56 protein-coding genes, 1 tRNA gene and 1 pseudogene (1 of these 58 only partly in view) are annotated in these 54885 nt (G+C 60.9%); 31 read left to right on the top strand and 27 right to left on the bottom strand.

Annotation, left to right across the window (positions count from 1 at the left end; all coding sequences use genetic code 11):
* Window positions 1-125: 125 nt before the first annotated feature.
* The 4 genes from ACXAEK_RS14485 to ACXAEK_RS14470 all read right to left on the bottom strand — a co-directional run bounded on the left by ACXAEK_RS14485 (window position 126) and on the right by ACXAEK_RS14470 (window position 5097).
* Complete coding sequence (locus ACXAEK_RS14485; protein ID WP_475042915.1) at window positions 126-1985, bottom strand: adenylate/guanylate cyclase domain-containing protein; 1860 nt, start codon at window positions 1983-1985, stop codon at window positions 126-128.
* A gap of 323 nt (window positions 1986-2308) precedes the next feature.
* Window positions 2309-2698: a VOC family protein gene (locus ACXAEK_RS14480; RefSeq protein ID WP_475042913.1), complete on the bottom strand. Its 390-nt coding sequence runs from the start codon at window positions 2696-2698 to the stop codon at window positions 2309-2311.
* Window positions 2695-3009 (bottom strand): ArsR/SmtB family transcription factor, encoded by a 315-nt coding sequence (locus tag ACXAEK_RS14475; protein ID WP_475042911.1) that lies wholly within the window; start codon window positions 3007-3009, stop codon window positions 2695-2697. The genes ACXAEK_RS14480 and ACXAEK_RS14475 overlap by 4 nt, the downstream gene beginning before the upstream one ends.
* 297 nt (window positions 3010-3306) lie before the next feature.
* Window positions 3307-5097 (bottom strand): caspase family protein, encoded by a 1791-nt coding sequence (locus tag ACXAEK_RS14470; RefSeq protein WP_475042910.1) that lies wholly within the window; start codon window positions 5095-5097, stop codon window positions 3307-3309.
* Between the two features lie 509 nt (window positions 5098-5606).
* On the opposite strand from ACXAEK_RS14470, the gene ACXAEK_RS14465 reads away from it, so the two are divergent.
* The 11 genes from ACXAEK_RS14465 to ACXAEK_RS14415 all read left to right on the top strand — a co-directional run bounded on the left by ACXAEK_RS14465 (window position 5607) and on the right by ACXAEK_RS14415 (window position 12115).
* Window positions 5607-6377 (top strand): hypothetical protein, encoded by a 771-nt coding sequence (locus ACXAEK_RS14465; RefSeq protein WP_475042908.1) that lies wholly within the window; start codon window positions 5607-5609, stop codon window positions 6375-6377.
* A gap of 335 nt (window positions 6378-6712) precedes the next feature.
* Window positions 6713-7081: a hypothetical protein gene (locus tag ACXAEK_RS14460; RefSeq protein WP_475042906.1), complete on the top strand. Its 369-nt coding sequence runs from the start codon at window positions 6713-6715 to the stop codon at window positions 7079-7081.
* 5 nt (window positions 7082-7086) lie between these two features.
* Window positions 7087-7374 (top strand): hypothetical protein, encoded by a 288-nt coding sequence (locus tag ACXAEK_RS14455; RefSeq protein WP_475042904.1) that lies wholly within the window; start codon window positions 7087-7089, stop codon window positions 7372-7374.
* A 97-nt stretch (window positions 7375-7471) separates the two neighbouring features.
* Window positions 7472-8173, top strand: coding sequence for a lambda exonuclease family protein (locus tag ACXAEK_RS14450; protein ID WP_475042902.1), 702 nt, complete (start codon window positions 7472-7474; stop codon window positions 8171-8173).
* Complete coding sequence (locus tag ACXAEK_RS14445; RefSeq protein WP_475042900.1) at window positions 8170-8856, top strand: hypothetical protein; 687 nt, start codon at window positions 8170-8172, stop codon at window positions 8854-8856. Before ACXAEK_RS14450 ends, ACXAEK_RS14445 begins: the two co-directional genes overlap by 4 nt.
* Window positions 8856-9266, top strand: a complete 411-nt coding sequence (locus ACXAEK_RS14440) for a hypothetical protein (protein WP_475042898.1) — start codon at window positions 8856-8858, stop codon at window positions 9264-9266. Before ACXAEK_RS14445 ends, ACXAEK_RS14440 begins: the two co-directional genes overlap by 1 nt.
* Window positions 9263-9655 (top strand): zinc-finger-containing protein, encoded by a 393-nt coding sequence (locus tag ACXAEK_RS14435; RefSeq protein WP_475042896.1) that lies wholly within the window; start codon window positions 9263-9265, stop codon window positions 9653-9655. The genes ACXAEK_RS14440 and ACXAEK_RS14435 overlap by 4 nt, the downstream gene beginning before the upstream one ends.
* Window positions 9652-10029, top strand: coding sequence for a DUF1364 domain-containing protein (locus ACXAEK_RS14430; RefSeq protein WP_475042895.1), 378 nt, complete (start codon window positions 9652-9654; stop codon window positions 10027-10029). The genes ACXAEK_RS14435 and ACXAEK_RS14430 overlap by 4 nt, the downstream gene beginning before the upstream one ends.
* A 152-nt stretch (window positions 10030-10181) precedes the next feature.
* The gene (locus ACXAEK_RS14425; RefSeq protein WP_475042893.1) at window positions 10182-10913 is read left to right on the top strand and encodes a DNA cytosine methyltransferase; all 732 of its coding nucleotides are present in this window, start codon (window positions 10182-10184) and stop codon (window positions 10911-10913) included.
* Window positions 10914-11120: a helix-turn-helix transcriptional regulator gene (locus tag ACXAEK_RS14420; RefSeq protein ID WP_475042891.1), complete on the top strand. Its 207-nt coding sequence runs from the start codon at window positions 10914-10916 to the stop codon at window positions 11118-11120.
* Window positions 11114-12115 (top strand): site-specific integrase, encoded by a 1002-nt coding sequence (locus ACXAEK_RS14415; RefSeq protein WP_475042889.1) that lies wholly within the window; start codon window positions 11114-11116, stop codon window positions 12113-12115. Before ACXAEK_RS14420 ends, ACXAEK_RS14415 begins: the two co-directional genes overlap by 7 nt.
* Window positions 12116-12209: 94 nt before the next feature.
* Here the strand turns inward: ACXAEK_RS14415 and ACXAEK_RS14410 are convergent.
* Window positions 12210-12294 (bottom strand) — tRNA-Leu (locus tag ACXAEK_RS14410).
* Between the two features lie 222 nt (window positions 12295-12516).
* Here ACXAEK_RS14410 and ACXAEK_RS14405 point away from each other — a divergent pair.
* A complete protein-coding gene (locus tag ACXAEK_RS14405; RefSeq protein WP_475042887.1) occupies window positions 12517-13044 on the top strand; it encodes a Hint domain-containing protein in 528 nt (175 codons plus the stop codon).
* Between the two features lie 3 nt (window positions 13045-13047).
* Here ACXAEK_RS14405 and ACXAEK_RS14400 read toward each other — a convergent pair.
* A pseudogene (locus ACXAEK_RS14400) lies at window positions 13048-14738 on the bottom strand (NAD(P)H-hydrate dehydratase).
* 169 nt (window positions 14739-14907) lie between these two features.
* On the opposite strand from ACXAEK_RS14400, the gene ACXAEK_RS14395 reads away from it, so the two are divergent.
* The 5 genes from ACXAEK_RS14395 to ACXAEK_RS14375 all read left to right on the top strand — a co-directional run bounded on the left by ACXAEK_RS14395 (window position 14908) and on the right by ACXAEK_RS14375 (window position 20259).
* Window positions 14908-15246, top strand: a complete 339-nt coding sequence (locus ACXAEK_RS14395; protein WP_008554830.1) for a P-II family nitrogen regulator — start codon at window positions 14908-14910, stop codon at window positions 15244-15246.
* Between the two features lie 45 nt (window positions 15247-15291).
* Window positions 15292-16698, top strand: coding sequence for a type I glutamate--ammonia ligase (gene glnA, locus ACXAEK_RS14390; RefSeq protein ID WP_475042885.1), 1407 nt, complete (start codon window positions 15292-15294; stop codon window positions 16696-16698).
* A gap of 269 nt (window positions 16699-16967) precedes the next feature.
* The gene (locus tag ACXAEK_RS14385; RefSeq protein ID WP_475042883.1) at window positions 16968-18215 is read left to right on the top strand and encodes an Hsp70 family protein; all 1248 of its coding nucleotides are present in this window, start codon (window positions 16968-16970) and stop codon (window positions 18213-18215) included.
* 93 nt (window positions 18216-18308) lie between these two features.
* Window positions 18309-19103: a lytic murein transglycosylase gene (locus tag ACXAEK_RS14380; RefSeq protein WP_475042881.1), complete on the top strand. Its 795-nt coding sequence runs from the start codon at window positions 18309-18311 to the stop codon at window positions 19101-19103.
* Between the two features lie 340 nt (window positions 19104-19443).
* Window positions 19444-20259 (top strand): hypothetical protein, encoded by an 816-nt coding sequence (locus tag ACXAEK_RS14375; protein WP_475042880.1) that lies wholly within the window; start codon window positions 19444-19446, stop codon window positions 20257-20259.
* Window positions 20260-20265: 6 nt separating this feature from the next.
* Here the strand turns inward: ACXAEK_RS14375 and ACXAEK_RS14370 are convergent, their stop codons facing one another.
* Window positions 20266-21003, bottom strand: coding sequence for a heme-dependent oxidative N-demethylase family protein (locus tag ACXAEK_RS14370; protein ID WP_475042878.1), 738 nt, complete (start codon window positions 21001-21003; stop codon window positions 20266-20268).
* A gap of 149 nt (window positions 21004-21152) precedes the next feature.
* Here ACXAEK_RS14370 and dddP point away from each other — a divergent pair, with 149 nt between their 5' ends.
* Complete coding sequence (gene dddP / locus ACXAEK_RS14365; RefSeq protein WP_475042876.1) at window positions 21153-22496, top strand: dimethylsulfonioproprionate lyase DddP; 1344 nt, start codon at window positions 21153-21155, stop codon at window positions 22494-22496.
* Window positions 22497-22564: 68 nt separating this feature from the next.
* Here dddP and ACXAEK_RS14360 read toward each other — a convergent pair whose 3' ends face one another.
* Entirely contained in the window at window positions 22565-23113 is a 549-nt protein-coding gene (locus ACXAEK_RS14360; RefSeq protein ID WP_475042874.1) for an NUDIX hydrolase, read from the bottom strand.
* Between the two features lie 95 nt (window positions 23114-23208).
* Between ACXAEK_RS14360 and ACXAEK_RS14355 the strand changes: the two genes are divergently transcribed.
* On the top strand, window positions 23209-24444 hold the full coding sequence (locus tag ACXAEK_RS14355) for a bifunctional alpha/beta hydrolase/OsmC family protein (RefSeq protein WP_475042873.1): 1236 nt from the start codon (window positions 23209-23211) through the stop codon (window positions 24442-24444).
* A gap of 247 nt (window positions 24445-24691) precedes the next feature.
* Complete coding sequence (locus ACXAEK_RS14350) at window positions 24692-24949, top strand: DUF6455 family protein (protein ID WP_475042871.1); 258 nt, start codon at window positions 24692-24694, stop codon at window positions 24947-24949.
* A 66-nt stretch (window positions 24950-25015) separates the two neighbouring features.
* Here ACXAEK_RS14350 and ACXAEK_RS14345 read toward each other — a convergent pair whose 3' ends face one another.
* Window positions 25016-25363 carry a hypothetical protein gene (locus ACXAEK_RS14345; protein WP_475042869.1) on the bottom strand — a complete coding sequence of 116 codons (348 nt, stop codon included), beginning with the start codon at window positions 25361-25363 and terminating at the stop codon, window positions 25016-25018.
* Window positions 25364-25449: 86 nt separating this feature from the next.
* Here ACXAEK_RS14345 and purB point away from each other — a divergent pair, with 86 nt between their 5' ends.
* From purB to ACXAEK_RS14325, 4 genes are all read left to right on the top strand, one after another.
* Window positions 25450-26754 (top strand): adenylosuccinate lyase, encoded by a 1305-nt coding sequence (gene purB, locus ACXAEK_RS14340; protein ID WP_475042868.1) that lies wholly within the window; start codon window positions 25450-25452, stop codon window positions 26752-26754.
* 163 nt (window positions 26755-26917) lie between these two features.
* Window positions 26918-27451 carry a tetratricopeptide repeat protein gene (locus ACXAEK_RS14335; protein ID WP_475042866.1) on the top strand — a complete coding sequence of 178 codons (534 nt, stop codon included), beginning with the start codon at window positions 26918-26920 and terminating at the stop codon, window positions 27449-27451.
* Between the two features lie 74 nt (window positions 27452-27525).
* Complete coding sequence (locus ACXAEK_RS14330) at window positions 27526-28668, top strand: flagellar motor switch protein FliG (RefSeq protein ID WP_475042864.1); 1143 nt, start codon at window positions 27526-27528, stop codon at window positions 28666-28668.
* 134 nt (window positions 28669-28802) lie between these two features.
* On the top strand, window positions 28803-29726 hold the full coding sequence (locus ACXAEK_RS14325; protein ID WP_475042862.1) for a lysophospholipid acyltransferase family protein: 924 nt from the start codon (window positions 28803-28805) through the stop codon (window positions 29724-29726).
* A gap of 9 nt (window positions 29727-29735) precedes the next feature.
* On the opposite strand, the gene ACXAEK_RS14320 is transcribed toward ACXAEK_RS14325, so the two are convergent.
* Complete coding sequence (locus ACXAEK_RS14320) at window positions 29736-30437, bottom strand: DUF1223 domain-containing protein (protein WP_475042860.1); 702 nt, start codon at window positions 30435-30437, stop codon at window positions 29736-29738.
* A gap of 222 nt (window positions 30438-30659) precedes the next feature.
* Here ACXAEK_RS14320 and acnA point away from each other — a divergent pair, with 222 nt between their 5' ends.
* On the top strand, window positions 30660-33347 hold the full coding sequence (gene acnA / locus ACXAEK_RS14315; RefSeq protein ID WP_475042859.1) for an aconitate hydratase AcnA: 2688 nt from the start codon (window positions 30660-30662) through the stop codon (window positions 33345-33347).
* Window positions 33348-33414: 67 nt separating this feature from the next.
* On the opposite strand, the gene ACXAEK_RS14310 is transcribed toward acnA, so the two are convergent.
* The gene (locus tag ACXAEK_RS14310; RefSeq protein WP_475042858.1) at window positions 33415-34194 is read right to left on the bottom strand and encodes a substrate-binding periplasmic protein; all 780 of its coding nucleotides are present in this window, start codon (window positions 34192-34194) and stop codon (window positions 33415-33417) included.
* Window positions 34195-34446: 252 nt separating this feature from the next.
* On the opposite strand from ACXAEK_RS14310, the gene ACXAEK_RS14305 reads away from it, so the two are divergent.
* From ACXAEK_RS14305 to ACXAEK_RS14295, 3 genes are all read left to right on the top strand, one after another.
* Window positions 34447-34731: a hypothetical protein gene (locus tag ACXAEK_RS14305; protein ID WP_475042857.1), complete on the top strand. Its 285-nt coding sequence runs from the start codon at window positions 34447-34449 to the stop codon at window positions 34729-34731.
* A 96-nt stretch (window positions 34732-34827) separates the two neighbouring features.
* Window positions 34828-35166 carry a DOPA 4,5-dioxygenase family protein gene (locus ACXAEK_RS14300; protein ID WP_475042855.1) on the top strand — a complete coding sequence of 113 codons (339 nt, stop codon included), beginning with the start codon at window positions 34828-34830 and terminating at the stop codon, window positions 35164-35166.
* 75 nt (window positions 35167-35241) lie between these two features.
* On the top strand, window positions 35242-35532 hold the full coding sequence (locus ACXAEK_RS14295; protein ID WP_475042854.1) for an antibiotic biosynthesis monooxygenase family protein: 291 nt from the start codon (window positions 35242-35244) through the stop codon (window positions 35530-35532).
* A 15-nt stretch (window positions 35533-35547) separates the two neighbouring features.
* On the opposite strand, the gene ACXAEK_RS14290 is transcribed toward ACXAEK_RS14295, so the two are convergent.
* The 11 genes from ACXAEK_RS14290 to ACXAEK_RS14240 all read right to left on the bottom strand — a co-directional run bounded on the left by ACXAEK_RS14290 (window position 35548) and on the right by ACXAEK_RS14240 (window position 42984).
* Entirely contained in the window at window positions 35548-36087 is a 540-nt protein-coding gene (locus tag ACXAEK_RS14290; protein ID WP_475042852.1) for a DsbE family thiol:disulfide interchange protein, read from the bottom strand.
* A complete protein-coding gene (gene ccmD / locus ACXAEK_RS14285) occupies window positions 36080-36235 on the bottom strand; it encodes a heme exporter protein CcmD (protein ID WP_475042850.1) in 156 nt (51 codons plus the stop codon). The genes ACXAEK_RS14290 and ccmD overlap by 8 nt, the downstream gene beginning before the upstream one ends.
* On the bottom strand, window positions 36235-36966 hold the full coding sequence (locus ACXAEK_RS14280; protein WP_475042848.1) for a heme ABC transporter permease: 732 nt from the start codon (window positions 36964-36966) through the stop codon (window positions 36235-36237). The genes ccmD and ACXAEK_RS14280 overlap by 1 nt, the downstream gene beginning before the upstream one ends.
* 54 nt (window positions 36967-37020) lie before the next feature.
* Window positions 37021-37677: a heme exporter protein CcmB gene (gene ccmB, locus ACXAEK_RS14275; protein ID WP_475042847.1), complete on the bottom strand. Its 657-nt coding sequence runs from the start codon at window positions 37675-37677 to the stop codon at window positions 37021-37023.
* Window positions 37674-38288: a heme ABC exporter ATP-binding protein CcmA gene (gene ccmA, locus ACXAEK_RS14270; RefSeq protein WP_475042845.1), complete on the bottom strand. Its 615-nt coding sequence runs from the start codon at window positions 38286-38288 to the stop codon at window positions 37674-37676. Before ccmA ends, ccmB begins: the two co-directional genes overlap by 4 nt.
* Window positions 38289-38379: 91 nt before the next feature.
* On the bottom strand, window positions 38380-38733 hold the full coding sequence (locus ACXAEK_RS14265; protein ID WP_475042843.1) for an Mth938-like domain-containing protein: 354 nt from the start codon (window positions 38731-38733) through the stop codon (window positions 38380-38382).
* Window positions 38734-38744: 11 nt separating this feature from the next.
* The gene (locus ACXAEK_RS14260; RefSeq protein ID WP_475042841.1) at window positions 38745-39497 is read right to left on the bottom strand and encodes a TSUP family transporter; all 753 of its coding nucleotides are present in this window, start codon (window positions 39495-39497) and stop codon (window positions 38745-38747) included.
* Window positions 39490-40458 carry a protein translocase subunit SecF gene (gene secF, locus ACXAEK_RS14255; RefSeq protein WP_475042839.1) on the bottom strand — a complete coding sequence of 323 codons (969 nt, stop codon included), beginning with the start codon at window positions 40456-40458 and terminating at the stop codon, window positions 39490-39492. The genes ACXAEK_RS14260 and secF overlap by 8 nt, the downstream gene beginning before the upstream one ends.
* 1 nt (window position 40459) lies before the next feature.
* Window positions 40460-42121: a protein translocase subunit SecD gene (gene secD, locus ACXAEK_RS14250; RefSeq protein ID WP_475042838.1), complete on the bottom strand. Its 1662-nt coding sequence runs from the start codon at window positions 42119-42121 to the stop codon at window positions 40460-40462.
* 33 nt (window positions 42122-42154) lie between these two features.
* Window positions 42155-42439, bottom strand: coding sequence for a preprotein translocase subunit YajC (yajC, locus tag ACXAEK_RS14245; protein WP_039130110.1), 285 nt, complete (start codon window positions 42437-42439; stop codon window positions 42155-42157).
* A gap of 275 nt (window positions 42440-42714) precedes the next feature.
* Entirely contained in the window at window positions 42715-42984 is a 270-nt protein-coding gene (locus tag ACXAEK_RS14240; RefSeq protein WP_475042836.1) for a glutaredoxin, read from the bottom strand.
* Between the two features lie 312 nt (window positions 42985-43296).
* Between ACXAEK_RS14240 and serS the strand changes: the two genes are divergently transcribed.
* Window positions 43297-44589: a serine--tRNA ligase gene (serS, locus tag ACXAEK_RS14235; RefSeq protein WP_475042835.1), complete on the top strand. Its 1293-nt coding sequence runs from the start codon at window positions 43297-43299 to the stop codon at window positions 44587-44589.
* A 72-nt stretch (window positions 44590-44661) separates the two neighbouring features.
* Here serS and ACXAEK_RS14230 read toward each other — a convergent pair whose 3' ends face one another.
* From ACXAEK_RS14230 to ACXAEK_RS14210, 5 genes are all read right to left on the bottom strand, one after another.
* Complete coding sequence (locus tag ACXAEK_RS14230; protein WP_475042833.1) at window positions 44662-45213, bottom strand: helix-hairpin-helix domain-containing protein; 552 nt, start codon at window positions 45211-45213, stop codon at window positions 44662-44664.
* Between the two features lie 65 nt (window positions 45214-45278).
* Complete coding sequence (locus ACXAEK_RS14225; protein WP_475042832.1) at window positions 45279-46232, bottom strand: fatty acid desaturase; 954 nt, start codon at window positions 46230-46232, stop codon at window positions 45279-45281.
* Between the two features lie 290 nt (window positions 46233-46522).
* Window positions 46523-47986 carry a ribosome biogenesis GTPase Der gene (der, locus tag ACXAEK_RS14220; RefSeq protein ID WP_475042831.1) on the bottom strand — a complete coding sequence of 488 codons (1464 nt, stop codon included), beginning with the start codon at window positions 47984-47986 and terminating at the stop codon, window positions 46523-46525.
* 63 nt (window positions 47987-48049) lie between these two features.
* Window positions 48050-49372: a PQQ-like beta-propeller repeat protein gene (locus ACXAEK_RS14215; protein ID WP_475042829.1), complete on the bottom strand. Its 1323-nt coding sequence runs from the start codon at window positions 49370-49372 to the stop codon at window positions 48050-48052.
* A gap of 54 nt (window positions 49373-49426) precedes the next feature.
* Entirely contained in the window at window positions 49427-50098 is a 672-nt protein-coding gene (locus ACXAEK_RS14210; RefSeq protein ID WP_475042828.1) for a hypothetical protein, read from the bottom strand.
* A 284-nt stretch (window positions 50099-50382) separates the two neighbouring features.
* On the opposite strand from ACXAEK_RS14210, the gene ACXAEK_RS14205 reads away from it, so the two are divergent.
* Together ACXAEK_RS14205 and ACXAEK_RS14200 are read left to right on the top strand one after the other, a co-directional pair.
* Window positions 50383-51498, top strand: a complete 1116-nt coding sequence (locus ACXAEK_RS14205; protein ID WP_475042826.1) for an efflux RND transporter periplasmic adaptor subunit — start codon at window positions 50383-50385, stop codon at window positions 51496-51498.
* Window positions 51495-54885 carry the 5' portion of an efflux RND transporter permease subunit gene (locus tag ACXAEK_RS14200; protein WP_475042825.1) on the top strand. The gene runs 431 nt beyond the window's last position, so the window shows 3391 of its 3822 coding nt (coding positions 1-3391); the start codon lies at window positions 51495-51497; its stop codon lies off the right edge, out of view. The genes ACXAEK_RS14205 and ACXAEK_RS14200 overlap by 4 nt, the downstream gene beginning before the upstream one ends.

Raw genomic sequence — 54885 nt, 5'->3', positions numbered from 1 at the left:
CCACCAGGCAGGCTCTCGCTCATGCAGCAAGCCGCGAACGGCGCTAAGCAGTTCTTGTAAGGTACATCAGGGAAGGTCAGCACAGCGGGCCGAAGCTGTCGTTGGCTGATGATCGGAAATGAGCATTATTGAGGCATTCCGGACGCCTTCATGGCATTCAGCCACCTGTCGAGAACACCCGGGGCCGTCCATACGCCGGAATTGACATCCCGCTCCCGCGACACGGTCCAGGTGGGGTTTTCCCTTTCGTATTCAGCCATTGCCTTGGCCGCCTTGTCTGGTTCTTCAAGGCAATGGTGGATGGCCGCGAGCGTCTTGTTGGCAGCAACAGGCATAGACGGCGCCGACACGAATGTATCTAGGGCCTGATCGCATTCTCCGATTTGCCACTGGATCCTGGCCTTTTCCCACTGGACGTCATGCCCGTATAGCGGATCGACACGCTCGGACTCTGCGAGCACAGCCAAAGCTTCGTCGGTTTCGCCGATATAGGACAGTGCCTGGGCCAGCGCGTTGCGTGAGAAATGAGACGAGGGGTTCAATTCGATGGCACGGCTGAAAGCGGCAGACGCGGCCTCAACATCACGGTTCATCACCAGAGCGCGTCCCAAAGCGTGATAGGCTAGGAAATTGTTCGGGTCGAGTTCCACGCCCCGGCGGGCGAGACCGATCATCCGTGTGCGAAGGGCTTCTTCATCGCCCTCGATCCAGCCATAGCGCAGTCCGATGCGAAGCGACAAGGCCTGGCCTATATGGCCCCATGCGGACTCCGGATAGTCTTTGAGGGATTGCTCCTGTTCTTCGATGTTTTTCAACAGGTTCTCGCGATTGAAATTCCGCATGATCCGGCTTTGCGCAGCGTTGGAGATCAACAAAGCGCTGACATCGCCTTCGGACATGCGTGCCTCGGCGGTGTCAACCACCTTAGCACCGACGGCATTGGCAATCTTCCGGCTGATCTGACTGTTCGTCTTCAACAGCGCCTCCAGCGGGGCATCTATCTCATCAACCCAAGTATGCGTTTCCGTTTCCGCATCGATTAATTGTGCAGTCACCACAAGCCGTTCCCCATCGAATTTCTGGCTGCCTTCTAGAATGAAATCAGCGCCGAGTTGTTTGGCAATCTCGGAAACGCCCAGGTCGGAGTTGCGGAACTTGAAGCTGGAGCGCCGCGAAATGACGGTGAATTCCCTGTACCGCGCCAGCGACGTGATGATGCCATCGCCTATCGTGTCGTTCAGAACACCCATGTGTTCTTCGGGGCTTAGGTCTTCAAACGGCAGCACAGCGATCACAGGGGCTTTGACAGGTTTGGGCTGAAAATAATAGGATGCCGCCACAAGAGCCAGGATGACGAACCCTGCGGCCACAACCCATTGCTGCAATTTGCTGCGCGGTGCGCCCTGTTGTTCGGAGATGGGCGGCGGGGTTTCCATGGCCAGCGCCTGCGAACGGGCGTCCAATTCGATCCGATAGACCTCCACCGGAGCGGGAATATTCTTAACCTCCTGCAGTCCCATGTCTGCGAAGGTGAGGTCGAGCTTGTCACTCACCTGGTCAAAAGTGCTGCGCGATATGCAGATCCCGCCGGGCTCTGCCAGACCTTCGATCCGAGTGGCGACGTTCACCCCGTCGCCGTAAATGTCGTCGCCATCGACAATGACATCGCCCACATTGATGCCGATGCGAAACAGGATTTTGTCCTCTTCAAGCGGTTCTTCCTGAGCCGCCGAAATGGCGTGCTGGACATCGACGGCAAAACTGACGGCATCGATCACGCTGGCAAACTCAACAAGGCTTCCGTCGCCCATGAGTTTGACCGTCCGACCATGGTGCCGTTCGATCCGCGGGTCGATTTCTGTGCGCCGGAGCGCCTTTAGCGCCGTCAGGGTGCCACTCTCATCCTGCCGCATTAGGTTTGAATAGCGCACGACATCGGCGGAAAGGATGGTTGTCAGCCTGCGTTCCTGGTGTCCGTGTCCCATAGCAAAGACCCCCTTCAGATCAGCCTAGCTTAAGAAGCGAGGGGGCGTCGAGGAATCTGCGGGCATCGTGATGTGCAACACATCTGCCGATGAACGACTATGGCTGCTGCGGACTCGATCCTGCTGTCCGTTGCGGTGGGCACAGACCGGTAGTTCGAGCCCTTTGCGGACCTTGCTCGGTTGCCAGGTCTTTGCTTGCGCAGCGCGGCGCTATCGGCGCCAAAGCCGCCATTCAGGGAAGGGCTGCGCGGGGCCTTGCCGCCGTTGATGTGCGATCAACGTATGCCAGCTTTATGGACTTGCGGTATTCCTATACTTGCCGGTCAAACATGTAGCTCAACTAGCTGGATGAGGTTGCCGCAGGTATCGTCAAAAACCGCCATCGTCGCACCGCCAGCCTTCACAGGAGGCTGTGTGAACTCAACACCCGCTGCCTTTAATTTGGCAACCTCAGCCTCAATGTCGTCAACGCTGAATGCTGAAACGGGAATACCATCAGCCATAAGTGCTTCCTGATAGGCGCGGCTTGCCGGATGCACGTTCGGCTCTAAACCCAACTCCACTCCTTCGGCTTCCTCCTCAGATACTACTGTCAGCCAACGGTGTTCGCCCAACGGGATATCGTGCTTCACAACAAAACCAAGCTTGCTCGTGTAGAAATCGAGTGCTTTTGACTGATCATCAACAACGACGCTCTTCATGTACATTTTCATTTAGTGTCTCCTTGAGAAAAAAGTTCCACCCAGGGGTTGATTGCATCCACAATTGGCGCTGCCGCCAGAGTGTGAATCTTGGTGCGCCCTCGCCATGCCGTGGTTATTAATCCAGACTGCTCCAGCGTATTCAGATGCCTTGTGATGCCTTGTCGGGATATTGTGATTGAATGCTCTTCGAACAGTCGCGCGCAAAGCTCGAAAAGCGTCTGGTCGTCACGCTTTCTCAGCTCATCAAGGATTAACAGCCGCGTTGTGTCACCAAGGGCGCTGAAGAGAATGCTTAGCTGCGGATCAAATTGAAGGCTCATGCCTCATAATGCAACAATATTGTTGCATGTCAATCGAACCAGCCATTTGGGCAGCACGTAGAAACGCTAGGATGAGCTGATCCGGACATCCGTTGGGGTAAGGGCTGGCGTTCGGTACGAGCCCATTGCCGCCGTTGGCCGGCAGGTTGCCCCTCGCGTGTGCAGCACGTCGAGAACGGCGCAGAGCGGCCATTGACAGGTTCGCTAAGGAATGACGGCAGTCGGGACAAACCAGACTTTCGCCGCACGTGCGTCACAAGCGGATCCGAACGGCGGCTATGCGCTGTTACTTGAGGTTCACTCGATTTCAATCACAAAACCCACAGGTATATGCGTATCTTCCATATCAGCCCAAGTGCTTTCTAACCCGCCATTTCGCCTCGAGAAGAAGACTCCGTAGTGCTGTCCATTCTCAAAATTGTCAGGCTGGCCTTGCGCAAAATTCTCGTAGGTCAGAGGATTGCCATCCACCCAAGTCCATCCACCGTTCGGCTCGCTAGTTTTATCCAGTTGGTACAGCCCAATGTAAGGTCCAGACGTGAAGCCACTATAGTGCAAAAAAAACCGATCATCCTTAGCAAAAAGATCAAATACAAAATCATTCTCTGCCCTATCAGAGATGGTCACCAAATGCCCTCCAGCACGTTTTGCAATTCGACCCGCTTGATGCCAGGTGTCGTGACCTTGCAATGGAAGGACTCCTATGTAAAGCCGCCCTTGATAGTAATCAAAAAGAATTTCTCGAAACTGTAAAACTTTAAGAGCTTGCGCTAAGCGCGGTTCAGCCGTCGGAGGCAACTGAATGTCCATATAACTGCGTGCACGCTCTGACATCAGGTCTTCAATTTCGAACGGATCAACCAGGATTTCGAGAAGCGATCTGTCAACCTTGCTACTCGGCCACAGATCCGCCGCACCTCGTGCTAACCCAATAGCATTTCTGGTCTTTGGACCGAAGACGCCGTCAGCTGGACCTGGATCAAATCCCATGAAGTTCAAAGAAGTCTGAACGAGCTTTCTTTGCTCCGCCGTAAGTATCGGAGTAATTCCATCGTCTCTGTAATCAACATCGATCCAAGGCTCCTGCACGAATTTACGCTTTCGCTTCAAGAATACGCTTTCAAGAAAGTCGCGTTTCCGGTGCGCCAAGACTACTAACTCATGGTCAGGGTAATCCGAGAAATCATCAATGAACCTATTCCAAACACTTGCATCTGCGGATTTTTCGGCAAGAGCAAACCGTCGCAGAATTTCAGATTGCCTTACAGTTTCCTGTTCGGTCAAAGCAGTGTTTTTCACACTAGCGTTCTGAGGTGCTAAAAAGTAGATATCATCTCCCGGCAACGCTCCGTAAGTAAACGGCTCCTGTGCCCCGTCAGTGAGTTCGAACACCCGGTCACGAACTTTACGGAAGAACTTGCTTACTTCCAGCCCGGGCTCCTCCAAGTGCTCCAACAGCGCCTGCGCATAGGGTGAGTTTCGACCAGTCCCGTCGAATGCAAGGCTGCCTTCGCGTGCAGCGTAGCCCACAAGTATGCCACCGGGCAAAACGCCGCCAATCGGATCCACTCGGACGAGACCAGTGCCAACCGAACGCGATCCACCTTTTACAATCAACTGCTTAGCAAAAGGATTGTCACGACAGGCATCGATCAGCACGATTTTGATACCTTCTGTCATAGCTAGAGAGCGCATCACCAGATCTAGGGGTATTGTCTCAAACTCGACATCGAGGTCTGTTGCCAGTTCGGCATTGACAGGAATAAGATAGTTGGCTTTGTTGACCTCAATTCCATGCCCAGCGAAGTAAACAAACGTCAGTTCGGCGTTTTCTGCCTTGTGGGCAAACTCGCGGAACAGCTGGCGCATCTGCTGATCATCGGCATCCAACGCAAGAATGACTTCGAAATCCAACCGCTTAAGAGCCGACGCAATATCAGTTGCATCGTTGGCCGGATTGCTTAGTTTCGGAACCCTTTGATACCCACTGTTACCAATAATCAGAGCGACACGCTCTTTGGTCTCCGCAGTACTGGGAAGAGTGGCTGCAAGGACAAGCGCAACTAATGGCAGAACTCTAATCAGCATTATCTCGCTTTGTTTTGTGTTGCTCCGATCCGCTTTTGGCTGATGAAACGCTAGATCGTGATGCAATCTCTGGCAACAGCTTTGCGCTGCTTAAGCCGGGCAACCATGGTGATCGGGTTCACCTTGCCCGTGGGAACGGGGTAGGCACTTTGAGAAGTTTACAGGGAAGTACGACCTTCTCTCGAATGTCGCTGACCTCCTGTGGCTGCCAATCTACTCCGATGGGGGGGGCAGCGTTGTTCATTTTGGCAATACTGACGAGCGGAAAGGCATCCCATCTGGGCCTCAGGGAAACGTGTCTTCTTCATCGGAATCTCCTCGTTCATCCTGCCGAGAAAATTCTACTTCCGCATCCCCTTAAGATCGGGGGGATTACCCCCTCCTCAGATCGGATGCAGGGAAATCGCAGATGGCTCTTTGTTAACTTGTTCAATAGGTTCTCAGCTAGGTTTTAGGCAATCGAGAAATCTGATACACTTTCGAACATTATTATAGTGGGAGTTGTTTCGATGGTGAGCGAGGACCGTGTTAAACTTGGAAAGATCACTCTAACTACACCGGAAGCGGGTGGATATAAAATCTCTTTCAGGGGCAAGCCCAATAATGGCGAAAAAGTCATGCTTGTCGTAGGCGACAAGACAATGATGCTGAGCTCCGGAAAGTACACACCAAAAGATTTTGGAAAGATGCTGGACCTTATCGGAGCTCAAAACAAATGGGGCAAGCCACTAACTGTCTATGTCGGGTTTGGGAACAGCAAAAACATCAAAGACTATGATTTTTCCAAAGGTGTGAAGATCACTTGCCCAGCGGAGCCTTATCAAGGAGCATTGAGCATAAAGGCACTCATGTCTGCTACAATGAATAAATGGATTTACATTGCCGACTCTCCTATGTTGCACATTAAACCTATCGGGAAGTACTATCTTCTGGTGCATAGAAAAAAAATCCACTGTGGGCCAGCGGGGCTAAACTGCTCAACTTTTGTCGTCGCCGGTAAGAAAAAAGAGTTCAATCTGACCAAGCAATTTGGAGGTGACATTGCAAAGAAATTGGGTGGAAAGCTCGCCAGGGGTTGGATGCACAAGGCCGAAGCAATTGAGTTCTTCCAGAATGAGGGCAAATCTGGTGAGTATCATATCTGCAGTACGAACCATCAAGGGTATGTAATCAATGGCATGGCTTACCACTACTCCGGCACCCGTGGAACTGGTGTGGTCGAAAGCGTTGATAAGTTCATCAAGAATAACAAAGAACCCTTATGGGCGTACAAAGCTTGATAGCGTTTGACTGACAGCAGTTTTTTATCTTACGCGTTCTCAGGCAAAGCAGACGCTTGATAAGGCCCATGCTGCGCATGCGGCGAGAGTCCGGTTGGTCCCGCGCCTCGTCGGTCTCGCCCATTCCCAAGCGAAGCCCCCTCTATCTTGCTCCCTCTTAGTCCCTAACCCCGCTCCGGTGGGTTTTTTCTTTGCGCGCACGCTGCGCTGGTGTTTGCCAAAGAGGAAAGGCGATTCTGCAGGGCCGGAAAGTGAGTGCACGCTTTTGCGTTCATTTTTGGTTGACGCGCACGCTATTGCGTGCAATCTTACTCCCAAGCAAAGGGAGAACCGAGATGCACAGCACGGCCTTCAAGGAAATCGAACTGACGGATCGCAGCGGCGAGGACTTCGAGGGTTCCGCCGAGTTCTGCTGGACCGCTTCCCGCGTACCGGCTGACTGTGAAACCGGAGAGGCCGGCGTCTGGGAAGCATACGCTTCCATCGCCTTCGCCCTGGTCGATGACATGCTCTACAGCCGCGACGAGCTGGTCCTGCGCTTCGGGAAAGCAGAGGTGACCCGCATCGAGGCCTATTTCGAGGAAGAGGCTTTCCCTGAGGAACTGGCCGAGTTCGAGAACATCTACGATGACGAAGACGCCAAGTTTGACGCTGCCGCCCTCCTCCGCGCAGCGGAGCCGCTTTTGGCTATTGCGGCAGAGTGATTTTCATGAAACAATTTAAACCCAAGGTTGAGCAACTCCTCAAGGAAGCAGGCTCGCCCCCGGCGGGCGCTACCAAGCGCCACCACTCACAACGAACGGCTCGCCGGGGGCTCGATCACAACTTCAGCACAAGCACATGGGCACACCCTGCCCTGCAGCGCCCGCGCCGCGGCCACCACACCGCAATGCACGTCCTCTTCTGGGCCTGCATGGCAATCGGTGGCCTCTCCATCGGCGCCCAGCTGACCGGTCACGCCGAGGCCCTGCGCACCATGTGGCACCAGACCCCCTGAACTCCCCTACGGGCGCCCGCCTCACGTCCCGGCGCCCCACTTTACCCCGGCGGCAGCAATGCCCGATGCCGCCGGGGCTCTTTGAAAGGAGCGAGACTTGAACCAGTTTTCACCCGTGAAGCTGCACAATGCAGAACAAGGCAGCGATGAATGGCACCAGCTGCGCTGCGGCGTGCTGACTGCAAGCACAGTCAAAGAGATCGTGACGCCGACCCTCAAGCTGGCCGCCAACGACAAAACCCGCGCCCTGGCGAACAAGATCGCTGTGCAGCGCATTACCGGCATCCCGGAGGAAGAGGGTTACACCTCCGAGAAGATGCTGCGCGGCCATATCGACGAGGAAGTTGCCCGCGACCTCTATGCCAAGAAGTACGCCACCGTGAGCGAGGTGGGCTTCATCACCAATGACCGCTTTCCGCACTTCGGCTATTCGCCTGACGGCCTGGTCGGCGCTGACGGGCTGATCGAGGTGAAGAGCCGCGACCCCCATCTGCACATCGCCAGCATCAACGCCCGGGAGCGTGGCGAAGGCATCCCCAAGGAGTACATGGCCCAGGTGCAGGCCGGGCTGCTGCTGTCCGGCCGGGACTGGTGCGACTTCATCAGCTTCTCACACGGCCTTCCGATGATGGTGCACCGGGTCGTGCCGGACCCAGACTATCAGGCGGCCATTGCCGAGGCCGCCCGCGCCTTTGAGGAGAACGTGCAGGGCATCATCGCGGAATACCGCGCCGCCACGGCTGACGCCTCCGTCTACACCCCCACTGAACGTATCGACTATGAAGGGATGATCCTGTGACCTCTATTCTGCACACCATCGCCGCCAAGTCCGACCAGCTGAACGCCGAAGACCTGATTGGCGGGGATCGCACTATCCGCGTGACCGGTGTTCGGGTCAACGCCTCCGAGGACCAGCCGGTCTGGATCCAGTTCGAAGGCGACAACGGCAAGCCGTTCAAACCCTGCAAAACCATGCGCCGGCTCCTGATCCGCGTCTGGGGCGACGACAGCACCGCCTACGTCGGCCGCTCCATGACCCTCTACCTCGACCCGGAGGTGAAGTACGGCGGCATGAAGGTCGGTGGCATCCGCATCTCGCAGCTGTCCCACATGGAGGCGCCGCAGTCCTTCTTTCTCACCGAGACCCGCGGGAGGAAAAAACAGCATACGGTCACACCGCTGCCAGCATCTCAGCAGCAGATGCCCGCCGAGCCGACTGCCGAGGAAATCAACGCCGTCCTGCATGACGCTGAAAAAGCTGCGAAACGCGGCAAGGCTGCTTTCACCGCCTGGTGGAACAGCGAGAGGGTCAAAGCCAACGACAACTGGGCGCGCAAAGTCGTCAACGGCCTGCTGCCCGGCACCGAGATCAAGCTCGACGCACTGCAGAAGATGGCTGTGCAGGCCGACCTTGCCGCCGCGCAGGATGACGACGCGGTGACTGAGGATGATCCGTTCAGCACCAGTGAGCAGGCCGCGTAATGGACAAGGCTCCCGATATCCTGCTGATCAAGACGCCGGGCGGCCTGGAGCCCTACGGCCGGCACAGCGCCCCCATGCTGGAGGATCTGGTGCCCGGCCAGGTTCTGACGGCCAAACCCCGCAAGGGCCGCGGCCTGCCCCGGAACTCCGCCTACTGGGCGGGCCTGCACACCGCCATCGAGCATTGCGACGTCTGGCCGACAACTGAGCGCCTGCATGCCGACCTCAAGAAATACTGCGGCTATGTCGACGAGTATTTCAGCCCTCTGACCGGGCAATGGGAGATCCGCGTGCAGTCCACAGCTTTCAGCAAGATGAACGAGAGCGAGTTCGCCCAGTACTTCCGCAAGGCGCAGCTGCGGTTCATTTCGGAGATGGGCTTTGACCCGTGGCAGCAGGTGGCGAAATGACCCGCGAAATCTACTGCTGTGGTTGCGAGAAAAAAGTACCGGCGCGCCTCACAGATGGGGTCGAAATCTACCCGCACCGCCGTGATTTGTCCGCGCTGCCATTCTGGAAGTGTGACACCTGCGGCAACCACGTCGGCTGTCACCACAAAACCAGCAACCCGACAAACCCGCTTGGATGCATCCCCACGCCCGAGGTGAAACATGCCCGCCAGCACATTCACCGCGTCCTGGATCCGATCTGGCAGAGCGGCCGCATGAAGCGCAAAGCCGTCTATGCCGAGATTGCCGAGCGGCTCGGCCGCAAAGGCTACCACACCGCCAACATTCGCAGCGTCGATGAGGCGCGGCAGGTCTACCGGATCGTCAAAGAGATTGGAGCGCAGGCATGACCGACCTCATGGGACGCGGCCCCCTCGGCCTGAAAGGCGCCAAACCCGTCAAGGCACCCCGCAAGCGCTTGAAGTCCGGCGGCCCGAAGATGACCAAGATGTGCCGCGCTGCAAAGGGTCAGCCCTGCACCCTTCGCCTTTCCTGCTGCAACCACGACCCGGAGACGACGAGCCTCTGCCACATCCGCGCCTTCGGCTGGGCCGGCGCCGCAGAGAAGCCATACGACTTCCTCGCCGTCTTCGCCTGCAGCAGCTGCCACGACGCTCTGGACCGCCGGCGGAACGGCGAACTCTGGGGCTGGGATGATCTGACCCGCGCCTTTGGGGAAACCCTCATCGCGCAATACCGCATGGGCAACCTCATCGTCGCCTGACTGCGCCCTGACAGCAACCGGGCACCCGAACCAGCATGAAGCAGCCGCACCCCGCGTCCTGCCTGAAACCCGCCAGACCTGGTTCACTCACTTTGCCGCAATACCCGCCCGGTTGCTTTCAAGACGCAGTTTAAATCCACCTGAGAGATGCCATGAAAACCATCGACCTCTTTTCCTGCATCGGCTGTCACGCATTGGGCTTTCAGCGCGCAGGGCTCACGGACCATGTTGCCTTTGTGGAGAAAAGCGAATTCCGACGGTCGATCCTTACAGACCGTTTCCCGGGCGTCCCGGTGTTCGATGACGTTTCGACCTACAACCCACCCGCGGCCGACGTCGTGTTCGGCGGTCCGCCCTGCCAGGAGACAAGTGTTGCAGCAGCTATCCATGGAAAACGAACTGGGCATAGCCTGTGGTCCGAAATGCTCCGCGTCGGGCTCAACGCCGGAGCAGAATGGATTGTCGTGGAGCAGCCCCCGGGAAATGCGGCGTGGGAAGCCAAAGTGTCTGCAGATCTTTCCCGATCTGGTTTCCACGTCGCCCGGCTTGAGTTCGGCGCTTGCGACATTGGCGCGCCTTACCTTCGCAGGCGCGTCTACTTGGTGGCCTGCACCAGCCTGCCGCGACTGGAGATCGCCTGGAAGGCGGGACCACGAGCGATTGAAGAAACCAAGAGGGCAGCAAATGCCCGAGGTGCTTGGGACCCGGATCAGCTCGCATCTCTACCTGTGGACGCTAAATCTGCCGGAGAAATGGTGCGGGAGCATTCCAGAGCCCGGCGCGAGCGGATCGAAGCCCTAGGCGACAGCAATCCGCCAGAGATGGCGGAAGTCATTGGGCGCTGCATAGCTGCAGCCAGCGCCGCACTTCAGGAGGTGAAATAGATGGGGACTCCGCAACCTCTCGCAGTGAGCGAAAAGACCGCTGCGAAAATGATGGACATGACCGTGAAGCAGTTCCTTCACCTGGTGGACTGCGGCTCACTTCCGCCTCCCGCTAAGATTGGCGGCGATATTCTCCGCTGGCGCGTGGCAGACATTAATGCTGTCCTGAACGGCTCCGCAATGGATGAAGAACAGATCACATGGTGAAGAAATTGCAGCGGAAATACCTGACTAGCAAAACGGTCAAGGGCAAGACGTACTACTATTTCCGCCGCGGCGAAATATACCAGCGCCTGCCGGACAACCCAGACAGCCCCACATTCGATGAGGAGTATTGGGCGATCCGCAACGGCCTTCTGAAGAAACGCAAGGCAACCACCTTTGAAGCCCTGATCCAGAGTTACTATCAGAGCCCGGCGTTCAAGTCGAAAAAGGCCAGCACTCAGAAGGAGTACAGGCGCACTCTTGAACTGATCCGAGAGAAGAACGGCAAGGCGGACTTCACCAAGCTCCGCCGCCGGGATGTGATAGCAGCCCGCGACAAGTTCGCAGAGACCTGGCGCAAGGGGAACGCCATGGTGGAGATGCTCTCCATCCTCTCCAAGCATGCAATCGATCTCGAATGGATCAAGGCCAACCCGGCCACTGGCGTCGGAAAGCTGAAGGGCGGCGAATACCAGCCTTGGCCAGAGGCCAAGCTGACAGCCTACGAAAACTACTGCCGGTCCCGCGAACTGGAGTGGGAGCTGACCGCCTTTATGCTGGGGATCGGCACCGGCCAGCGCATCGGCGACGTAATCCGCATGGAGTGGGCTCACTATGACGGCGGGTTCATTTCGGTGGCTCAAGAGAAGACCGGCGCACGCCTTTGGGTCGCCTGCCCGGTCTTTCTGCGTGAATACCTTGAGACCCTGCCCCGCAAAGGCCGGTTCATCATAGCGCAGTCGCTTCACAAGGGCGTGGCCAAACGAACCATCCAGCAGCGGGTCATGGTGGTGCGCGAGGAAATCGGCGCCCAGGAATTCGTCATTCACGGGTGGAGGTATTCTGCTGCGGTTGCGCTTGCTGAAGCTGGCGCCAGCGATAGCGAGATCCAGGCAGTTACCGGGCACAAGACACTTGAGATGGTCAAAAAGTACCGGAGTCAAGCGAACCAGCGAAAGCTGTCAGAAGCAGCTCAGGCCCGCCGGACCAGAACGTGAATAGAACGTGATTCTGGGAAACCTTCTGGGAAACTATAAAATCAGCACTGGCTAGCGCCGTGTAAATTCCCGGTTTTTCCGTTTAAAATCAAAGTGGTGCGGGTGAAGGGACTTGAACCCCCACGCCTTGCGGCGCCAGAACCTAAATCTGGTGCGTCTACCAATTCCGCCACACCCGCACGGTTCCGCAAGGCGCGCGGCCCTGCGTGCCGCGGTCAATAGCAAAGCTTTGCGGGGGATGCGAGCGGAAAACGCGCCCGCCGGCGGCTTATGCAAAACAGCAACAATCCGTCCGCAATCGTGCAACAATGGGCGGATTTTTGCCGGAAAAGACTGGGCCTGGAATCCAGTTGTGGCGTAGTTTCAGAAAAAAGTCTGAGGCAGACAAAGCGAGCAACAAGATGAAACCATTCGGCAATGCGGCCTTGCGGGCGCAGCTGGCGGCGCGTGGCCAGGCCCGTCCCCAGCGGCTGTTTCAGGGCAGCCAAAACATCAGTCTTTTGCGCGGCACCATTGTGCTGACCCGCGACGGCGAACGCGCCGCGGAAGAGATCAAGGCGGGCGACAGCCTGATCACCCGCACCCAAGGCATGGCGCAGGTAGCGGCAGTGCGCAGCCGCCGCGCGATGCTGCAGGCGGTTTGCATTGCCGCCGGGTCGCTAGGCGACACACGTGCTGACAGCGATCTGGTGGTGCCATGGGACCAGCGCATCCTGGTGCGCGACTGGCGCGCCAAGGCGATGTTCGGCCAGCCGCAGGCGGTGGTGCCGGCCTATGAGCTGGTGGACGGCGAGTTTATTCGCGACATGGGGCTGCAGATGATGGATCTGACCATTCTCGAGTTCTCCCGCCCGCATGTGATCTATGCAGGCGGATTGGAACTGGCCGCGGCCGCCGCGCCGCAAGAGGACCTGCGCCCGGCGGCCTGAGCCTTAGAGGCCCAGTTTGCGGAACACCGCGGGGATCTGCTCCGGCAGATCTTCGGCGATCAGTCCCGGGCCAAATTCCAGCGCGCATTCGACGTGGATATAGGCGGCGGTCTCTGCTGCCTGCATTGGACCGAAGCCGCGCGCCATCAGTCCGGTGATGAACCCCGCCAAAACATCGCCCGACCCGGCGGTGGCGAGCCAGGGCGCGGAGCGCTCGTAATGGGCGGAATTGACCGAGCAGCGCCCGTTCGGCGCGGCGATCACTGTATCCGGCCCCTTGAACAGCACCACGCAGCCCGCGCGTTTGGCGGCCTCGCGGGTGGCGTCCACTTTGGAATAGGCGGGGCCGGTGGTGGCTGGTGCGTTCAGCTTCTCCGCGAGGTCCGGGAACAGCTTGGCAAATTCGCCGCCATGCGGGGTGAGCACGCAGTTCTCGTGCAGGATTTCAAACAGCGCCTCTGGTTTCAGCTCAAACCGGGTCAGCGCATCAGCATCCAGCACAGTGGCACGCTTTTCTTTCAAGACGGCCATCACCAGCGCCTGCGTATCCGCCCCGCGCCCCAATCCGGGGCCAAGGCAGACCGCGTTGAACCGTGTGTCCTCCAGCAATTCGCTGACCCCATGCGCCCCGTCGATCTGCTGCAGCATGATGGCGGTCAGGTTGGCGGCATTTTCAAACATCGCCGAGCGCGGCGAACCGACGGTAACCAGCCCGGCCCCGATCCGCAGCGCACCGCGGGCAGCCAGCCGGGCGGCGCCGGTTTTGCCGTGGCCGCCAGAGAGGACGAGGGCGTGGCCGTGGGAATATTTGTGGCCAACCAGTTTTTTGAGGTCAGGAAGGTTTTCCTTCGTAAAAAGCGGCATTCCGGATTTTGTTGTCATTTCCGTTTCCAACACATTCAAAGTCCAATGCTCTTCACGACCAGCTTCCCGCAGGCTTTTGCACCCTCTCTCATGACCTGGCCTCTCTTCGGCAGATGAAATGTTACGGTGAGGTCGGCTTCAATAGGAACAAATTCAACTGCTTCCCACATTTCGTTCAGTTCGCATGGCGCGAAGTCGACGAAAACGCCCGTGTCTGAATGCAATCCGCTTGGTATGTCGATCGCCACGCGTTTGTCAGCACCTGAATGCAACTCGATTTCGCGGATAACTTCCCTGAGTTCTTCATCCATCGGACGGCTCACACCTATACCGAACAGTGCATCAATCAACATTGCATCTTGCCATTGCTGCAATGGCATTTCTGACCAGACGCGGGTCTTTTTGTTATGTCCGCCTAGCAGTTTAGTTTCCCTGCAGCTGAGTAGATCGCTCACGCCTCCCATCTTCAGCCATCTCTCATAATTCACCTTCGCATCCGGCGGCAGCTTGCTTGGATCTCCATAAAGGAACACCTCCACCTCACAGCCGCGCTCCTTCAAGAGCCGTGCCACCACAAAGCCGTCACCACCATTGTTCCCGGGCCCGCACAACACAACGGCCCTTCTAAGGTAGCCGGCATCTGCGCGCATATAGCTTGCAGGTGCAGCGACGGGTTCCCAGCCTTGTTCAAGTTCCGGCCACTCCTCAAAGATGGCCTCAACCACCCCCTGCCCGGCCCGCTCCATCAGCTCCAGCCCGGTGACTTCGCCGGACTCGATGGCAGCCACCTCAATGGCCCGCATCTGGGCTGCGGTCAGCAGTTCGGTCATGTTTCGCCCTTCTCCGATTCAATTCTGCGCAATTTCCGGGCGCAGTGCTTAATTTTTAGGCAGGCCCGATCAAATCCTGCCCGCAATTGCCGCAGCCGCAGCCTCCTGCATTGCTGCGTTCATTTAGAAGTGAAATGACACCTCCAACAAGCTTGCGAGGAGGCAAGGCATGAAAAAGATCGAAGCCATCATCAAGCCTTTTAAACTGGATGAGGTGAAGGAAGCGTTGCAGGACGTTGGCGTCCAGGGTCTTTCTGTCATCGAGGTCAAGGGCTTTGGCCGCCAGAAGGGCCACACCGAGCTTTACCGCGGCGCTGAATATGTGGTCGACTTCCTGCCCAAGGTGAAGGTCGAGGTTGTGCTGGACGACGATCAGGTCGACCAGGCGATCGAGGCCATTGTAGATGCCGCCAAGACCGACAAGATCGGCGACGGCAAGATCTTTGTCTCGCCCGTCGAGCAAGCCATCCGCATCCGTACCGGCGAAACCGGCCCGGACGCGCTGTAAACACACACGAAATCTCCAGATACCTATATCAGAAGGACCAAGGGAATGAGCGTAGACGCAGTTCTCAAGACTCTCCGTGAGGAAGACGTCGCATATGTCGACATCCGTTTCACCGATGTGCGCGGCAAGCTGCAGCACGTCACCGTGGACGTGGACCTGGTTGACGAAGACTTCCTGGAAGAAGGCTTCATGTTCGACGGCTCCTCGATCGCCGGCTGGAAGTCGATCGAAAACTCCGACATGAAACTGATGGCGGACACCACCTCTGCCTATATTGACCCGTTCTACGCGGAAAAAACCCTGTGCCTGCACTGCTCCATCGTTGAGCCCGACACCGGCGAAGCCTATGAGCGCGACCCGCGCGGCACCGCGCAGAAAGCGGAAGCCTACCTGAAGTCCTCCGGCATCGGCGATGTGGCCTACATGGGCCCGGAAGCGGAATTCTTCCTGTTCGACGACGTGCGTTACTCCAACACCATCAACAAGGTGTCCTATGAGGTTGACGCAACCGACGGCTCCTGGAACACCGATGCGGAATTCGAAATGGGCAACATGGGCCACCGCCCTGGCCTGAAGGGCGGCTACTTCCCGGTCAACCCGACCGACGAAGCGCAGGACCTGCGTTCCGAGATGCTGTCGACCATGAAGCGCCTGGGCATGAAGGTCGACAAGCACCACCACGAGGTTGCCTCCTGCCAGCACGAGCTGGGCCTGATCTTCGACAGCCTGACCAAACAGGCCGACGAGCTGCAGAAGTACAAGTATGTGATCCACAACGTGGCACACGCCTACGGCAAATCGGCCACCTTCATGCCGAAGCCGATCTATGGCGACAACGGCTCTGGCATGCACGTCAACATGTCGATCTGGAAAGACGGCAAGCCGCTGTTTGCAGGCGACAAATATGCCGACCTGTCGGACGAGGCGATCTACTTCATCGGCGGCATCCTGAAGCACGCCAAGACCCTGAACGCCTTCACCAACCCGTCCACCAACTCCTACAAGCGCCTGATCCCGGGCTTTGAGGCCCCGGTTCTGCGCGCCTACTCCGCCCGCAACCGTTCTGGCTGCGTGCGCATCCCGTGGACCGAAAGCCCGAAAGCCAAGCGCGTCGAGGCCCGCTTCCCCGATCCGGCGGCAAACCCCTACCTTTGCTTTGCAGCCCTGCTGATGGCCGGCCTGGACGGCATCAAGAACAAGATCGATCCGGGCGAAGCCATGGACAAGAACCTGTACGATCTGCCGGCCGAAGAGCTGGAAGGCATCCCGACCGTCTGCGGCTCACTGCGCGAAGCTGTTGACGCCCTGGCCGCCGACCACGACTTCCTGCTGCAGGGCGACGTGTTCACCAAAGACCAGATCGACGGCTACATCGAGCTGAAGATGGAAGAGGTCCACAAGTACGAGCACACCCCGCACCCGGTGGAATTCGGCATGTACTACAGCTGCTAAGCTGACAGACCAGTTACAGAGAGGGCGTCTTTCGGGGCGCCCTTTTCTTTTGCCGCCGCTGGCGCGTACCGCTGCCCGCGGATGCGAGGCTCTGCCTCGCGCTCCGGGATATTTGCAGCAAGAGGAAAAGCCGGCTTCTTTCTGGTTCGAAATACTCCGGGGGAGGCCCGCAGGGCCGGGGGCAGCGCCCCTCTGCCTTCTCGGCCCCTTGTGAAGGTGCAGATGTTGCTGTACTGCGGCCCGCTTCCACCGCAGCAAGGAGACGCCCCGTGATTGCCCCCCGCACCCTTGGCATTGACTTTGGAACTTCAAACTCTGCTGCGGGCATCGCGGTTGCGGGCCGCCCCTGGCTGGTGGAAATGGAGCCGGGAGAGCGAACTCTGCCGACTGCCGTGTTCTTTGAAGAGGGCGCACGGCACATGCGGATCGGCCACAGCGCCACGCGGGCCTTGATAAATGGGGGCGAGGGACGGTTCATGCGGGCGCTGAAAAGCCTGCTGGGCACGCCGCTCTTGCAGGAGGAGCGGCGGCTGGGCGGCGAGCGGCTGAGCTTTGCCAGCCTGATCGCGCGATTCCTGGCAGAGATGAAGCGCCGCGCAGAGGCTGCAACGCATATGGAATTCACCCATGCCCTGTCGGGGCGGCCGGTGCGGTTCCATTCCAAGGATGACGACCGCAACATGCAGGCGGAAAAGGACCTGCGCGCCTGTTACCTGGAGGCGGGGTTTCAGGATGTGATGTTCATGTATGAGCCCGAGGCCGCCCTACGCGCCGCAGCGACAGCGCCGGGCCTGGGGCTGATCGTCGACATCGGCGGCGGCACCTCCGATTTCACTGCGTTTGAGCAACGGGAAGACGGGGGAACCCGCATCCTGGCCTCGCATGGCGTCCGGCTGGGCGGCACCGATTTTGACCGGCAATTGAGCGTCCAGCATGTGATGCCACTGCTGGGCCGCGGCAGCCAGATCCGCAATACCTTTGGCGGCAGCACCCTGCCGGCGCCGAACCGGCTGTTCAACGACCTCGCCACCTGGCAGATGATCCCGTTCCTTTATGCGCCGGAAAGCCGCCGGGCAGCGCAGGAGCTGGCCGCCAACGCGGTGGAGCCAGAGAAACTGGCGCGGCTGGTGGCGGTGCTGGAGGATGAGCTGGGCCATGAGCTGGGTTTTGCCGTCGAGCATGGCAAGATCCGCGCCAATAGCGGCGAGGGCAAGGCGCTCATTGACCTCACACTTCTGGAGCGCGGTTTGTCAGTGCCGCTGGACGCTGCAGGCATGACCCAAACGCTGGCCGAACAGACCGCCGCCATCGGCACCTGTGCATCGGAAACCCTGGCGCAGGCTGGGATTGCGCCGGATATGGTCGAGCGGATCGTTCTGGTCGGCGGCTCTTCGCTGCTGGCGGCGGTACAGGCGGAAATGCGCAACTTGTGTCCAAATGCCCGGCTGGAAACGGGAAATGCGATGACCGCAGTTGCAGATGGCCTGGCGCTGGCCGCCGGGACGGCTTTTACCTGAGCAAATGGGAAGCAACCCCGGCTTTTCCCGTTAGACAAGTGGCGCGGGCGCGTTAGGCTGCAGGCCACGAGTTACATTTCGAGAGTTTGCTTCATGCGCCGGCTGATTGCCCCTGCCCTGATTTCCGCCTTGCTTGCCACCCCTGCCCTGGCCGCCCCTTGCGGCAATACATCCGCCGGCTTTGATGCCTGGAAGCAGGACTTCCAGCATGAAGCCAAGCGCGCGGGCGTGCGCAAGGCGGGGCTGCAGGCGCTGGCCAATGCGCAATATGCCCGCCGCACCATTTCTGCTGACCGCAACCAGAAGAGCTTCAAATACTCGCTGGAGAAGTTCATGCAGATCCGCGGCTCTGCCACAATCGTGGCACAGGGCCGCAAGCGCAAAGCGCGCAACCCGGATTTCTATTCAGCGCTTGAGCGCAAATACGGCGTGCCCGCGGGGGTGCTGATTGCGATCCACGGGATGGAAACCGCCTTTGGCAGCTATATGGGGGACAGCCAGGTGGTCTCGGCCATTGTCACGCTTACCTATGATTGCCGCCGGTCCGACTTCTTCCGGCCCCACGCGCTGGGGGCGCTGAAGCTGGTGGACCAGGGCGCGATTACGCCCGCGACGCAGGGCGCCAAGCATGGCGAACTGGGCCATACACAGTTCCTGCCCGGCAATGCGCTGGAATACGGCGTCGACTGGGACGGCAACGGACGGGTGGATTTCTACAACATGGGCGACGCGCTGGCCTCCACCGCCAACTACCTGCGCCGGAAAGGCTGGAAACCGGGCAAGGGATACCAGCAGGGCGAGCCCAACTATCGGGTTCTGAAAGAATGGAACGCCGCCACCGTCTATCAGCAGTCGCTTGCCATCATGGGCCGCCAGATTGACGGCTGAGGGGGCATTCCCGCTGGCATAGCGCCTGCCTTATGGGCAGGCGCTATGCCAGCTGGACCAAGCCCGAAAAACAGTTCCTGCGATTCCCGGGCCATTGTAGGCCTTAGGGCATCAATGTGTCCGGCAGCTGCCACAGTTGGGCCTCAATCCGGCCCCGAGATACCGCAAGATTCACGCGAAACTCTTTTTTTACAGACACTTGTCGATTGCCGCATTTGAACGGCTTCCGCGGCAGCCGCTTCCCGGCAATCGTCCTTCCCTGCCCCACTTTCAACTATTTCAAATTTTATTGTTTCTCTATCGGCACCCTGAATGGAGGATCCGGACGGTGGCAGAGAACATGCAGTATACAGGCAGGCTGGGTCTGGAAAGCCGCGATGGCGGGACGCTTTCTGCTGCAGTGGCCGCAGTGGTGGATACGCTTGAGGATTTCGGCCATCCCGCCGAAACAATCGAGGCCCGCGCAGAAAACACCGCCAAGCTGCAATGCGACCATTACCTGATCGCCATTCGGCTGCGCCGGGTGCCGCTGCGGCGCGCCAGCAAACTTGCGGGCAATGTCATGCAGCCTTCGGCGCTGCTGGAAGTGTCGCTGTCGCCGCTTTACGCGGGCTATTGCGACCGGGAAATCTCCGAGCTGTTCCTGGCCGAGATGCTGCGCCGTCTGCTGCCGTCGGTTGAGGCGACTTCGGTCGAATGGCTGGAGACGGACGTGGCGCTGACTTGCGAGCAGTTTCTCAGCGCCTTTGATCCCCAGCACGCCGCGCAGGCCCAGACCGCAGCTGCGCCGGCGGCAGCCGTTACCGATGCACAGGGCGAAATCGGCACAGACAGGCCGCGCGGGCGTGAACGTTTCACCCCGGTCGAAGAAACCGCACTGGAACTGGAAGCCCATTTCGATCGCGCCCTGGAAGACGCCAGGATCTGCAACAGCGCCGGCCCGGCGGCGCGCCGGCAGCCCCCACGCAAACCAGTGGCAGCAGCGTTTTCAATCAGCGGGCTGGGCCATCAGATGCGCGCGTCCGCGCTGGCAGCTATAAGCATGGCCGGCACCCGGCGCCTGCGCTTTATCAGCCACCTGCTGCTGCTGACGGCGCTGATCCTCTACCTGGAAAGCGCTGGCATGGTGCAGGCTGCGCGGCCGCTGGTGCCCTGACCAAGGCTAGCCTGCCGCGGCGGTGCCCCACTGCTGCAGCACATCCGCACGGGCCAGCACATAGGTGTGGATCGCAAATACCACTGCCCTGGACTTTGGCAGCCGCAGAATCATCTGTTTTTCGCTGCGCAAGTACTCCCCGCGGCTGCCATGGGAGGTGTCGCGCCGCTCGAATTGGCTGCGCGGCTGAAACAATGCCGGATCCTGATACCAAAGCGTATTGAACCGCCACAGCGGCAGGCCCGCCTGCACCCCGTCGAACAAGCGCTGCACCCGCGCCGCAATCCCGGCATCATAACTTTCCACTGGAACATGGATCCCGGTCAGGGGCCGCATGAATTTTTCGGACAGCATCCAGCTGGCCGGAAAGCACAGCACCGCGCCGGTCAGCACATGTTCCGCTGCTCCTTCCGGCTTTTGCAGGATACAGAAATCCTGCTGGGCGATCCCGCCTAGGCTGCCCAGCGGATCCTGCCAGTCAACCGCCGCCCCCGCAGCAGCGGCCGCCGGAGGTGATCCGTCCAGGACCAGCTGCAGCAGTTCCTGCGCCGCTTCCATCGCGCTTGGGTCCATTTGCAGGACATCCTGGCGCCGGTCAGCCAGCAGGCGCCTCCGCTCCGCCAGCTGCGCCGCAAAGGCCTCGTCCGGCTGCAGCCAGTCCTGCCGCGCAAGCGGCTGAATACCGGGCAGTTTCCGGGGCTGAAGCGGGTTATAAGGGATGGTTCTCTGCAGAATTGCCGTCATCCCCCAGCGATAGCATCCCCTGTGCCGCGGCACAGCTGCGACGTTGCATCATGCGTCAGAAACGACCTCAGACACGGTCGTTTTTTGCAGCGCTTTGGAGGCCAGGGAACGGCAGATTGGACAGGACTGTGCAGCGAGGACTTCCCAGCATGAACGAGCATTACCGCGATATCCGCAAGATCGACCCCACCCGCGGCGCCAAACTGGGCGACAACACCCCGAACGACAACAACCGTGTCGAGATCGGCCCGACCCAGCTGGCCTTTTCCGAATGGGCCGAAGCAGGTCTGCAGCTGCCCGACCTGCAGGCCATGCGCAGCTTCCGCTGGGAGCGGCTGACGCGCTTCATCAATGACCGCGGCTATGGCGGCCTCCTGGTGTTTGATCCGCTGAACATCCGCTATGCGACTGATTCCACCAACATGCAGCTGTGGAACACCCACAACCCGTTCCGGGCGCTCTTGATCTGCGCCGACGGCTATATGGTGCTGTGGGACTACAAGCAGTCGCCGTTCCTCAGTGAGTTCAACCCGCTGGTGCGCGAGCAGCGCGCAGGCGCCGACCTGTTCTACTTCGACCGCGGCGACAAGATCGACGTGGCCGCCGACAAGTTCTCCAACGAAGTGCGCATCCTTATGGAGGAACACAGCGGCAGCAACAGGCGGCTGGCGGTGGACAAGGTGATGCTGCACGGGCTGCGGGCGCTTGAGGCGCAGGGGCTTGAAATCTTCCCCGGCGAGGAGCTGACCGAGAAATGCCGCGCAGTGAAAGGCCCGGACGAGATCCTGGCAATGCGCTGCGCCAGCCACGCCTGCGAAACCGCGGTGGCGGAGATGGAAAAGTTCGCCCGCGAGCAGGTGCCCGGCGGCAATATCTCCGAGGATGACGTCTGGGCGGTTCTTCACGCGGAAAACATCCGCCGCGGCGGCGAATGGATCGAGACCCGGCTGCTGGCCTCCGGCCCGCGCACCAACCCCTGGTTCCAGGAATGCGGCCCCCGCATCATCCAGAACAACGAGATGATCAGTTTCGACACCGATCTGGTCGGCTCCTACGGGATCTGCATCGACATCTCGCGCAGCTGGTGGATCGGCGATGAAAAGCCGCGCCCCGACATGATCTATGCCATGCAGCACGGGCTGGAGCACATCCGCCACAATATGGAAATGCTGAAGCCGGGCGTGAACATCCAGGAGCTGTCCAAAGGCTGCCATCCGCTGGACGCGCAGTTCCAGAAGCAGAAATACGGCTGCATGATGCACGGTGTGGGCCTCTGCGATGAATGGCCGCTGGTTGCCTACCCGGATGCAATGGTAGAAGGCGCTTTCGACTATGAGCTGGAGCCGGGCATGGTGCTGTGTGTCGAGGCCCTGGTTTCGCCTGAGGGCGGCGACTTCTCGATCAAGCTGGAAGACCAGGTGCTGATCACCGAGGACGGCTATGAGAACCTGACCAAATACCCGTTCGACAAGGAACTGCTGGGCGAAGCGTAAAGCGCGGCTGCCGGTCCCTCCCGCGGGGAGGGACCGGCATATCCTGCGGCGCCGGCAGGCGCCTCCGCTTAGCAACAGGTATCAAGGAACGGCTGCAGCTTCTCTGGCAGAACCAGCACGCCGGACGAGTCCGTGACCTCTGCAAGCCGGTCCAGCGGCACCCAGGCCAGCGCGTGGGATTTATCACTGGCCGCGATCTCCCCAACTTCTGCCTGAAACAGGTAGCGCACGTCGTAGTGCAGATGGGCGCAGTCCTTGGTGTTTGCCGGGATTTCATGAATATCCACGTCGAACACGCGGTCTGACAGCCGTCTGATCCGGCTGAGCCCGCTTTCCTCATACGCCTCTTTCAGCGCCGCAAAGGGCACATCGGCAATCCCATCGCAATGGCCGCCAAGCTGGAACCACCGGTCCAGCTTCCTGTGATGGGTCAGCAGCACGCTGTTCATGTCAGGCGACAGGACAAAGGCGGATCCGGTCACATGGCCGGTTTCCGGATTTCGGCTGAAAGCCTGCGGCTCGCTTTCGCAAAACCTCCGCAAACGCTGCCACATTTCCCGGTCCCGCGCAGTTTGCGGTCTGTAACATCCGATGCCTTCCAGGCCGCTGCTGCTCATCTGCCTTCACCTTCCCGTGACGTGCCGGGCTGTTGCCTTGTTCATGACCCATTGAGCGCTCAATCTAGTCGGAACACCAGACAAAGGCTACGCCAATGCCCGCTGAACGCGTTTCTTTCCCCGGCCACGCCGGAAACACCCTTGCTGCCCGCCTTGACCTGCCCGAAGGGCCGGTCCTGGCAACCGCGCTCTTTGCGCATTGCTTTACCTGTTCCAAAGATATCCCTGCAGCGCGGCGCATTGCCGGGCGGCTGGCGGCAATGGGGATCGCCGTCTTGCGGTTTGATTTCACCGGGCTCGGCCATTCGGAGGGCGAGTTTGCCAACACCACCTTCAGTTCCAATGTTGCAGACCTGATCATGGCGGCGCAGTACCTCGCCTCCCGCAACATGGCGCCGTCGCTGCTGATTGGCCATTCGCTGGGCGGTGCGGCAGTGCTGCGGGCACGGGCGGGCATCCCCTCGGTCAAGGGCGTGGTGACCCTGGGGGCGCCGTTTGATCCGGGCCATGTCTCGCATCATTTCGATGCAGCCCTGCCCGAGATCGAGGCCAAGGGCCGCGCCGAGGTCTGCCTGGGCGGGCGGCCCTTTGTGATCGGCAAAGAGTTTGTCGACGATATCCACGCCGAGGCGCTGGCGCCGGCAATTGCAGAGCTCAAGGCCGCGCTGCTGGTGCTGCACGCGCCGCGCGACACCACCGTGAGCATTGACAACGCCGCCTCCATTTTCACTGCTGCCAAACACCCCAAGAGCTTTGTCACCCTGGATGATGCGGATCATCTGATTTCCAACGCTGCTGATGCAGAATATGCGGCGGAGGTCATCGCGGCCTGGGCGGGACGATATGTCAAAATGGCCCCGCCCGCACCGCCGCCCGGCGCGCCGGAGGGTATTTTGCGGGTAACGGAAGCGGACCCGGAGGGCTTCCTGCAGGATGTGCAGTCCGGCCCCTACCACCACGCCTTTGCTGATGAGCCGCTGGCCTATGGCGGCACCAACCGCGGCATGTCGCCTTATGGCTTCGTCGCCGCAGGGCTGGGCGCCTGCACCTCGATGACCCTGCGAATGTATGCCCGCCGCAAGGGCTGGCCGCTGGAGGGGATCAGCGTCGACGTAAGCCACGACAAGGTGCACGCCCAGGACGCCCAGCCGACCGGCCCCGCTAAGATCGACCAGTTCACCCGCACCATTCATCTCTGCGGACCCTTGAGTGGCGAGCAGCGCGCCAAGCTGATGGAGATCGCCGACCGCTGCCCGGTGCATCGCACCCTGGAAAGCGGCGCCAAAGTGGTCACGCATCTGGATGCCTGCATCCAGCCTGCCCGGGTCTGACCCCCCAGGAACCGGCGGACCTCCCGCGCCCGGAGGGTGCAGGAAACCTTCACCAGCAGCGGCCTTGGGCCCGGCGCCGCGCATGGCGCGGCGCCGGGCCCAACTGTGTCAGGTCTTCGCCAAACGGCCGCAGCGCAGGCGGGAGCTCCTTGCTGCTTGGGGAATTTGCGCCAGATCAAAGCGCCTTTGTTGCGTCCCGCCCAAGCTGTTCCCGCTGCCAGCGGCAGCCGGACACGGGAGGAAACACATGGGTTTATTTGCGAAACTCGGGCGAAGCAGCGATCTGGTGCAGGGCATGGCCAGCCGGCTGGGCATCGACTATGGCGAAATCGTTGCCGCTGATCCGCAGGCTCAAGGCCAGAAGTACATGCGCGCAATCCTGCGCTGCAGCACCTGCCGCAATCAGGACGGCTGCAGTGACTTGCAGCAACAAGCATCAGAACTGGCCGAAGCGCCGTCTTACTGCCGCAACGCGCAGCTGCTGACGCATTTGCGGGGCGGGTGATCCCGGCTGCCCGCCCTTAGCTCCCGCTGGACCCAGGGCTGGTTTCGGCCCGCGCACCTGCGCGGCTCACTCCTCCGCCTCAGCGTAGCGCCCTGTGGTGATGTCGCCGCCTTCCCCAACAAAGCGCAAAGCCTCGCCATCGGTTTCCAGCGCGAAACAGGCCCAAAGGTCCGACGGTGGCCAGGTGGAGCAGTATTTGCCGTCCCGCACGCCCCAATAGCCCCAGCTGTCATGGCCGGCGTTATACAGCGTTCGGCCAGAGGCGCGGAATTCCTGCCAGGCGCCGCTGCCGTAGACCAGCTTGCGCCCTTCCAGCGCCTGCTGCACCTCTTGCCCGTTCAGCACCCGCCATTCCCCCGCCCAAACCGGCGAAACCGCACATGATACCGCAATCATCAGGGCAATCTGCCTCATCCCGTCCTCCCAGCCTTGCTGTCTCTCCTCTCCTCCTCTAATAGGCCGGGCATCTGCTGCACAATCACATAAAGGTGCTTTCGCCCATGATCCCGCGCTATGCCCGCCCCGAGATGGTCGCCATCTGGTCCCCCGAAACCAAATTCAAGATCTGGTACGAGATCGAGGCCCATGCCTGCGAAGCCATGGCCAACCTGGGCGTGATCCCGCGCGAGAACACCGATGCGGTGTGGAAGGCCAAGGATGTGGAATTCGACGTTTCCCGCATCGACGAGATCGAAGCGGTGACCAAGCATGATGTGATTGCCTTCCTCACCCATTTGGCGGAGCATGTGGGCAGCGAGGAAGCCCGCTTTGTGCATCAGGGCATGACCTCGTCGGATGTGCTGGACACTTGCCTGAACGTGCAGCTGGTGCGTGCCGCCGACATCCTGCTGGAAGGCATGGACAAGGTGCTGGCTGCGTTGAAGAAACGCGCGCTGGAGCATAAACACACCGTGCGTGTCGGCCGCTCCCACGGCATCCACGCCGAGCCCACAACCATGGGCCTGACCTTTGCCCGCTTCTATGCGGAGATGGACCGCAACAAGAACCGTCTGGAAAAGGCACGCTGGGAAGTCGCCACCGGCGCGATCTCCGGCGCTGTGGGCACATTCGCCAACATCGACCCGGCGGTGGAAGAGCACGTCTGCGAGCAGCTGGGCCTGCGCCCTGAGCCGATCTCCACCCAGGTGATCCCGCGCGACCGCCACGCGATGTTCTTTGCCACCCTGGGCGTTATCGCCTCGTCGATCGAAAACGTCGCGGTGGAAATCCGCCACATGCAACGCACCGAGGTGCTGGAAGGCGCGGAATTCTTCTCGATGGGCCAGAAAGGCTCCTCGGCGATGCCGCACAAGAAGAACCCGGTTCTGACCGAAAACCTGACCGGCCTGGCGCGCCTGGTGCGCATGACCGTGATCCCGGCGATGGAGAACGTGGCGCTGTGGCATGAACGCGATATCTCGCACTCCTCGGTTGAGCGCGGCATCGGCCCGGACGCCACCGTGACCCTGGACTTTGCCCTGCACCGTCTGGCCGGCGTCATCGACAAGATGCTGGTGTTCCCGGAGAACATGCTGGAGAACATGAACAAATTCCCCGGCCTAGTGATGTCGCAGCGGGTGCTGCTGGCGCTGACCCAGGCAGGTGTCAGCCGCGAAGACGCCTATGCCATGGTGCAGCGCAATGCGCTGAAGGTCTGGGAAGACCGCGTCGACTTCCGCGAACTGCTGCTGGCGGACGCGGATGTGGTTGCTGCCCTGGGCGAAGAGGCGATCAACGAGAAATTCGACATGGGCTACCACACCAAACATGTCGACACGATCTTCCGCCGGGTGTTCGGCGAGTAAGCCCCCCGCATTGAGAGCTGCAGCGCCCCGCCGATCCGGCGGGGCGTTTTGTTTGCCAGAGACAAAATTTCAAAATAAACGCATTTGTGAAGCGAATAAAGTCGTCCGCCCGCGGGTTCTCTGAGTACATTGAACATGACTTTGCACATCAGGAGTTGATGATATGCGTTATTTTGCTCTGGCCGCTGCTTTGACCCTTCCGATGGCGGCCTTTGCCGCCGGCGGCAACGACTGGAACCCGCCGAAACCCACCCAGACCACCAAGGAGTGTAAGGGCAAGCGGGTTTGGGACGACCAGAAGAAACGCTGCGTGCGGCCCAAGAAATCCTCGCTGAACCAGCAAGAGCTGCTGGGCGCGGCGCGCGAGCTGGCCTATGCCGGCCGTCAGGAGGACGCGCAGGCGGTGCTGGGCGCGATGGCGGATCAGGAGGACTCGCTGGTGCTGACCTACTGGGGCTTCACCCACCGCAAATTGGGCAATTTGGACGTGGCGCAGTCCTATTACGATCAGGCGCTGGCACGCGATCCGGACAATCACCTTGCCCGTTCGTATATGGGACAAGGCCTTGTGCAACAGGGAAAATACGGGCTTGCCCTGATACAGTGGAAAGAGATCAAGGCAAGGGGCGGCGACGGCAGCTGGGCCGAGGCCTCGCTGCGCAGCGCCTTGGAAACGGGAGCGTCCTACAGTTACTAGGCTTCAGCCTTTCTTTACGGCTTGCGGCCTATTCTGCCCTCCATGATCGAGAAAATCTTTGGTAGGGTGCGAGAATGCCTCAAGACAACATGCTGGCGCTTCCGATGGCCTCTGGCGGGCCGGACCTGGGTGATTTCGCAGCTCCGGCACCGCTTGGCGGGATGGATGCAGGCGGGCTTGGCGGCGGTACGGCTGGCGGCGGTGCCTCCGGGCTGAGCGGCAAGGCCAAGGCCGCGATCATCGTCCGTCTGCTGCTGAATGAAGGGGCTGAAATCCCGCTGGAGGAATTGCCGGACGACCTGCAGCTTGAACTGACCCAGCAGATGGGCAAGATGAGCATCGTCGACCGAAACACGCTGAACGCGGTGGCGGGCGAATTTGCAGATCTGCTGGACAATGTCGGCCTGCATTTCCCCAATGGCCTGGCCGGCGCCTTGACCGCGATGGAAGGCAAGATCAGCCGCTACACCCACAGCCGCCTGCGCAAGGAGGCCGGGGTGCGCCAGTTCGGCGATCCGTGGGAACGGCTGAAACTGCTGCCGCCGGAGGATCTGGCCAGCCTGGCCGAGGCTGAGAGCACCGAAGTGGCCGCGGTTCTGTTGTCCAAACTGGACACGGCCAAGGCGGCGCAAATGCTGGTGCATCTGCCCGGTCCGATCGCACGCCGCATCACCTATGCGGTCAGCCAGACCGCCAATGTCACGCCGGAGACGGTAGACCGCATCGGCCTGTCCCTGGCCGCCCAGGTGGAGGCCCGGCCCGAGCTGGCCTTTGACCAGACCCCGGGCCAGCGTCTGGGCGGTATCCTGACCGAGGCCGCCGCTGCCAAGCGCGATGAGGTTCTGACCGCGCTCGACGAGGAGGACGAGGAATTTGCCGTCAAGGTGCGCAAGGCGATCTTTACCTATGCGCTGATCGGCGAGCGGATGCAGGCGCTGGATGTGCCCAAGCTGATCCGGGTGCTGTCGCAGCCTGATCTGGTCACCGCCATGGCCTTTGCCACCGACGAGGAAGACGTTGCCACCAACGAATTCCTGCTCAAGAACATGTCGAGCCGGATGGCCGACAACGTCCGCGAGGAAGTGGCGGAGCGCGGCAAGGTCAAGCGCAGCGATGGCGAGGCTGCGTTCAGCATGATCATCACAGCCATGCGCGACCTGGTGGCCACCGGCGAGATTGAGCTGAAATCCGACGAGGAAGAAGAAGAGGCAGGGTAAGCACCGGCCTGCCCCATTGCTTGCGGGCGCCCGGCCTTTGGCGGCGGTGCCTGCGAGCTGCTTGTGCCTGTCGCTGCAGCTGCGTATGATGCGGGCTTCCGGGTGCATTTCTGCGCCGCAGCTATCCAGACGCCATGCCCGTAGATCCTTCACAGCTCTCCGCTTGGAGCCATGTCAAATACTTTGGCAGCAACCTGTTTCTGCGCGGCCTGCTGCAAGGCAGCAAACTGATCCCCTACCGGCTGCGCGTGCCGCTGATGGGCAGGCTGGTCACGGCAATGGGCCGGCTGGCGCGGTTTGACAAGCGGGTGCGCGATAACCTGAATCTGGTGAGCCCGGAGCTGTCTGATCTGAATGCTGACGCGCTTTACCGCGACGTCAGCGACAATGCGGGCCGGATGATCGCCGAAATCTACGCTGGGGTGCCATTCCACGAGCGCGCCAAGGCCGCGCCGGTAACCGGCCCCGGCCTTGAAGCCCTGGAAAAGGCCCGCGCAGAAGGGCGGCCGGTGCTGCTGGCCACTGCGCATTTCGGAAACTATGATGCCGCGCGCACCGCGCTGATTGCCCGTGGCCACGAAATGGGTGCGCTGTACCGGCGCATGGCCAATCCCTATTTCAACGCGCATTACGTCGAGGCGATAAAGCGTAATGGCGAACCGATGTTCGAACAGGGCAAACGCGGCATGGTGGAGCTGGTGCGCCATCTGAAGAAGGGCGGCATCGCTGCCATCGTCACCGACCTGCACGCCCAGGGCGGTGAGCTGATTGATTTCTTTGGAAAACCAGCGGTAACCTCGACGGTGCCCGCGGAGCTTGCGCTCAAGTTCGGGGCGGCGCTGATCCCCGTTTACGCGGTGCGCCAGGAAAACGGGCTGGATTTCGAGATCGTCATGAGCGCGGAGGTTCCGCCCTCTGATCGGCTGACCATGACCAAGGCGCTGAGCGCCGACCTGGAGGCCATTGTGCGGCGGCACACCGGGCAATGGTTCTGGATTCACCGCCGCTGGAAGCCCTATGTGCCGGTTGGCAAAGCTGCAAAAAACTCAGCTGGGTGAGCAGAGCCTTCAATCGACCCGCGCAGCTGCGATGATGCGGCCTAGCGGGGCCTCCTGCACCAGCACTGCTGCAGGCAGGCTGCCGGACATCGGCACAGAGACTTCGAGATCCCCGGCACCATCCCATTCTGCGGCGATCTGCCAGTCCTCCACTACATTGGCATAAGACAAGGTGCGGCCTGCCAGCTCCCCGCGGGTGATGCTGACGCTGCGCTCAGGCGTGAAGCGCACCACCTGCACCACCAGCTTGCCATCCGGCATCTGAACCCGCGGCTGCAGCCGGATCACAAGATCCCCGCCCTGCCGCCCGGCGCTGAGGGAAACCGGGCGCGGCACGCCCTGGTGCTTGCCGATTGCGTCAGCCACTTCCATCGCATCGGCGCCAACCACATCTTCCTGGCCCATGATGATCATCTGGGGGGTATAGATCATCCGGCGCCCGCCCACATGGGCATAGGCTTTCTGGCGCTTGGTGTGGGACGGTTTGGCAAACTGGTCTTTCCAGCCGATGTAGTCCCAGTAATCCACATGCAGCGCCAGCGGAAGCACATCCTCACGCTCCGCCAGCTTGTGCAGCAGCGCATCTGCGGGCGGACAAGAGGAACAGCCCTGCGATGTATATAGCTCCACCACCACCGGTTCCGGCGCATCCTGTCCGTACACCGGCAGGGCCAGGCCCGCAGCAGCAATGATCGTCGCAAGGAATTTCATGACTCGCCCGTTCTGTTTCATAGGCATCTGGTCTAAAGATGTGCCACGCATAAGGCCAATCAATCATTTTTGAGACCGCCGCGAGGGCTGAAGCCGCAAAATAAGTATACAATGGTATGCAAAATACGGATTTGCGCTGCCTGTGCTATTGAAAGCTTAAGCTTTCTCATGCATGTAACTGGCAGCGAATTCCCGATATTGACTTTTCTGAGGGAGGCCAAAATGCCTATCAACGTCGGACAGGACAATGCCAACGCACGCAGAACGCTGAGCGTCAACGGCAAGTCGATTTCCTATTACTCTATCCCCGCCGCCACCGAGGCCGGCTATGGCGACTTCTCCAAGCTGCCCGCCGCGCTGAAGGTGGTGCTGGAAAACATGCTGCGCTTCGAGGACGGCGGCTTTTCGGTATCCACCGACGACATCAAGGCTTTCGCCGAATGGGGCGCCAATGGCGGCAAGAACCCGCGTGAGATCGCCTACCGCCCGGCCCGCGTGCTGATGCAGGACTTCACCGGCGTTCCCGCCGTTGTCGACCTGGCTGCCATGCGTGACGGCATCGTCGGCCTGAAGGGCTCCGCCGCCAAGATCAACCCGCTGGTTCCCGTTGACCTGGTGATCGACCACTCGGTGATGATTGACGAATTCGGCAACCCGCGCGCGTTCCAGATGAACGTGGACCGCGAGTATGAGCGCAACATGGAGCGTTACCAGTTCCTGAAGTGGGGCCAGAACGCGTTCAACAACTTCCGCGTTGTGCCGCCGGGCACCGGCATCTGCCACCAGGTGAACCTTGAATACCTGGCGCAAACCGTCTGGACCGACACCGACCAGAACGGCGAGGAAGTCGCTTACCCCGACACCCTGGTCGGTACCGACTCCCACACCACTATGGTCAACGGCGCTGCCGTTCTTGGCTGGGGTGTTGGGGGCATCGAAGCCGAAGCCGCAATGCTGGGTCAGCCGATCTCCATGCTGATCCCCGAGGTTATCGGCTTTGAGCTGACCGGTGAAATGGTCGAAGGCACCACCGGCACCGACCTGGTTCTGAAGGTCGTTGAAATGCTGCGCGCCAAGGGCGTTGTCGGCAAGTTCGTCGAATTCTATGGCGAAGGCCTGGACCGCCTGCCGCTGGCAGACCGTGCCACCATCGCCAACATGGCACCAGAGTACGGCGCCACCTGCGGCTTCTTCCCGATCGACGGCGAGACCCTGCGCTACCTGCGCAACACCGGCCGCGACGAGGACCGCATCGCGCTGGTCGAAGCCTACGCCAAGGAAAACGGTTTCTGGCGCGGCGCGGATTATGCGCCGGTCTACACCGACACCCTGTCGCTGGACATGAGCAGCATCGTTCCGGCGATCTCCGGCCCGAAACGCCCGCAGGACTATGTGCCGCTGACCAACGCCAAGGCCGCCTTCCGCCAGGAGATGGAAGAGACCTTCAAGCGTCCGATGGGCAAGGAAGTTGCCGTCAAGGGCGAAGACTACACCATGGAATTGGGCAAGGTCGTGATCGCCTCGATCACTTCCTGCACCAACACCTCCAACCCCTATGTGATGATCGGCGCGGGTCTGGTTGCGCGCAAGGCGGCCGCCCTGGGCCTGGACCGCAAGCCCTGGGTCAAGACCTCGCTGGCACCCGGTTCGCAGGTCGTGTCCGCCTATCTGGAGGCCGCGGGCCTGCAAGAGGATCTGGACAAGGTCGGCTTCAATCTGGTGGGCTACGGCTGCACCACCTGCATCGGCAACTCCGGCCCGATCCAGCAGGAGATCTCCGAGGCGATTGCCGAGGGAGATCTAGTGGCAACCTCCGTGCTGTCGGGCAACCGCAACTTCGAAGGCCGGATCAGCCCCGATGTGCGCGCCAACTACCTGGCCTCGCCGCCGCTGGTTGTCGCCTATGCGCTGGCCGGCACCATGGATATCAACCTGGCGTCCGACCCGATTGCGCAGGACAAGGACGGCAACGACGTCTACCTGAAAGACATCTGGCCCTCGACCCAGGAAGTTGCGGAGCTGGTCGAACAGACCGTCACCCGCGAAGCCTTCCAGTCGAAATACGCCGACGTCTTCAAAGGCGACGAGAAGTGGCAGGCGGTCGAAACCACCGATGCGGAAACCTATGACTGGCCCGCTTCCTCGACCTACATTCAGAACCCGCCCTATTTCCAAGGCATGGGCCATGAGCCGGGCACCATTTCGAACGTCGAGAACGCCAAGGTTTTGGCGGTTCTGGGCGATATGGTAACCACCGACCACATCTCGCCCGCTGGCTCCTTTGCCACCACCACCCCCGCAGGCCAGTACCTGCTGGAGCGCCAGGTGCAACCGCGTGAGTTTAACTCCTATGGCTCGCGCCGCGGCAACCACGAGATCATGATGCGCGGCACCTTTGCCAACATCCGCATCAAGAACGAGATGCTGGACGGCGTCGAGGGCGGCTACACCAAAGGCCCCGATGGCGCGCAGACCTCGATCTACGAAGCCTCGATGGCGCATCAGGCCAATGGCACCCCGCTGGTGGTGTTCGGCGGCGAACAGTACGGCGCGGGCTCCTCGCGCGATTGGGCGGCCAAGGGCACTGCGCTGCTGGGTGTCAAGGCGGTGATCGCGGAGAGCTTTGAACGCATCCACCGCTCCAACCTGGTTGGCATGGGCGTGATCCCGTTCGAATTCACCGCAGGCGATACCCGCAAATCGCTGGGCCTGACCGGCGAGGAAACCGTTTCGATCAGCGGATTGGACACCATCCAGCCGCTTCAGGAAGTGCCCTGCTCGATCACCTTTGCCGACGGTTCAGTAAAAGAGATCACCCTGAAGTGCCGCATCGATACCGCGCCTGAAATCGAATATATCGAGCACGGCGGCGTGCTGCACTATGTGTTGCGGAACCTGGCCAAATCATAAGCCAGAGCCGCAACTGGCAAAAAATGAGGGCGCCCCAGCGGCGCCCTTTATTTGTTTTCCAGGATTGTTACTGCGTGAAGTTCACGCTGTGCAGCAAGGTGTCTATTGCTCCTTCGGACTGCAATTCCGAAATTGCGCGGTTGAATTCCGGCAAATAGGCATCCGCTCCTGAAGTCTTTGAAAGACCGAAATGTGAATACCTGCTGGAAATCGGCTTGTCGACGGACGTAATCCTATTTTCCCAGCCGTTTTGCGCCACGCGAAAGCGTCCCACTGCATCGTCAATGGCGATCAAATCAAGACGGTCAAAAAGCAGCATCTGCATCAGGCCTTCGACATCGCTGCCGCGCACAATCCGGTTGTTAGCCGCAAAAGAGGCCTCCATGTCCTGGTCAATTACACTGCCATTGATCATCCCAAGACGTTGCTGCGAAACGCCGGAAAAGCCCTCTTGCCAAGTCAAACCCTCGGGAAAACGCTCACGGCTGTACCAGAAGGTGTTGGTCTGAAGAAACGTGCCATCAGTGAAGGCCAAATAGGACTCCCGTTCCGCGGACTTGAACAGCGGCAAAATGCCGTCGACCTCTCCGGCTTGCGCCTGGGCCTGGCAGCGCTGCCAGGGCAGCAGGATGACAACCGCCCGCAACCCGTCGATCCGCTCAGTAACTGCTTTCAGAAGCTGGACCTTAAGCCCGCCTTTAGCAATGCCAGACTCTCCCAGCGTATACGGGGGATACGGATCATAGCAAAACGTCAAAACCGTTTCGTCCTGAGCTGCCGCCATTCCAGCCCAGGCAGCTGCGCCTGCGGTCAGAATAGCCTTGAGTGCCCTTAAAAGCTTCTTCACATTAACTCCTTCCACCGGCTTGGCAGAGAAACGGCCCCTTGCCTTGCGGCGTGATCCTGACCTGACTCAAAGCGTTTTGAAAAGCGGGCAACAAGAGTTTTCCGGCATCGGCCTGCCCGAGTCAAATACAAGTATAGCGGTACATGGAAGGTGTGAATACCTGCTATACCGGCCGGTTCACTTGTGCAAAGATTTACGTGAGATACACATTCTACCCCTCGCAGGACTGTTTGAGAGGCCGGGCCTTACCGCATGAAAGAAGCTGCACTTGCCGTCGTTTACCCGGATGTGGATACCTTTGAAGAACATGCCGAAGCCGTTCTGGCGATGCTGCCGGAGACCCGTGGATTTCCAGGTTGCATTGAGGCCCATGTGGGCATTAACCGCGAGCGCTATGAGATTGCCGTTTTCCATCTGTGGGAATCAAATGAGCATTTGGAGCGGTATCTTGTCTGGCGCGCGGAGCGCGGTGATTTCGACGCACGCAGCGCCACCATGCGGCGCGAACAGGACTTCAAGACGTTCTCTGTACCCTAGGGTCAGAACCCGGGCCGTCAGTGTCTGCCGGGCCGCACAGGTATTGTTCAGAAACAGCAAATTGCGCCGCCGCAGTGCAAGCGGAATAGTGGCGGTATGAAACAGACAGACAGCATCACGAGCTATCACGCCCATATCTATTTCGACGAAACCACTGTTGAACAGGCGGCAGCCCTGTGTCGGCAGGCCGCCGCGGTGTTCGGCGTTGAAATGGGCCGTGTTCATGAGAAGACTGTCGGACCGCACCCCAAATGGTCCTGCCAGCTGGCCGCCACACCGGAGCAGTTTGCACGGCTGCTGCCCTGGCTGGCGCTGAACCGGGACGGGCTGATCGTCTTCGCACATCCCGAGACCGGTAATGCATTGGCCGACCACCGCGACCATGCCATATGGCTGGGCACAGGTTTGCAACTGGACCTCAGCATCTTCGGATGACCCTCCGTAAATTTACCAGAAATTTCCGAACTGCGTTCAAACTGGCTTCCACTCACAACCACAGAGCATTTCGCGATGGAAGCCGTGATCATAGAATTGAGCCCCCTGCCTGGAAAATTCACTGAGCTGGCGGTTCTGGTCAAACAGATGGTAAAAGAGGTCCGGGACTATCCCGGCTGCCTGCAGGCTGAGGCCCTGTTCGCCCCTGACCGGGACGAGATTGCGGTCTTTGAGCGATGGGAAAGCGCCGATGCCTTCAGCGAATACCTGATATGGCGTTCCAAGCAGGAACAATTGGAGCACGTATTCAAACTGACGTCACAGGAACCCGGCCTCAGCAGCTTCACCCTTTGCGAGACGGGGTAAGCAGCCGTTGCGGTGTTATTGCCCTGCGGCCTTTTCCATTGCCGGACGAAGAGTGGTTTCAATCACCCGCTGGGTGATGGGGCCGGCAAACCGCAGGACAATCTGACCATTGCCGTCCACCACATAGGTCTCGGGCACGCCATAAAGGCCCCAGTCAATTGCCATGCGGCCCTTCTCGTCGCGGCCGATCGCGGCATAGGGGTCGCCCAGTTCGTTCAGGAAGGCCTCGGCATTGGGCAACTGGTCCTTGTAGTTGATGCCATAGACCGGGATGCCCTCCTTGGACAGCGCGTCCAGGTTCGGATGCTCCGCCCGGCAGGGCGCGCACCAGCTGGCCCAGTAGTTCACCAGTTTCACAGTCCCGTCGCGCAGGGTTTCGTCGCTGAACATTTCCTTGCCGGGAAACTCATCCAGCACCACCGGCGGTGCAGGCTGGCCTTCGCGGGCAGACGGCAGACTGTTGGGATCCTCGCGGAACATGCCCACAAGCGCGAGACCAACAAAGCCAGCAAACACCACGCCGGGAACCGCCATCAGCGGAGAGATTTTAGCCATTGCGCTTCATCCGGGTTTCCAGGGTTTCCATTTCCCGGCGCACCTTGCGGCCGCGCAGGATTGTCACCACTACCAGCGCCACCAGCAAGAGCAGCGAGACGCCATAGGCCGACAGCACCGTATCGGCGTATTTTCCAAGATCGGGCATTATGCCTCCAGCCTTTCGCGCGCCATCAGTGCCTTGATGCGGCGGGCGCGGATTTCAGTTCCGGTACGGTAGAGCACCAGTGCAAGGAACAAGAGCACAAACCCTGCCATGCAAACGTATAGCGGCGACGAGAAGACATCATGCACGTTTTCCTTTTCGTCCAGCGACAGCGACGCGCCCTGATGCAGTCCCTGGTTCCAGAAGTTCACCGCATAGCGGCTGAGCACCGCAAAGACCGAGCCCACCAGGCAAAGGATCGAGGTCAGGTCGGCGGCGGTGTCCGGATTGTCGATGGCCTCCCACAGGGCGATGTAGCCAAGGTAGAACAGGAACAGCACCAGGAAGGATGTCAGCCTTGGGTCCCAGGCCCACCAGGTGCCCCACATCGGCTGGCCCCAGATCGCACCTGTGATCAGCGCAATCACGGTCATCACCACCCCCACCGGTGCCGCGGCGCGCGCGGCCAGTGCGCTGACGTGGTGGCGGCGGATCACCCAGACCAGCGAGGCCACCAGCATCATGAACCAGGCGTTGATTGCCATCAGGGCTGAGGGCACATGCAGGAAAATGATCTTGACGGTGGAGCCCTGGCGGAAATCATCAGGCGTAAAGAAGAAGCCCCAGATCAGGCCTACGGAAATCAGTACCGCTGAGCCGGCCCACAGGGCCGGCATCACCTTCTCAGAGGTGGCCAGGAATTTCTTCGGGTTGGCGTATTCCCAGATCGACATGGTGGCTATTTAGCTCTTGTTCTCGGGTTTCTCAATTCACGGGCGCGGCATATGTCAGCGCAAATTGACGCGCAGGACGGCGGCACTGGCAAAGGGCAGCAGGGCGATGGAAGCGGCGGAGATGCCCGCCAGCAGCAACATGGGTGTCTGGACCGCCATGCCCTCGGCACCGCGGCGGGCCACTTCGGAGCCGAAGATCAGCGTCGGCACGTATAGCGGCATCACCAAGAGCGACATTAACAGGCCGCCGCGTTTCAGCCCCACGGTCAGCGCAGCACCAAATGTGCCGATGACGGACAGCGCAGGGGTGCCCAGCAACAGCGAGATCACCAGCCATTGGAAGCCTTGCACCGGCAGGTTCAGAAGCACCCCCAGCACTGGTGCCGCCATTACCAGCGGCAGGCCCGTGGTGATCCAATGCGCCAGCGCCTTGATGGTGACGGTGCTTTCCAAGGGCAGCGGCGCGGTCGCCAAAAGGTCGAGCGAGCCGTCCTCCCAATCCAGCGCCAGCAGCCGGTCCAGCGACAACAGGCAGGCCAGCAGCGCACCCAGCCACAGCACGCCCGGGGCGATACGGGACAGCAGTTCAGACTGCGGGCCGACGGAAAACGGCACCATCACGGTCACGATCAGGAAAAAGGCAAGGCCCAGGCCAAAGCCGCCGCCTGCACGGAACGCGAGCTTCAGATCCCGCAGCAGAAGCGCAATCACAGGAAGCCTCCGTCAAAATCGTCAATCTCTGGCGGCTTGGCCTTGAAGGGGCCGACATCCAGCACCTCAGCCTCCAGCCCCAGATCAATATGGGTGGCAATCAGGGCAGAGCCGCCCTGCCCCAGATGCGCCCGCACAGAATCCGCGAACATGGCGACGGAGTTTGTATCAAGGCTCACCGTGGGTTCATCCATGATCCAGATGGGGCGCCCCGTAACCAGCATCCGGCTAAGTCCCAGGCGGCGTTTCTGCCCCGCCGACAAGGCACCCGCCTGACGGTCGCGCAAGGTCTGCAGGTCAAAGCCGTCTAGCGCCTGTTCAATGCCATTGCGGCCAAAGACGCTGGCCCAGAAGGTCAGGTTTTCCGCCACTGTCAGCGTTGGCTTCAGCCCGTCGGAATGGGCGGCGTAAGCGATCTGATCCTCTGCGCCCTCGACCCGGCCCTTCAGCGGGGGCTGCAGGCCTGCGACGGTGCGCAGCAGAGTGGTCTTGCCGATGCCGTTGGGGCCGCGCAGGATCAGCGCCTTGCTGGGCTCCAGCGCAAAGCTCAGGCCCTCCAGCACCGGGATGCCGCCGCGGGCCACGCCCAGATCCGTCACAGTCAATGTCATGAGGTTCGCTTATCCCATTGCTCCGGCGCATGAAAAGACCATTCAGCAGATGCCCGCTTTGCGGCAGGTCAAATACATCGGAAATTCATCTTCAGACCGGCAATGCGGCCAAGGCTATCCTGCGGCCCTCGGACAGCAGCACATTGTAAGTGCGGCAGGCGGCAGGTGAATTCATCGCCTCAACGCCCAGCCCTGCGTCCTCCAGCGCCTTGCGCAGGTCTGCCGGGATATGGGCGATCTCAGGCCCAGTGCCGATGAACAGGACATCTATCTCTCCGGCCAGCGCCAGCAGCGGCGCAGCGTCGGCCATGCCACCCCAGCCCGCAGTGCCAGCCGCCGATGTCAGCACGCCGCCCTTATGCACCTGGCCGCCGATGCGGAAGAACCCGTCACCATAGCCGTCGACGGGCATTGCATCGGAGTAGCTCACTTCGTTCAGGCGCATGGGCGGTCCTTTCAGTCAAATACCGGGAGGCTGGATACCACGGCCAGCGCAATCACGGAATAGGAGGCAAAGCGGTAGATCTTCTCCAGCTTGGGATCAAACAGCGCCTTGCCGGTGAGTGTGGTGATTATGTAGGGGATGCCGAGCAGACAGGCCAGGATGACGGCCTTGAGGCTGGCCATGCCGCCAAAGATCAGGTTGGCCGCGATCACCACATCCAGTGCCGCCAGGAACACGATGGTGTTGGCCCGGACCCGCGCAACGTCACGCACGTTGGCAAGGTAGAACACGATGACCACCGGCCCCGTGAGGCCGGTCATGCCGCCAACGATGCCTGCCGCACCGCCAATGGCAAAACGGCCCGGCCAGCCGAGTTTGCCCTGCCAGCGCCAGCCGGAGACCACGGCCGCCAGTGTCACGCCGATCACCCCGGCGGCAACCCAACGCAGGGTTAGCGGATCCATCTGCGCCATCAGCCACAACCCTGCCGGCACGGTGACCGCAGCGGCCATGGACAAGGCACCGACTTCAGCCCTGTCCGCCTTGCTCCAGGCCTGCGGGAACAGGGTGATGGTGGAAAACACCCCCATCAGCACCATCAGGAACACCACATCCGCCGAGGGCAGGAACTGCGCGCCCACCGGCACAAAGATCATCGCAGTGCCAAAACCAGTGAAGCCGCGGACTAGACCCGCGGCTCCAATGGTTATCAGAAGCCAGAACAGCCCCGGCGTCTGCAGGGCTGCCTGAAATGCCTCATGCATCAATATTGCCGAACTGGTTGCCGGTGGTGTTGGCCTGCTTCGACCAGTCGCGCTTCACCCCCAGTTTCAGCAGAATGGTGGAGGCCACGAAGACCGACGAGTAGGTCCCGACAATGACACCCCAGATCATCGCGAAGACGAAGCCGCGGATCACGTCGCCGCCCAGCACATAAAGCGAAATCAGCGCCAGCAGCGTGGTCACAGAGGTCATCACTGTCCGGCTAAGGGTCTCGTTGATCGAGATGTTCAGAACCTCAGAGAGGTCCTTCTTCTTGTAGCGGCGCAGGTTCTCACGCACCCGGTCGAACACAACCACGGTATCGTTCAGCGAGTAGCCGACGATGGTCAGCAGGGCCGCAATGATCGCCAGGTCGAACTTGATCTGCAGTTCCGAGAACACACCGATGGTCAGCACCACGTCATGCACCAGCGCTGCCACCGCGCCAAGAGCAAACTGCCACTCGAACCGCAGCCAGATGTAGACCAGCACCGCGGCGATCGCCAGGGCGACCGCAATAATGGCGGTGGTGATCAGTTCGCCCGAGACCTTGGGGCCTACGGATTCGACGGACACGAATTTGATGCCCGGCGCCACCGCGTCCAGCGAGGCCTTCAGCGTTTCGATCATCTCGCCGGAGATCGCCTCGCCGTCGTCCTGTGCCTGAATGCGGATCATGGCAACGTGCTGATCTTCATCGAAAGCCGGATCGAACACCTCTGTGATCGACACATCACCCAAGCCGTGCACCGCAAGCGCATCGCGGTAGGCGCCGACGTCCACTGTTTCGGTGGCCTCTGTCCGGATTGTGGTGCCCCCGCGGAAGTCGATGCCGAAGTTCAGCCCCTGATACAGGAAGGAGGCAAAGCCCACTACCATCATCAGGGCCGAGATCCCCAGCCACAGCTTGGCGCGTTTGAAGAAATCGAATGAGGTTTCCTGGGGAACAAGTCTCAGCCGCATATCACACCTCAATCGTTTTCGGACGGCGCCGTTCAAACCACATGACAATCATCAGCCGGGTCACAAAGATCGCGGTGAATACCGAGGTCATGATGCCCAAGCCAAGGGTGATCGCAAAGCCGCGCACCGGGCCAGAGCCCATGGCGAACAGGATCACCGCTGTGATGAAAGTGGTGATGTTGGCGTCGAGAATGGCGCTGAGCGCCTTGGAGTAGCCTTCGTCAATGGCCTTGGCCGGGCCTCGGCCCGCCTTCAGCTCCTCGCGGATACGCTCAAAGATCAGCACGTTGGCGTCAACCGCCATACCGACCGTCAGAACGATACCCGCAATACCCGGCAGCGTTAGGGTGCCGCCGATCAGGCTAAGCATACCGAAGATCAGCGCGATGTTCAGGATCAGCGCCACATTGGCAAAGAGACCGAACAGCCCATAGCTGAGGCCCATGAACACCAGTACCGCAACAAAGGCCACGATGGTTGCGATCTTGCCCGCATCAATGCTGTCCTGGCCCAGTTCTGGGCCGATGGTACGTTCTTCCAGGAACACCAGCTCTGCCGGCAGCGCGCCTGCGCGCAGCAGCACGGCCAGGTTGGTGCTTTCCTCAATGGTGAAGTTGCCGGTGATGATGCCGGAGCCGCCCGGGATATGAGACTGGATCACCGGGGCAGAGACCACCTCGTCATCCAGTACGATGGCAAAGGGAGAGCCGATGTTCTCGGCGGTATAGTCCCCAAACCGGCGCGCACCGGAGGTGTTGAAACGGAAGGTCACGGCAGGCCGGCCGTTCTGGTCAAACGACGGCTGCGCATCCACCAGGTCCTCGCCGGTCACAACCGCAGCGGCTTCCACAGTATAGAACACACCGCCTTCATCCAGCGATGGTATCACCTTGTTGCCGATGCCCGGCGCCGCATCCGCATCGCTGCCGCGGCCCACAACCGGGTTGAAGGTAAGCTGCGCTGTGGTGCCGATGATCGCCTTCAGTTCAGACGCCGAACCGATGCCTGGCACCTGAATCAGAATACGGTCGGCGCCCTGGCGCTGGATGGTCGGCTCGCGGGTGCCGACCTCGTCGATCCGGCGGCGCACGATTTCCAGCGACTGGCGCACGGTGCGGTCGTCGGAGGCGAGCTTTTCCGCCTCGCTCAGCTGAACCACCAGGATGTCGCCCTCAGCCGAAACTTCGATGTCATTGGCGCCCACACCGGTCAGCGTGGTAATGGGGTTGGCCAGACCGCGGACAACGTCCAATGCCCGCGCCATGCCGTCCGGTTTGGACAGCTTCAGACGAATCTGATCCGAAGGCCCCGGCTGGCGGCGGAATGTGCCGACAGTGGAGCGCTCGGGCCGAAGCGCATCGCGCACCTCCGGCCACAGCGCATCCATCCGCGCTTCATAAACGTCTTCGACCTGAACCTCAGCCAGCAGATGCGCGCCGCCGCGCAGATCAAGACCCAGGTTCACCAGGCCCGACGGCAGGAAAGACGGCCACTGAGCCACCGTTTCCAGACGCTCCGGCGTTTCACCCTTGGCGATGATATCGGCGGCCGCGTCATTGGCCTGTTCGACGCGGGTGTAAAACCCGTTTGGCAGGGCAAGCATAATACCAGCTGCGCATACCAGCCAGATCAGCACCCTCTTCCAGAGATCAATTTGCAGCATTGCCCTGCCTTTTCAGATCGTTGCGGGAAATGCTCAGGACGCAGGCTCGGTCTTGTTCAGAACCTGGGCGATGGTCGCCTTGACCACGCGCACCTTGACGCCTTCCGCGATTTCCACTTCGATCTCGCCGTCTTCTTTGACCTTGGCCACCTTGCCGATCACACCGCCCTGGGTGACCACCTGGTCGCCGCGGCGCAGGCCGTCGACCATTGCCTGGTGCTGCTTCATCTTCTTCTGCTGCGGGCGGATCAGCAGGAAGTACATGATCGCGAAGATCAGGATAAGCGGGAGAAATTGGGCGACTGCGCCACCGTCCATGGGATATTCCTTCTGTCAAAGCGGCATGGGGTTTCATGCCGGAATTTTGCAGCGGAACCTATGCGTTGAGGGAAAGGGTTGCAAGGCTCGCGCCGCGCTCAACAGGGCCAAATCCGCACCCCCGCACGATTGTTCTCAAATCAGAAGGCGTCCAGCCCTCCCGGCGCAGGAATATTGGCTGTTTCCGGCTTCCCTGAAACTCAGCATCAGGACTGCGGCTTGAGTTCCATAATCCCGCAGCGGTGGCCTAATGAAAGCCTCCCAAACTGTACAATTCAACGCCTCCAGAACCGTTTCGGCTTGGGTTTTAGTGCCTTGATGTACTTCTTCAGGTCAGTAAAGCCGCCAACTTTGACGCCATCAATAAAAACAAGCGGCGTCGTGGTGATGTGGTGCTTGTCTTTGAAAGCATCGGTTTCACGGCGCGTTCGAAGAATGTGCTCCTCAACTTCGAACTTTTCACGGTGCAGCAGGTCACGGGCGGCTGTGCCGTAGCCACAGGTGTAGTTGGGCAATTCCATGCGGTAAAGTACGGCCTTGGGCATTTGAGCGGTCCCTCTTGTTCCTGGCCGACTTCGGATGTTGGCCCGTCTTGCGCAAGATCAGGCTGATCACATTGGCGTGGGCTATCTATGGGTCTGCCACTGCATCTTTTCGCCACAGTCGGCCCGCCTGAATATTGTCTGACCGAATTGCATTTCTGAAAGAAGGACCTGCATTGCTCCGAATTTGCAGAAAGCGGTAACTCAGGAACAGTCTGGTTCCACTAAGCTGCCCCCTCTTCCCCTTTCTTCACCCTTGCGTCATAGGATGGGCCTACTGATTTAAACCACCTTTCAACGCTAGGAGAGACTCTTATGCATGACATCCGCGCTATTCGCGAAAATCCTGCCGCTTTCGACGCCGCTGTGGCGCGGCGCGGGGATGCGGGCGTGTCGTCAGAGATCCTGGCGCTGGATGAGGCGCGCCGGGCCAAGATCCTGGCCGCCGAAACTGCCCAAGCCGAGCAGAACAAGGCCTCCAAGGAAGTCGGCGCCGCCAAGGGCCGCGGCGATGAGGCCGAGTTTGAGCGCCTGCGCGCACTGGTGGCGGAGAAGAAAGCCGAAGTGGCTGCGATGAACGCCGAGGCCAAGGAACTGGACGCCAAGCTGACCGGTATGCTGGGCACCATCCCGAACCTCGCGTTCGAGGATGTGCCGCTGGGCGAGGATGAGGACGACAACGTCGAAATCCGCCGCTGGGGCGAACCCAAGGCGCTCGATTTCGAAGCCAAGGAGCATTTCGAGATCGAAGGCGTGAAGCCCGGCATGGATTTCGAGACCGCGGCCAAGCTCTCGGGCAGCCGCTTTGTGGTGCTGTCCGGTGCCGTCGCCCGCATCCACCGCGCCCTGGCGCAGTTCATGATCAACACCCACGTGGACGAAAACGGACTGACCGAAACCTGGACCCCGGTGCTGGTGCGCGAAGAAATGATGTACGGCACCGGCCAGTTGCCTAAGTTCGGCGAGGACAGCTACAAGACCACCAACGGCTGGTGGCTGGTGCCGACGGCTGAGGTCACGCTGACCAACATCGTCAACGGCATGACGGTTGAGGAAGGCTACCTGCCGCGCCGCTATGTGGCGCACACCCAGTGCTTCCGCTCCGAGGCCGGCAGCGCGGGCAAGGACACCGCCGGCATGCTGCGCCAGCACCAGTTCGAGAAGGTCGAGATGGTCTCGGTCACCCATCCGGACAAAAGCATCGAAGAGCATGAGCGGATGACCCGCTGCGCGGAGGACATTCTGGAGCGTCTGGGTCTGCCCTACCGCACCATTGTTCTGTGCACCGGCGACATGGGCTTTGGCGCCCGCAAGACCCACGACATCGAGGTTTGGGTCCCCGGCCAGAAGACCTACCGCGAGATCTCTTCGGTTTCGGTCTGCGGCGACTTCCAGGCCCGCCGGATGAACGCGCGTTTCAAGCCGGCCGATGGCGGCAAGCCGCAGTTCGTGCATACGCTGAACGGCTCCGGCCTGGCGGTGGGCCGCTGCCTGATCGCGGTGCTGGAGAACGGCCAGCAGGCGGATGGTTCGGTCCAGCTGCCCGAAGCCCTGGCGCCTTACCTGGGCGGCAAGCTAACCCTGACTGCCGAGGGTCAGCTGGTCTGATCTAAACTGCATCAGTGAAACAGAGACCGGCGCCATTGGCGCCGGTTTTCTTTTTGAAGCAAAAGGTTGAAGCTATTTCTTCGCCTTCTTCTTTTTCTTTCCCGGGACCTGTCCATCCAAAATGGCCTGCGCCTTGGCTTTTTCCTTTTCAATGGCCTTTCTGGCCTTGGCTTTGACCTTCTTGGCCTTCTGCTTGGCTTTGATTTTAGCCTCTGCGAATTCTTCCGCCAGCTGGGCTGCCTTGCGTTTGGCCTTGCGCGCCTTAGCCTGGGCCTTGGCAGCCTTGTCCTCCGCAGCCTGGCGGGCGGCTTCCGCGGCCTCCAGCTTGGCGCTCCACTGGCTGCCGGGGCTGGCTTCTTCCGCTTCTGCCACCTGGCTTGCAGCCTGCTCCGGCGCTGCCAGCCCGTTGAGGGCAGCTGCAGCGGATTTGCCGGTGGTTTCGGCAGGCACGGCTTCCCTTGCTGCGCCCAGAAGCCTGGCTGCCCGGCTTTCCCCAACGCCCGGAATATTGCGCAGCTGCTGCTCATCCTTTGCGGCCAATTCCGCCACGGTTTGAATTCCGTGCGCTTTCAGCAGCTTGGCCAGCGCCGGACCGACACCCTTCAATTTAAGAATGGTTGCCATGCCGTCTTTCTCCCCTTCAGTGTTCTTGTCCTTGCCGCGCGTTGCAGGATCATGTCAGCCAATTACTAGGCGGGAAAGGGCACCAGGCATTTTTTCTCTTCATCCCAAAGCTTAAGCGTCAGCGCCCGCACGGCTTCGGGGAACTTGATCCGTCTCAGCCCCAGTTCCGGCGGCAGGCTGTAATGGCACTGGCGCAGCCGGTAGGACGGGATCCGCGCATTATAATGATGGATGTCATGCAGGGTGATATTGGCCACTGCCATGTCGAAGAACCAGCCAAAGTCCAGGCAGGAGGATCCTTGCAACGCCGCCACTTGCGGATTCAGATCCGGGCGGCGGTCCCAGTAGGTATCCTCGAAATTATGCTGCAAATAGACCAGAAACACGCCGATCATTCCGCCGAGGAAGGAAAACGCCAGCCAGACCCAGATGCCTGTCAATCCCGCCGCCCAATAGAGCAGCCCCAGCATCGCCACGATCACCACATTGTGCAGGATCACGCCCGCGGCGCCGAACCGAGTGGTGTTCTTGGGCCAGCGGTAGCGGATGAAATAGGTAAAGGCGGAGCCCAGCGGCACCAGCACAAACGGGTTGCGGTATAACCGGTAGCCCAGCCGCTCCCAGGAACCGGCCGCCTTCCATTCCCGCAGCGTCATGGTGTGGATCTCGCCGGTCTCGCGGTGCTCCAGGTTGCCAATGTTGGAATGATGCAGGTTGTGGTTCTGCTTCATCACCTCAAACGGTGCAAAGGTGAAGGGCGACAGCACATGGCCGGCGATCTCGTTCTGCAGACGGGTTTCGAACAGCGAGTGATGGCCTGTGTCATGCTGCAGCACGTAAAGGCGCACCGCAGCAAAGGCGAACACAATGCCCGCGGGCAGCATCACATACCAGCGGTCCGCATAGGTGATGGCGAGCCACAGAGACAAAAAGTAAACCGCAAATGTTCCAAAATAGCTGAGCGATGCCAGCCGGTTGTCCTTTACTGTGTACTTACGCGTATGTGCCCTCAGATCCATGAAACCATCCATAAAATCTTTGCGTGACAGCTGTGCAAAATGCCCAGCCCATCCAAGGTAAAAATCCAGATAATCCCGCCCCGCGCAAAGACAAGGCTACCGTGCAACAAACGCTTCAACCCTAACGGTAATATCCCGGCCGCGGGAGGGAAATACAACCATGCTGCAAAGGCGGATAACGGCGAAACACCGCGCAACGCAAAACGCCGCCCTTCGGGGCGGCGCGGGGCCCAACGGGCCAAGGTATTCTTTGAATGCCGCGCGGCCGGGCGGGAGATCCTGCCGCTGCGTCAGCTGCCGCGCTTCTTCAGGTGCTTTTCCAGCGCGCCGGCGTTCTTGGCCCGCTTGCCCTTATAGGGGTTCTTGTCGCCCTGCCCGCGCATATAGAGGCGGATCGGCGTGCCGGGCATGTCGAAATCCTCGCGCAGGCCATTGACCAGATAGCGGGTATAACTTTCCGGCAGTTTGTCGGGGTGCGAGCACATCACCACAAATCCCGGCGGGCGGCTTTTAGCCTGAGTCATGTAGCGAAGCTTGATCCGCTTGCCCTGGGGGGCCGGCGGCGGGTGCTGCTCCAGCATGCCAACAAGCCAGCGGTTCAGCGCCGCGGTGGGGACGCGCCGGTTCCAGGTTCCATAGGCACGCATGATCGCCTCGTGCAGCCGGTCCAGCCCCTTGCCGGTCTTGGCCGAAACCGTGACCAGAGGCGCGCCGCGCAGCTGCGGCAGCAGGCGTCCAAAGGCCTCCTTGAGGTCGCGCAGTTTTTCCTGCTTGTGCTCTTCGGCGTCCCATTTGTTGACCGCCACCACAACCGCGCGCCCCTCGCGCTCGGCCAGGTCGGCAATCCGCAGGTCCTGCTGTTCGAACGGGATGCTGGCGTCCAGCAGCACTACCACGACCTCGGCAAATTTCACCGCACGCAGGCCATCGGAGACAGAAAGCTTTTCCAGCTTCTCCTGCACCTTTGCCTTCTTGCGCATGCCGGCGGTGTCGAACACCCGCATCGGCGTATCTTTCCAGTTGATCTTCAAGGAGATCGCATCGCGGGTGATCCCGGCCTCGGGCCCGGTCAGCAGCCGGTCCTCACCCAGGATCTTGTTGATCAGCGTCGACTTGCCCGCATTCGGGCGGCCGACAACAGCAACCTGCAAGGGTTTTGCGTCGGTCGGGACCGGAATGATCTCTTCCTCGTCCTCACCGATCTCTTCATAGACCTCAACGTCCGTGGCAGGCGCATGCTCTTCGGCCGCGGCTTCGAATTTTTCCGCCAGCGGCTGCAGGATGCCGTAGAGGTCGGGCATCCCCTCGCCGTGCTCCCCCGACAGCCGCAGCGGCTCGCCCAGGCCCAGGCCATAGGCTTCCAGAACGCCGGCCTCGGCGGCGTTGCCCTCGGCCTTGTTAGCGGCCAGGATCACATGCGCGGACTTGCGGCGCAGGATATCGGCGAAGATCTCGTCGGTCGGGGTGACGCCGGTGCGGGCGTCGATCATGAACAGGCAGATATCAGCCACATCCACCGCCCGCTCTGTCAGGCGGCGCATGCGGCCCTCAAGCGAGTTGTCGGTGGCGTCCTCCAGGCCCGCGGTGTCAATCACCGTGAACCGCAGATCGCCGAGCCGCGCCGCGCCCTCGCGCAGGTCGCGCGTGACGCCCGGCTGGTCGTCGACCAGGGCCAGCTTCTTGCCCACAAGGCGGTTGAACAGGGTGGACTTGCCCACATTGGGACGGCCCACGATGGCGAGGGTAAAGGACATCAGACCAACTTTCTGCAACTCAAGGTGCGGCACATAGCGTATCTGTACGGCAACCGCCAGTGCTCAGCGGTATGCCAGCAAGTCGCCTTTGGAGGAAACCACGTAGAGCGTGCGCCCTGCAACAACCGGTGCCGTCGTGGCACCGCCGGGCACCTCAATGCTGCGGGACAGGCTGCCATCCTGTGGATTAAAGAACCGCAGCACCCCGTCATTGGAGGCCAGCAGGATCTGGCCGCCTGCCAGAACCGGGCCGTAATGCACGTGGATCTGGCCGCGCTTGCCCGGCTTGTCCTTCAAGTAGCCCGGCAGGTCCACCGCCCAGATGACCTCGCCATTGTCTGCGTCCAGGCGCAGAAGCTGGTTCAGATCGCTCACCTGAAACAGGCTGCCGCCAGCGGGCCAGGCTGTGCCGGAGGCCCCTTCGCGCGCTGTCCAAAGACGTTCGCCCGTGTCCAGATCAAAAGCCACTGTGCGGCCGGAATTGTTGCCCGCATAGATCCGCTTGCCTGAAACCACCGGCGCACCGGTAACATCGCTGATCCGTGACAGGGTCTGTCCGGTGCGCTGGCCTGAGACTGACGCACTCCAGCGGCGCAGGCCGCCGCGGCGGAAGGTGGCGATCAGGTCGCCGGATCCGAAGGCAAAGATCGCAAGGTCATTGGTCACCACCGGCGCAGGTGCGCCCAGGATATTGGAAGCAGAGGGCGAAGCCTCGATCTGCCAGGCAATCCGCCCGTCCTTTGCATTCACCGCCCAGCCGGCATCGTCACCGGCCACCAGATAGACCAGCCCGCCGCTGACCCGCGGCTGGCCGGAGCCGGTGGCATCAAGTTCCTGGCGCCAGACCAGGCTGCCGTCTGCCGCATTCAAGGCAGTCAGAACGCCAAAACCGGATGAGACATAAAGAATACCGTCGTCATAAGCCAAGCCGCCGCCGGTCGCCTGGCCTTCCTCATCCTCTGCGGGGATCAGCTCGCTCTGCCACAGCAGTTGCCCCTGCGGCGACACCGCCGACACCTTGGCATCACTGTCCAGCGTGTAGACGCGCCCGGCGCCGACTACCGGCGTGGCGGTAATGCGCTTGCGGCGCCCGTCGCCTTCGCCGATGGCGGTGGACCAGGCAAGCTGCGGCGCAGCTGACAGCGCGGGATGCGCCGTGCGCCCGGCCTCGGCGCCGTGCCCCTGGGCCCATTCGGGATTGGCAGCCTGTTTCGGCAGCGAAATTGCGCGGGACTGGTTCACCACCTCCACGGCTGTCTCCGGCCGGATATCTTCGCGCTCTCCGCGCAAGATGATCTCTTCTTCTGCACAGGCCGCCAAAACGGCTGCAGCCGCGGTTGTGCAAAGAAGCGCCCGTGCCCGGGTGAAAGTGCTGATTTTTGTCATTGCCCTGCCCTGTGTGCCGTTCTTTTTTCCGCAAGTTCCCATCTGCGGAGCGCCTTACCCCTCAGGCGCGGCGGTATCCTCAATCGAGCCGCCAAGCGCCACAATCACCTGAGTTGCGCGGTCTTTCAAGTCTCCACTCGCCGCTGCATCCGCCGCAATGCTCTGAAGACGGGCAATTGCCGCCTCGCTGTTGCCCTCTTCGATCTCCAGCAGCGCCAGCTGTTCCGAGGCCAGCAGCGCCAGCGGTGCTCCCGGCTGCGCCAGCGCTTCATATTGCAGGCGGCGTTCTGCAACGCTCAGGCTGCCGGCCTGGAGCGCCAGCGCCTTGAAACTGGCAATATGCCGGTAGATCAGCGGCAGGCTGCCATCCACGGCGACGGCCTCCAGCTGCGCGACGGCTTCAGCCTGCTTGCCGGCATCGGCCAGCGCGCCTGCTTCCAGCATCCCGAGAATGGCAGCGCCGCCAGCGCTGTCCGCAGAAACTGCCGCCAGCGCTTCCGCCTGCGCCGCGCTGCCTTCGATCTCCAATGCAGCGGTGATACCGTCCCCCAGCGCCTCAGCCGCGGCTTGGTCCTGCGCTTTGGAGTATTCCCGGAACGCCGCGCCGCCGACAATCAGCGCGACCGCTGCACCGCCAATCCAGCCATAGCGCTTCAGCATCAGGAAAAGCCGGTCACGGCGGACCTCTTCGGTCACTTCGTCGATGAAACTGTCGGTATCGCTCATGAAAAGCCCCTGCGATGCGCGGCCCGGGCTGCTGCCCGCACCGGTATTGAATGCGTTGCGCCCCTCTTACCCCGCCTCAAAGGCCAAGCCAAGTGGCCCGTTTGCACCAGAAACTTCTGCATTCCTGCAAGAAAAGCAAGAAATGTGAACTAAACCACTTAGTTTAGAATGGACATCTCCTATATCAGGCCTATCACATACGCGCGAGTCCCTCCGTGACAGCGCCAGGCCAGCGCCCGGGCTTCACCCCAAGGGGACAGACAGGAAACAGGAAAGGCCCAACCATGCGTATCGTACCGGTACTGACCGCCGCAGCGGTGATGACCGCCCTCTATCTGGTGGTGATTGAGCGCGACGATCTGATGGCCTTTGCCCGGGGAGAGGATGCTGCCGCGGCGGCTGAGACCGGCGCGGAACCTGCCGTATCCCAGGAACTCGCCCAAGCCGAGGACACCCGTGTTGGCGTGGTGGCGCTGCACAGCAAGGCGCGCACCATCGGCAGCGCGGTGATCCTGCGCGGCCAGACCCAGGCGATCCGCCAGGTTGAGGTGCGGGCCGAAACGACCTCCACCGTGACCTCGGAACCGCTGCGCAAGGGCGCCCACGTCACGAAGGGCGACCTGCTGTGCGAGCTGGACCCGGGCACCCGTCCCGCCATGCTGCTGCAGGCGCAAGCCCAGCTGAAAGAGGCCAAGATCAACCTCACCGCCGCATCGAAACTGTCCGAGGGCGGATATGCATCCGAAACCCGGCTGGCCGCCGCCGAGGCCGCAGAACGCTCTGCCTTGGCATCTGTTGCATCGGCAGAACGCGAGATTGCCCATTTGCGGATCACCGCGCCGTTCGACGGGCTGCTGGAAAGCGATACCGCAGAACTGGGCAGCCTGCTGCAGCCCGGCAGCCTCTGCGGCACCGTGATTCAGCTAGATACCATCAAGCTCGTCGGCTTTGTGCCCGAGGCGGAAGTGAACAAAGTGGAACTGGGCGCCGATGCAGGCGCCGAACTGGCCACCGGCCAGCGGGTGCAGGGCAAGGTCACCTTCCTCAGCCGCTCCGCGGATCCCAACACCCGCACGTTCGAGGTCGAGATCACCGTGCCCAACCCGGATCTCAGCATCCGCGACGGCCAGACCGCCGACATCGCGATCTCCTCTGCCGGGCGGCTGGCCCATAAGGTGCCGCAGTCGGCGCTGACCCTGAACAACGAGGGCCAGCTGGGCGTGCGCGTTGTCGGATCGGACAGCACCGTGGTATTCTACCCCGTGCAGCTGCTCAGGGATGAGGCCGACGGCGTCTGGCTGGGCGGCCTGCCCGAAACCGCGGATGTGATCGTGGTGGGCCAGGATTTTGTCACCGAAGGCGTCGCCGTGGCGGCCACCTACCGGGAGAATGAACAGTGATTGGCATCGTCGATTGGGCCGCCGGCCGCGCCCGGATGGTCCTCGCCTTCATCGCAATCTCGCTTCTGGTCGGCGGGTTTGCTTATTCCATGCTGCCCAAAGAGGGCGAGCCGGACATCGAAATCCCAGCCCTGTTCATCTCGGTCCCCTTCCCCGGCATCTCTGCCGAGGATGCCGAATCCCTGATGGTCAAGGTGATGGAGACCGAGCTTGCCGACCTCGACGGGCTCGACAAGATGACCTCCACCGCCGCCGAAGGCTATGCCGGGGTGGCGCTGGAGTTTGAGTTCGGCTGGAACAAGACCGCGATCATGGCCGACGTGCGCGACGCGATGGACAAAGCCGAGGCGGAATTCCCCGACGGCGCTGAAAAATACTCGATCACCGAAATCAACTTCTCCGAATTCCCGATCGTCATCGTCAACCTGACCGGTGCGGTACCGGAACGTACGATGGCGCGTATTGCCAAGGACTTGCAGGACGACCTTGAAGCGCTGGATGCGGTGCTGGAGGCAGGCATTGCAGGCAACCGCGACGAGATGGTCGAGGTGCTGATCGACCCGCTGCGGCTGGAAGCCTATAACGTCACCGCCCTTGAGCTGATCAATGTTGTGCAGAACAACAACCAGCTGATTGCCGCGGGCGAAGTGGAAAGCAGCCAGGGCGCCTTCTCGGTCAAGATCCCCTCCTCCTTTGACGATGTGCAGGACATCTACCGGCTGCCGGTCAAAACCAATGGCGACCGCGTGGTCACTCTGGGCGAGCTTGCGCAGATCAACTTCACCTTTGAAGACCGCGAAGGCACCGCCCGCTTCAACGGCGAGGACACGGTGGCGCTGCAGGTGGTGAAGCGCAAGGGCTACAACCTGATCGACACCGTCAACCTGGTGAAGGAGACCATCCAGGCCTCCAAGGCCAAATGGCCGCCGGAATTGCAGGCGGCGGTCGAGGTTGGCACCTCCAACGACCAAAGCCGCGTTGTCGGCTCGATGGTGAGCCAGCTTGAGGGCTCGGTTCTGACCGCAGTGGCACTGGTGATGATCGTCGTGCTCTCCGCGCTTGGCAGCCGTGCTGCCCTGCTGGTGGGCTTTGCGATCCCCACCTCTTTCCTCTTGTGCTTTGCCTTCCTCGCGCTGATGGGTGTCACCATTTCCAACATGGTAATGTTCGGCCTGATCCTCGCCGTCGGCATGCTGGTCGACGGCGCCATCGTGATCGTGGAATACGCCGACAAGCGCATCAAGGAAGGCTCAGGCCCGATGCACGCCTATGTCGAGGCGGCCCAGCGGATGTTCTGGCCGGTGGTGTCTTCCACCGCCACCACGCTCTGCGCCTTCCTGCCGCTGCTGTTCTGGCCCGGTGTCCCGGGTGAGTTCATGGGCATGCTGCCGGTCACCATGATCTTCGTGCTGTCCGCATCGCTGGTGGTGGCATTGATCTACCTGCCGGTCATGGGCGGCGTCACCGGCCGCATCAGCCGTACGTTTGAGGGCGCTTCCCGCGCCCTGCGCATGATCGCGCCCTGGTGGCTGCGCGCGGCTTTGGTGCCGCTGCCGATGTGGGGCATGTTCGCAGGCGCCATGCAGATGCTGAACCCGGCCTATCTGCTGGGCGCAGGCGCGGGCCTGGGCGGCGTGCTGTTCGGCGGGCTGGTCTTTACCCTGTCGGCCTTTGCCGCCTCCATCACCCTCAGCGCGGTGAAGATCGAGCGCGAGCAGACAGAGGCCGCGCCCGGTTACCGCCACACGCCGTTTGGCCATGTGATCAAGTTCATTGCCGGCAACCCGATCATGCCGGTGGTCACCATCGTCGCCGTCGTGTTTGCAATCTCTTCCGTGTTTACCGCCTATGGCGAAAACAACCGCGGCGTTGAATTCTTCGTGGATTCGGAACCGGAGCAGGCCTCGGCCTATGTCCGCGCCCGCGGCAACATCTCGCTGCATGAAAAGGACGAGATGGTCCGCGCCGCCGAAAACATTATCATGCAGCACCACGCGGTGATCAACGTGTTCTCCTTTGCCGGCGACGGCGGCCTCAACACCGACAGCTCCGGCGCGCAGCTGCCGCCGGACACCATCGGCCAGGTCCAGTTCGAGATCATCCCCTGGGAAGACCGCCCTACCCAAAGCGAGCCGCTGGATGGCTGGTTCGGCGGGCTGCTGACCGAATACCTGGGTGTTGAAAAGGAAATCATCGCCGAGGAATACGGCGGCAACACCGTCCTGGACGAGCTCAACGCCGAACTCGCCAAGCTGCCCGGCTTCGAGGTCGAGGTCCGCGCCCTGGCGCAAGGCCCTGCGACCGGCAAACCGGTGCACCTGCGGCTGCGCGGCGACGGCTGGGAGGATCTGACCGCCGCCACCCTGGCCGCACGGGCGCATTTCGAATCCACCCCCGGCCTGATCCTGATCGAGGACAGCCTGCCCCTGCCCGGCATCGACTGGCAGATCGATGTCGACGTCGAGAAGGCCGGCCGCTACGGCGCCGATGTGGCCACCGTGGGCGCCATGGTGCAGCTGGTCACGCGCGGTATCCTGCTGGACACCATGCGGGTCGACAGTTCGGATGAAGAAATCGACATCCGCGTCCGTCTGCCGGAACAGGACCGGGTGCTGTCGACACTCGACAGCCTCAAGGTCCGCACCGCCGACGGGCTGGTGCCGCTGTCAAACTTCATCACCCGCAAACCGGTTCCGAAACTGGCCCAGATCAACCGCATCGGCCAGGAGCGGTATTATGACGTCAAGGCGGATGTGACAGCCGGCCTCAGCAAGGTCGAGGCAGAAGATCCGGACACCGGCGAAATGACCCGGCTGGCCCTGCTCAAGGAACTGCCAGAGGGCACTGCCGCATCGGGTGACACCCTTACCGCCCCCAACGGCAGCACGCTGGAGCTGGTGCAGCTGACCGGCGCCGAAAGCTTTGAAGCCGTGCAGGCGGCGATCAGCGAGGGCGCCAAGATTGTTCCGGTGAACCCGAACGAACGGATCATGTTGATCACCGAATGGCTGGAGACCGACCCGCTGCCGCGCAGCATTTCCTGGGAATGGACCGGCGACCAGGAGGAGCAGGAGGAATCCGGCGCATTCCTGTCCAAGGCCTTTGCCGGCGCGCTGGCGCTGATGTTCGTGATCCTGCTGGCCCAGTTCAACAGCTTCTACAACTCAGTGCTGGTGCTCTTGGCGGTGGTGCTCTCCACCACCGGTGTGCTGATCGGCATGCTGGTCATGAACCAGCCGTTTTCGATCATCATGACCGGCACCGGCATCGTGGCGCTGGCGGGGATCGTGGTGAACAACAACATCGTGCTGATCGACACCTATCAGGAATTCAGCCAGAAGATGCCGCGGATCGAGGCGATCATTCGCACCGCAGAGGCCCGCATCC

It is taken from the genome of Leisingera sp. ABM4_101, from assembly GCF_056158725.1.
This window is presented reverse-complemented; position numbering and strand designations above follow the sequence as displayed.

Excerpts from the sequence above, each read along its gene's own strand:
- ACXAEK_RS14485 (WP_475042915.1), bottom strand. The coding sequence starts at position 1,985 with ATGGGACACGGACACCAGGAACGCAGGCTGACAACCATCCTTTCCGCC.
- ACXAEK_RS14480 (WP_475042913.1), bottom strand. The coding sequence starts at position 2,698 with ATGAAAATGTACATGAAGAGCGTCGTTGTTGATGATCAGTCAAAAGCA.
- ACXAEK_RS14475 (WP_475042911.1), bottom strand. The coding sequence starts at position 3,009 with ATGAGCCTTCAATTTGATCCGCAGCTAAGCATTCTCTTCAGCGCCCTT.
- ACXAEK_RS14470 (WP_475042910.1), bottom strand. The coding sequence starts at position 5,097 with ATGCTGATTAGAGTTCTGCCATTAGTTGCGCTTGTCCTTGCAGCCACT.
- ACXAEK_RS14465 (WP_475042908.1), top strand. The coding sequence starts at position 5,607 with ATGGTGAGCGAGGACCGTGTTAAACTTGGAAAGATCACTCTAACTACA.
- ACXAEK_RS14460 (WP_475042906.1), top strand. The coding sequence starts at position 6,713 with ATGCACAGCACGGCCTTCAAGGAAATCGAACTGACGGATCGCAGCGGC.
- ACXAEK_RS14455 (WP_475042904.1), top strand. The coding sequence starts at position 7,087 with ATGAAACAATTTAAACCCAAGGTTGAGCAACTCCTCAAGGAAGCAGGC.
- ACXAEK_RS14440 (WP_475042898.1), top strand. The coding sequence starts at position 8,856 with ATGGACAAGGCTCCCGATATCCTGCTGATCAAGACGCCGGGCGGCCTG.
- ACXAEK_RS14435 (WP_475042896.1), top strand. The coding sequence starts at position 9,263 with ATGACCCGCGAAATCTACTGCTGTGGTTGCGAGAAAAAAGTACCGGCG.
- ACXAEK_RS14430 (WP_475042895.1), top strand. The coding sequence starts at position 9,652 with ATGACCGACCTCATGGGACGCGGCCCCCTCGGCCTGAAAGGCGCCAAA.
- ACXAEK_RS14425 (WP_475042893.1), top strand. The coding sequence starts at position 10,182 with ATGAAAACCATCGACCTCTTTTCCTGCATCGGCTGTCACGCATTGGGC.
- ACXAEK_RS14420 (WP_475042891.1), top strand. The coding sequence starts at position 10,914 with ATGGGGACTCCGCAACCTCTCGCAGTGAGCGAAAAGACCGCTGCGAAA.
- ACXAEK_RS14415 (WP_475042889.1), top strand. The coding sequence starts at position 11,114 with ATGGTGAAGAAATTGCAGCGGAAATACCTGACTAGCAAAACGGTCAAG.
- ACXAEK_RS14405 (WP_475042887.1), top strand. The coding sequence starts at position 12,517 with ATGAAACCATTCGGCAATGCGGCCTTGCGGGCGCAGCTGGCGGCGCGT.
- ACXAEK_RS14395 (WP_008554830.1), top strand. The coding sequence starts at position 14,908 with ATGAAAAAGATCGAAGCCATCATCAAGCCTTTTAAACTGGATGAGGTG.
- glnA (WP_475042885.1), top strand. The coding sequence starts at position 15,292 with ATGAGCGTAGACGCAGTTCTCAAGACTCTCCGTGAGGAAGACGTCGCA.
- ACXAEK_RS14380 (WP_475042881.1), top strand. The coding sequence starts at position 18,309 with ATGCGCCGGCTGATTGCCCCTGCCCTGATTTCCGCCTTGCTTGCCACC.
- ACXAEK_RS14375 (WP_475042880.1), top strand. The coding sequence starts at position 19,444 with ATGCAGTATACAGGCAGGCTGGGTCTGGAAAGCCGCGATGGCGGGACG.
- ACXAEK_RS14370 (WP_475042878.1), bottom strand. The coding sequence starts at position 21,003 with ATGACGGCAATTCTGCAGAGAACCATCCCTTATAACCCGCTTCAGCCC.
- dddP (WP_475042876.1), top strand. The coding sequence starts at position 21,153 with ATGAACGAGCATTACCGCGATATCCGCAAGATCGACCCCACCCGCGGC.
- ACXAEK_RS14360 (WP_475042874.1), bottom strand. The coding sequence starts at position 23,113 with ATGAGCAGCAGCGGCCTGGAAGGCATCGGATGTTACAGACCGCAAACT.
- ACXAEK_RS14355 (WP_475042873.1), top strand. The coding sequence starts at position 23,209 with ATGCCCGCTGAACGCGTTTCTTTCCCCGGCCACGCCGGAAACACCCTT.
- ACXAEK_RS14350 (WP_475042871.1), top strand. The coding sequence starts at position 24,692 with ATGGGTTTATTTGCGAAACTCGGGCGAAGCAGCGATCTGGTGCAGGGC.
- ACXAEK_RS14345 (WP_475042869.1), bottom strand. The coding sequence starts at position 25,363 with ATGAGGCAGATTGCCCTGATGATTGCGGTATCATGTGCGGTTTCGCCG.
- purB (WP_475042868.1), top strand. The coding sequence starts at position 25,450 with ATGATCCCGCGCTATGCCCGCCCCGAGATGGTCGCCATCTGGTCCCCC.
- ACXAEK_RS14335 (WP_475042866.1), top strand. The coding sequence starts at position 26,918 with ATGCGTTATTTTGCTCTGGCCGCTGCTTTGACCCTTCCGATGGCGGCC.
- ACXAEK_RS14330 (WP_475042864.1), top strand. The coding sequence starts at position 27,526 with ATGCCTCAAGACAACATGCTGGCGCTTCCGATGGCCTCTGGCGGGCCG.
- ACXAEK_RS14325 (WP_475042862.1), top strand. The coding sequence starts at position 28,803 with ATGCCCGTAGATCCTTCACAGCTCTCCGCTTGGAGCCATGTCAAATAC.
- ACXAEK_RS14320 (WP_475042860.1), bottom strand. The coding sequence starts at position 30,437 with ATGAAATTCCTTGCGACGATCATTGCTGCTGCGGGCCTGGCCCTGCCG.
- acnA (WP_475042859.1), top strand. The coding sequence starts at position 30,660 with ATGCCTATCAACGTCGGACAGGACAATGCCAACGCACGCAGAACGCTG.
- ACXAEK_RS14305 (WP_475042857.1), top strand. The coding sequence starts at position 34,447 with ATGAAAGAAGCTGCACTTGCCGTCGTTTACCCGGATGTGGATACCTTT.
- ACXAEK_RS14300 (WP_475042855.1), top strand. The coding sequence starts at position 34,828 with ATGAAACAGACAGACAGCATCACGAGCTATCACGCCCATATCTATTTC.
- ACXAEK_RS14295 (WP_475042854.1), top strand. The coding sequence starts at position 35,242 with ATGGAAGCCGTGATCATAGAATTGAGCCCCCTGCCTGGAAAATTCACT.
- ACXAEK_RS14290 (WP_475042852.1), bottom strand. The coding sequence starts at position 36,087 with ATGGCTAAAATCTCTCCGCTGATGGCGGTTCCCGGCGTGGTGTTTGCT.
- ccmD (WP_475042850.1), bottom strand. The coding sequence starts at position 36,235 with ATGCCCGATCTTGGAAAATACGCCGATACGGTGCTGTCGGCCTATGGC.
- ACXAEK_RS14280 (WP_475042848.1), bottom strand. The coding sequence starts at position 36,966 with ATGTCGATCTGGGAATACGCCAACCCGAAGAAATTCCTGGCCACCTCT.
- ccmA (WP_475042845.1), bottom strand. The coding sequence starts at position 38,288 with ATGACATTGACTGTGACGGATCTGGGCGTGGCCCGCGGCGGCATCCCG.
- ACXAEK_RS14265 (WP_475042843.1), bottom strand. The coding sequence starts at position 38,733 with ATGCGCCTGAACGAAGTGAGCTACTCCGATGCAATGCCCGTCGACGGC.
- ACXAEK_RS14260 (WP_475042841.1), bottom strand. The coding sequence starts at position 39,497 with ATGCATGAGGCATTTCAGGCAGCCCTGCAGACGCCGGGGCTGTTCTGG.
- secF (WP_475042839.1), bottom strand. The coding sequence starts at position 40,458 with ATGCGGCTGAGACTTGTTCCCCAGGAAACCTCATTCGATTTCTTCAAA.
- secD (WP_475042838.1), bottom strand. The coding sequence starts at position 42,121 with ATGCTGCAAATTGATCTCTGGAAGAGGGTGCTGATCTGGCTGGTATGC.
- yajC (WP_039130110.1), bottom strand. The coding sequence starts at position 42,439 with ATGGACGGTGGCGCAGTCGCCCAATTTCTCCCGCTTATCCTGATCTTC.
- ACXAEK_RS14240 (WP_475042836.1), bottom strand. The coding sequence starts at position 42,984 with ATGCCCAAGGCCGTACTTTACCGCATGGAATTGCCCAACTACACCTGT.
- serS (WP_475042835.1), top strand. The coding sequence starts at position 43,297 with ATGCATGACATCCGCGCTATTCGCGAAAATCCTGCCGCTTTCGACGCC.
- ACXAEK_RS14230 (WP_475042833.1), bottom strand. The coding sequence starts at position 45,213 with ATGGCAACCATTCTTAAATTGAAGGGTGTCGGTCCGGCGCTGGCCAAG.
- ACXAEK_RS14225 (WP_475042832.1), bottom strand. The coding sequence starts at position 46,232 with ATGGATCTGAGGGCACATACGCGTAAGTACACAGTAAAGGACAACCGG.
- der (WP_475042831.1), bottom strand. The coding sequence starts at position 47,986 with ATGTCCTTTACCCTCGCCATCGTGGGCCGTCCCAATGTGGGCAAGTCC.
- ACXAEK_RS14215 (WP_475042829.1), bottom strand. The coding sequence starts at position 49,372 with ATGACAAAAATCAGCACTTTCACCCGGGCACGGGCGCTTCTTTGCACA.
- ACXAEK_RS14210 (WP_475042828.1), bottom strand. The coding sequence starts at position 50,098 with ATGAGCGATACCGACAGTTTCATCGACGAAGTGACCGAAGAGGTCCGC.
- ACXAEK_RS14205 (WP_475042826.1), top strand. The coding sequence starts at position 50,383 with ATGCGTATCGTACCGGTACTGACCGCCGCAGCGGTGATGACCGCCCTC.